The 57,671-nt window shown below is 67.7% G+C and carries 51 protein-coding genes, 1 tRNA gene and 1 riboswitch (1 of these 53 running past the window's edge); of the genes, 19 read left to right on the forward strand and 33 right to left on the reverse strand.

The annotated features are described in order from the left end of the window. Positions 1-153 precede the first annotated feature (153 nt). Positions 154-876, reverse strand: a complete 723-nt coding sequence (locus tag RU01_RS06370; protein WP_042573700.1) for a hypothetical protein — start codon at positions 874-876, stop codon at positions 154-156. A 331-nt stretch (positions 877-1,207) separates the two neighbouring features. On the opposite strand from RU01_RS06370, the gene RU01_RS06375 reads away from it, so the two are divergent. The 3 genes from RU01_RS06375 to RU01_RS06385 are packed head-to-tail and all read left to right on the forward strand — an operon-like array spanning position 1,208 to position 4,484. Continuing rightward, positions 1,208-2,551, forward strand: coding sequence for a FecCD family ABC transporter permease (locus tag RU01_RS06375; RefSeq protein ID WP_442970465.1), 1,344 nt, complete (start codon positions 1,208-1,210; stop codon positions 2,549-2,551). Then, entirely contained in the window at positions 2,548-3,639 is a 1,092-nt protein-coding gene (locus RU01_RS06380) for a FecCD family ABC transporter permease (protein WP_042573701.1), read from the forward strand. The genes RU01_RS06375 and RU01_RS06380 overlap by 4 nt, the downstream gene beginning before the upstream one ends. Beyond that, a complete protein-coding gene (locus RU01_RS06385) occupies positions 3,636-4,484 on the forward strand; it encodes an ABC transporter ATP-binding protein (protein WP_042573702.1) in 849 nt (282 codons plus the stop codon). The genes RU01_RS06380 and RU01_RS06385 overlap by 4 nt, the downstream gene beginning before the upstream one ends. On the opposite strand, the gene RU01_RS06390 is transcribed toward RU01_RS06385, so the two are convergent. After that, on the reverse strand, positions 4,462-7,071 hold the full coding sequence (locus tag RU01_RS06390) for a bifunctional lysylphosphatidylglycerol flippase/synthetase MprF (RefSeq protein ID WP_042573745.1): 2,610 nt from the start codon (positions 7,069-7,071) through the stop codon (positions 4,462-4,464). The two genes, RU01_RS06385 and RU01_RS06390, sit on opposite strands and share 23 nt — an antisense overlap. Before the next feature lie 2 nt (positions 7,072-7,073). Then, positions 7,074-8,372, reverse strand: coding sequence for an alpha/beta hydrolase (locus RU01_RS06395; protein ID WP_042573703.1), 1,299 nt, complete (start codon positions 8,370-8,372; stop codon positions 7,074-7,076). A gap of 131 nt (positions 8,373-8,503) precedes the next feature. On the opposite strand from RU01_RS06395, the gene RU01_RS06400 reads away from it, so the two are divergent. The 9 genes from RU01_RS06400 (at position 8,504) to RU01_RS06440 (ending at position 19,423) form a co-directional block, all read left to right on the forward strand. Next, on the forward strand, positions 8,504-8,896 hold the full coding sequence (locus tag RU01_RS06400; protein ID WP_042573704.1) for a BlaI/MecI/CopY family transcriptional regulator: 393 nt from the start codon (positions 8,504-8,506) through the stop codon (positions 8,894-8,896). 45 nt (positions 8,897-8,941) lie between these two features. Continuing rightward, positions 8,942-9,895: a M56 family metallopeptidase gene (locus RU01_RS06405; RefSeq protein ID WP_042573705.1), complete on the forward strand. Its 954-nt coding sequence runs from the start codon at positions 8,942-8,944 to the stop codon at positions 9,893-9,895. A 359-nt stretch (positions 9,896-10,254) separates the two neighbouring features. Beyond that, the gene (locus tag RU01_RS06410) at positions 10,255-11,865 is read left to right on the forward strand and encodes a DEAD/DEAH box helicase (protein WP_082042941.1); all 1,611 of its coding nucleotides are present in this window, start codon (positions 10,255-10,257) and stop codon (positions 11,863-11,865) included. Positions 11,866-11,929: 64 nt separating this feature from the next. After that, positions 11,930-13,378 carry an NADP-dependent phosphogluconate dehydrogenase gene (gene gndA / locus RU01_RS06415; RefSeq protein WP_042573706.1) on the forward strand — a complete coding sequence of 483 codons (1,449 nt, stop codon included), beginning with the start codon at positions 11,930-11,932 and terminating at the stop codon, positions 13,376-13,378. A 7-nt stretch (positions 13,379-13,385) separates the two neighbouring features. Next, positions 13,386-14,264, forward strand: coding sequence for a DMT family transporter (locus RU01_RS06420; protein WP_042573707.1), 879 nt, complete (start codon positions 13,386-13,388; stop codon positions 14,262-14,264). Between the two features lie 20 nt (positions 14,265-14,284). Further along, complete coding sequence (locus RU01_RS06425) at positions 14,285-15,721, forward strand: GuaB1 family IMP dehydrogenase-related protein (protein WP_042573708.1); 1,437 nt, start codon at positions 14,285-14,287, stop codon at positions 15,719-15,721. A gap of 333 nt (positions 15,722-16,054) precedes the next feature. Then, positions 16,055-17,449, forward strand: coding sequence for a hemolysin family protein (locus tag RU01_RS06430; RefSeq protein WP_042573709.1), 1,395 nt, complete (start codon positions 16,055-16,057; stop codon positions 17,447-17,449). Then, positions 17,442-18,533 carry a hemolysin family protein gene (locus tag RU01_RS06435; protein WP_042573710.1) on the forward strand — a complete coding sequence of 364 codons (1,092 nt, stop codon included), beginning with the start codon at positions 17,442-17,444 and terminating at the stop codon, positions 18,531-18,533. The genes RU01_RS06430 and RU01_RS06435 overlap by 8 nt, the downstream gene beginning before the upstream one ends. Continuing rightward, positions 18,530-19,423: a hypothetical protein gene (locus tag RU01_RS06440; RefSeq protein ID WP_042573711.1), complete on the forward strand. Its 894-nt coding sequence runs from the start codon at positions 18,530-18,532 to the stop codon at positions 19,421-19,423. The genes RU01_RS06435 and RU01_RS06440 overlap by 4 nt, the downstream gene beginning before the upstream one ends. 4 nt (positions 19,424-19,427) lie before the next feature. On the opposite strand, the gene RU01_RS06445 is transcribed toward RU01_RS06440, so the two are convergent. Continuing rightward, positions 19,428-20,303, reverse strand: coding sequence for an aldo/keto reductase (locus tag RU01_RS06445; RefSeq protein WP_042573712.1), 876 nt, complete (start codon positions 20,301-20,303; stop codon positions 19,428-19,430). A 140-nt stretch (positions 20,304-20,443) separates the two neighbouring features. On the opposite strand from RU01_RS06445, the gene RU01_RS06450 reads away from it, so the two are divergent. The 3 genes from RU01_RS06450 (at position 20,444) to RU01_RS06460 (ending at position 25,651) form a co-directional block, all read left to right on the forward strand. Beyond that, a complete protein-coding gene (locus RU01_RS06450; RefSeq protein WP_042573713.1) occupies positions 20,444-22,621 on the forward strand; it encodes a malate synthase G in 2,178 nt (725 codons plus the stop codon). Positions 22,622-22,745: 124 nt separating this feature from the next. After that, positions 22,746-24,476: a VWA domain-containing protein gene (locus RU01_RS06455; protein ID WP_042573714.1), complete on the forward strand. Its 1,731-nt coding sequence runs from the start codon at positions 22,746-22,748 to the stop codon at positions 24,474-24,476. 32 nt (positions 24,477-24,508) lie between these two features. Continuing rightward, positions 24,509-25,651 (forward strand): metallophosphoesterase, encoded by a 1,143-nt coding sequence (locus tag RU01_RS06460; protein WP_042573715.1) that lies wholly within the window; start codon positions 24,509-24,511, stop codon positions 25,649-25,651. Between the two features lie 16 nt (positions 25,652-25,667). Here RU01_RS06460 and gcvP read toward each other — a convergent pair whose 3' ends face one another. The 11 genes from gcvP to RU01_RS06515 all read right to left on the reverse strand — a co-directional run bounded on the left by gcvP (position 25,668) and on the right by RU01_RS06515 (position 36,761). Further along, on the reverse strand, positions 25,668-28,526 hold the full coding sequence (gcvP, locus tag RU01_RS06465) for an aminomethyl-transferring glycine dehydrogenase (RefSeq protein ID WP_042573747.1): 2,859 nt from the start codon (positions 28,524-28,526) through the stop codon (positions 25,668-25,670). 169 nt (positions 28,527-28,695) lie between these two features. Further along, a riboswitch (glycine riboswitch) is annotated at positions 28,696-28,813 on the reverse strand. 49 nt (positions 28,814-28,862) lie between these two features. After that, a complete protein-coding gene (locus RU01_RS06470; protein WP_156148818.1) occupies positions 28,863-29,429 on the reverse strand; it encodes a MerR family transcriptional regulator in 567 nt (188 codons plus the stop codon). A gap of 247 nt (positions 29,430-29,676) precedes the next feature. Beyond that, positions 29,677-30,153 carry a bifunctional nuclease family protein gene (locus tag RU01_RS06475; protein ID WP_042573717.1) on the reverse strand — a complete coding sequence of 159 codons (477 nt, stop codon included), beginning with the start codon at positions 30,151-30,153 and terminating at the stop codon, positions 29,677-29,679. Between the two features lie 133 nt (positions 30,154-30,286). Next, positions 30,287-31,027, reverse strand: coding sequence for a transcriptional regulator FtsR (gene ftsR / locus RU01_RS06480; RefSeq protein ID WP_042573718.1), 741 nt, complete (start codon positions 31,025-31,027; stop codon positions 30,287-30,289). Further along, positions 31,027-31,527: a glycogen accumulation regulator GarA gene (gene garA / locus RU01_RS06485; RefSeq protein WP_042573719.1), complete on the reverse strand. Its 501-nt coding sequence runs from the start codon at positions 31,525-31,527 to the stop codon at positions 31,027-31,029. Before garA ends, ftsR begins: the two co-directional genes overlap by 1 nt. A 186-nt stretch (positions 31,528-31,713) precedes the next feature. Next, positions 31,714-32,118, reverse strand: a complete 405-nt coding sequence (gene gcvH / locus RU01_RS06490; RefSeq protein ID WP_042573720.1) for a glycine cleavage system protein GcvH — start codon at positions 32,116-32,118, stop codon at positions 31,714-31,716. A 124-nt stretch (positions 32,119-32,242) separates the two neighbouring features. Continuing rightward, positions 32,243-32,863: a CDP-alcohol phosphatidyltransferase family protein gene (locus RU01_RS06495; RefSeq protein WP_042573721.1), complete on the reverse strand. Its 621-nt coding sequence runs from the start codon at positions 32,861-32,863 to the stop codon at positions 32,243-32,245. 37 nt (positions 32,864-32,900) lie between these two features. Next, positions 32,901-33,509: an NUDIX hydrolase gene (locus RU01_RS06500; protein ID WP_042573722.1), complete on the reverse strand. Its 609-nt coding sequence runs from the start codon at positions 33,507-33,509 to the stop codon at positions 32,901-32,903. 22 nt (positions 33,510-33,531) lie between these two features. Then, entirely contained in the window at positions 33,532-34,833 is a 1,302-nt protein-coding gene (locus tag RU01_RS06505) for a GAF domain-containing protein (RefSeq protein ID WP_042573723.1), read from the reverse strand. A 58-nt stretch (positions 34,834-34,891) separates the two neighbouring features. Next, positions 34,892-35,671, reverse strand: a complete 780-nt coding sequence (locus tag RU01_RS06510; RefSeq protein WP_042573724.1) for an acetoin reductase — start codon at positions 35,669-35,671, stop codon at positions 34,892-34,894. A 43-nt stretch (positions 35,672-35,714) separates the two neighbouring features. After that, complete coding sequence (locus RU01_RS06515; RefSeq protein WP_042573725.1) at positions 35,715-36,761, reverse strand: 2,3-butanediol dehydrogenase; 1,047 nt, start codon at positions 36,759-36,761, stop codon at positions 35,715-35,717. Between the two features lie 209 nt (positions 36,762-36,970). Between RU01_RS06515 and RU01_RS06520 the strand changes: the two genes are divergently transcribed. Further along, on the forward strand, positions 36,971-38,803 hold the full coding sequence (locus RU01_RS06520; RefSeq protein ID WP_042573726.1) for an NAD(P)/FAD-dependent oxidoreductase: 1,833 nt from the start codon (positions 36,971-36,973) through the stop codon (positions 38,801-38,803). On the opposite strand, the gene RU01_RS06525 is transcribed toward RU01_RS06520, so the two are convergent. Next, positions 38,791-39,642 carry an alpha/beta fold hydrolase gene (locus RU01_RS06525; RefSeq protein WP_042573727.1) on the reverse strand — a complete coding sequence of 284 codons (852 nt, stop codon included), beginning with the start codon at positions 39,640-39,642 and terminating at the stop codon, positions 38,791-38,793. The genes RU01_RS06520 and RU01_RS06525 overlap by 13 nt on opposite strands. Before the next feature lie 66 nt (positions 39,643-39,708). Between RU01_RS06525 and RU01_RS06530 the strand changes: the two genes are divergently transcribed. Continuing rightward, positions 39,709-40,317, forward strand: a complete 609-nt coding sequence (locus RU01_RS06530) for a TetR/AcrR family transcriptional regulator (RefSeq protein ID WP_042573728.1) — start codon at positions 39,709-39,711, stop codon at positions 40,315-40,317. A gap of 4 nt (positions 40,318-40,321) precedes the next feature. Here the strand turns inward: RU01_RS06530 and RU01_RS06535 are convergent, their stop codons facing one another. Then, positions 40,322-40,618: a DUF3263 domain-containing protein gene (locus RU01_RS06535; protein ID WP_231568615.1), complete on the reverse strand. Its 297-nt coding sequence runs from the start codon at positions 40,616-40,618 to the stop codon at positions 40,322-40,324. Positions 40,619-40,915: 297 nt separating this feature from the next. Between RU01_RS06535 and RU01_RS06540 the strand changes: the two genes are divergently transcribed. Together RU01_RS06540 and RU01_RS06545 are read left to right on the forward strand one after the other, a co-directional pair. Next, positions 40,916-41,650, forward strand: a complete 735-nt coding sequence (locus tag RU01_RS06540) for a hypothetical protein (protein ID WP_231568616.1) — start codon at positions 40,916-40,918, stop codon at positions 41,648-41,650. 80 nt (positions 41,651-41,730) lie between these two features. Further along, a complete protein-coding gene (locus RU01_RS06545; protein WP_442970467.1) occupies positions 41,731-42,243 on the forward strand; it encodes a hypothetical protein in 513 nt (170 codons plus the stop codon). Positions 42,244-42,306: 63 nt separating this feature from the next. Here the strand turns inward: RU01_RS06545 and RU01_RS06550 are convergent. The 16 genes from RU01_RS06550 to RU01_RS06625 form a co-directional block, all read right to left on the reverse strand. Next, a tRNA-Pro gene (locus tag RU01_RS06550) sits at positions 42,307-42,380 on the reverse strand. An 85-nt stretch (positions 42,381-42,465) separates the two neighbouring features. Further along, positions 42,466-43,926 carry a ribosome biogenesis GTPase Der gene (gene der / locus RU01_RS06555; RefSeq protein ID WP_042573731.1) on the reverse strand — a complete coding sequence of 487 codons (1,461 nt, stop codon included), beginning with the start codon at positions 43,924-43,926 and terminating at the stop codon, positions 42,466-42,468. Next, a complete protein-coding gene (gene cmk, locus RU01_RS06560; protein ID WP_042573749.1) occupies positions 43,923-44,600 on the reverse strand; it encodes a (d)CMP kinase in 678 nt (225 codons plus the stop codon). Before cmk ends, der begins: the two co-directional genes overlap by 4 nt. A 26-nt stretch (positions 44,601-44,626) precedes the next feature. Then, positions 44,627-45,667, reverse strand: a complete 1,041-nt coding sequence (locus RU01_RS06565) for a pseudouridine synthase (protein ID WP_082042943.1) — start codon at positions 45,665-45,667, stop codon at positions 44,627-44,629. An 8-nt stretch (positions 45,668-45,675) separates the two neighbouring features. After that, a complete protein-coding gene (scpB, locus tag RU01_RS06570) occupies positions 45,676-46,371 on the reverse strand; it encodes an SMC-Scp complex subunit ScpB (RefSeq protein WP_042573732.1) in 696 nt (231 codons plus the stop codon). Then, on the reverse strand, positions 46,368-47,180 hold the full coding sequence (locus tag RU01_RS06575) for a segregation and condensation protein A (RefSeq protein WP_231568617.1): 813 nt from the start codon (positions 47,178-47,180) through the stop codon (positions 46,368-46,370). Before RU01_RS06575 ends, scpB begins: the two co-directional genes overlap by 4 nt. A gap of 53 nt (positions 47,181-47,233) precedes the next feature. Then, positions 47,234-48,193, reverse strand: a complete 960-nt coding sequence (locus RU01_RS06580) for a ParA family protein (protein ID WP_042573734.1) — start codon at positions 48,191-48,193, stop codon at positions 47,234-47,236. Positions 48,194-48,271: 78 nt separating this feature from the next. Beyond that, positions 48,272-49,198 (reverse strand): site-specific tyrosine recombinase XerD, encoded by a 927-nt coding sequence (gene xerD / locus RU01_RS06585; RefSeq protein WP_042573735.1) that lies wholly within the window; start codon positions 49,196-49,198, stop codon positions 48,272-48,274. Next, on the reverse strand, positions 49,188-49,820 hold the full coding sequence (locus RU01_RS06590; RefSeq protein ID WP_042573736.1) for an NUDIX domain-containing protein: 633 nt from the start codon (positions 49,818-49,820) through the stop codon (positions 49,188-49,190). The genes xerD and RU01_RS06590 overlap by 11 nt, the downstream gene beginning before the upstream one ends. Positions 49,821-49,825: 5 nt before the next feature. Next, entirely contained in the window at positions 49,826-51,598 is a 1,773-nt protein-coding gene (locus RU01_RS06595; protein ID WP_042573737.1) for a CTP synthase, read from the reverse strand. Between the two features lie 138 nt (positions 51,599-51,736). Continuing rightward, positions 51,737-52,684, reverse strand: a complete 948-nt coding sequence (locus RU01_RS06600; RefSeq protein ID WP_156148815.1) for a copper transporter — start codon at positions 52,682-52,684, stop codon at positions 51,737-51,739. Next, the gene (gene steA / locus RU01_RS06605; RefSeq protein WP_042573751.1) at positions 52,681-53,865 is read right to left on the reverse strand and encodes a putative cytokinetic ring protein SteA; all 1,185 of its coding nucleotides are present in this window, start codon (positions 53,863-53,865) and stop codon (positions 52,681-52,683) included. The genes RU01_RS06600 and steA overlap by 4 nt, the downstream gene beginning before the upstream one ends. Positions 53,866-53,951: 86 nt before the next feature. Then, positions 53,952-55,721 (reverse strand): DNA repair protein RecN, encoded by a 1,770-nt coding sequence (recN, locus tag RU01_RS06610; protein WP_042573739.1) that lies wholly within the window; start codon positions 55,719-55,721, stop codon positions 53,952-53,954. A gap of 5 nt (positions 55,722-55,726) precedes the next feature. Continuing rightward, the gene (locus RU01_RS06615; RefSeq protein ID WP_042573740.1) at positions 55,727-56,668 is read right to left on the reverse strand and encodes an NAD kinase; all 942 of its coding nucleotides are present in this window, start codon (positions 56,666-56,668) and stop codon (positions 55,727-55,729) included. After that, complete coding sequence (locus RU01_RS06620; protein ID WP_042573741.1) at positions 56,665-57,498, reverse strand: TlyA family RNA methyltransferase; 834 nt, start codon at positions 57,496-57,498, stop codon at positions 56,665-56,667. Before RU01_RS06620 ends, RU01_RS06615 begins: the two co-directional genes overlap by 4 nt. Position 57,499: 1 nt before the next feature. Further along, positions 57,500-57,671, reverse strand: partial view of a hypothetical protein gene (locus tag RU01_RS06625; RefSeq protein ID WP_042573742.1) — the 3' portion only. It continues 98 nt past the right edge of the window; only the last 172 of its 270 coding nucleotides appear in the window; the start codon falls outside the window, past its right edge — the gene reads right to left on this strand; the stop codon is at positions 57,500-57,502.

Genomic DNA, 57,671 nt, shown 5'->3' on the forward strand with positions numbered 1-57,671 from the left:
TCGGACCGAAAAGTCGGCGGGCCTCGCAGTGGTGTGCGAGGCCCGCCGGGGCACGGATGCCGGTGTCGCTGCAGCCCTCAGGTCACCGGCACGGTCCGAAGTCGATGTGTGCTCGTCGGCACGGATTCAGCATATAGGACAGGCTTGCCTAAGTCACGGGTATCGACGACGGCGGACCTGCCACCCGGCGCCGGCCAGGGCGTCGAGAAGCATCTGGCCGCGTCGCCATCCCGCCTCCTGGTCGTGGTCGGTACCCAACATCGGAACCCGCGCGGATGCACCCAGAACGGAGTCTCCGACGATGCGCCCCAGACCGGTTCTATCGATCGGTCCGAGCGTCGACAGTCCCTGAGCGGCGACGTCCAGCGATCGGGACGCGCGATGCGCGATCCAGGCTGCGAGAGCCTCGTCGCACGGCAGACCCACCGTGCCGCGACTGCGCCCGACCGACGCCGACGACACCGAGCGCAACGTGGTGTCGCGAACTCCCGCCCAGTCGATGCAGACGTCGCTGTCCAGATGGATCCAGAGGTTCTCGGGACCCGGGTCCCAGGATCGAGCGCACGCGACGAACGCTGCAGCGGAGCGTCCGACGACGGCGTGGACCAGCGCCGCCGACACCTGCTCGATCGCCCGATGTGGATCGGGGTGGTCGAGCAGGGCACGCCCGTGCAGTGCGGCGAAGCGGCCCGACTCGCATCCGGTGGCGAAGGACCACCACCGACGTTTGCTCTGTTCTGCCATGTCGGCGACCGCGTAGACACGAGGAGCGTTCGCATCGAGGTGGCGGAGCGTGGTCATCGTGCGACGGAACTCGGCACCGACGGTCGCTCGGCGGTCCGGTGGCGAGACGACGATGTCGGCGAGAACTGTCATCGGTGTGCGCTCCTCATGATCGGACGGGACGGCGTTGCGCCATAAGGTAAGCCTAACCAATACTTGACGTGCAACCGGTTGTGGTGCGCGTCACCGACCGACCCTGCGTACGCAAGTGCTTAGGATTGCGTAACCTTCCAAGGAGAGACGTGAAATGAACGACGTTCGACGGGAGGGATTCAGCGTGAGTGACACTGCACCCCTCGCGCACGCTCCCGACTCGGGTGCACTCCCGGAACCCGCGGATACCGTCCGCTCGGACCGCGACTACTCCACGCTCGACGAGACCCGCCAGGCACCCAGCACCGCGTCCGTCGTCGCGGCAGCTGCCGTGGACATCGCCCTCCCCCTCCTTCCTCTCGCCATCGGTGCGGTGATCGTGCGATCGCTGGCCGACGACAACGGCGGCGGCCAGGTCGACCGCGTCGTCTTCGCCGCCATCTCAGTTCTCGCCGCCGTCGCAGTCCTGGTGTGGAATCGCGGGGTTCGCGACGGGCGTGCCGGTCAGAGCGTCGGTAAGTCGTTGTTCGCGCTGATTTTGCGGACCAGCGACGGCAACGCCACCGGTGTACGCGCAGCACTGGGACACCGGCCGCGTTCGCGGATCACCACCGTCCGACTATCCGTGGCGGTCGCCGACGGCTTCCGACCGATCGAGCAGGACACGTCGTCGGCCGCGGCGCGCCGGCGCCGGACGACCGGACTGATCATCCTTGCCGCGGCGCTCGTCCTGGTCGCCCTGATGAGCATCGCGGTCGGTGCGCGACCTCTCACCTTCGCCGAGATCTTCCATGCGCTGTTCTCTGCCACCGGAACCGACACGGACGTGATCGTGCGGTCCTTGCGACTCCCGCGCACCGTTCTCGGATTGGTCGTCGGCATCGCGCTCGGCGTCGCGGGTGCGTTGATCCAGGGACACACCCGCAACCCGCTTGCCGACGCCGGCCTGCTGGGACTGAACGCGGGCGCCGCGTTCTTCGTCGTCATCGCGATCTTTCTGTTCGGCATCACGTCCCCCAGCGGATACCTGTGGTTCGCATTCGCCGGTGCGGCGGCCGCGAGCGTCGTCGTGTTCGGCACGGCCTCGCTCGGCGGGGCTCGCGCCAACCCTCTGTCTCTCGCGCTGGCGGGCGCGGCCATCGCGTTCTTCCTCCAGGCCATGACCAATGCCGTCGTCCTGCTGGATCAGACCACGCTGGACAGCTACCGCTTCTGGGTCGTCGGATCGGTGGCCGGACGAGGACTCGACATCTTCTGGACCGTGCTGCCGTTCATCGTCGTCGGCCTGATCATCGCGGTCGCCGGCACTCCGGCCCTGAACACCATCAGTCTCGGAGACGACGTCGCGCGGTCGCTGGGCACCAACATCACGCTCACTCGCGTCGTCGGCATCGTCGCGATCACGTTGCTCACCGGCGCGGCCACGGCCGCCTGCGGTCCCATCGCCTTCGTCGGCCTGGTGGTGCCGCACGTGGCGCGAGCGATCACCGGACCCGACTACCGATGGCTGCTGCCGTTCGCCGGCGCCCTCGGCGGAGTGCTGCTGGTCCTCGCGGACGTCATCGGCCGGGTTCTGGTGCGGCCGGGCGAGCTGCAGGTGGGCATCGTGCTCGCTCTGGTCGGAGCACCCTTCTTCATCGCCCTGGTGCGCCGCAGAACGCTGGTCTCCCTATGACCCGCGCTCTCGAAGCCGACGACACGTCGTCGGCGGTGGCAGGCAGGCCCGCGTTCCGGCTGGGCCCTCTCTCGACGGTGCGTCGACCGGCCCGGGTGATCGTCGCGATCGCTCTCGCGGCAGCACTGTTCCTGGTGTTCTGCCTGAACGTCGGGCGCGGCGACTACCCACTGTCCATCCCGGACGTCGTCCAGGTCCTGCTCGGTGGAGGTAGCCGGATCGAGCGCTTCGTCGTCATGGATCTGCGACTCCCCCGCGCGCTCACCGGCGTGCTCGTCGGGGCGGCACTGGCGGTGTCGGGCGCTCTCATGCAGTCGATCACCCGCAACGTCCTGGCCAGTCCCGACATCCTCGGCATCACCTCCGGCGCGAGTGTCGCGGCGATCTCGCTGATCGTGCTGTCGGGAACCAGCACCGCCGTGGGAGTGTTCGCGACGCTCGGTCTCACGATCGCCGCTCTCGTCGGCGGACTGCTCACTGCCGCGGCCGTCTATCTGCTCTCATGGCGCGGCGGCGTGCAGGGAATGCGGCTGGTGTTGGTAGGCATCGCCGTGAACGCCATGATGGTGGCGCTCATCGGATGGATGCTGGTCAACGCCGACATCACCGATGTCACGCGCGCTCAGCTCTGGCTCACCGGCACGCTGTCCGGCGCGACGTGGTCGCAGGTCTGGCCCGTCACGGCGGCGGTCGTCGTCCTCGGCGCCGCGTCGGTCGGTATGTCCTTCCGACTCACCGCGATGCGACTCGGCCCGGACACCGCCCGGTCGCTGGGCGTGAACGTCCAGAAGTCGCAGGCCGTGCTGCTTGTCATCTCCGTCGCATTGGCCGCCATCGCGACGAGCGTCGCAGGCCCCATCGGCTTCGTCGCGCTCGCCGCGCCACAGATCGCAGTGCGACTGACTCGGTCGGCAGAGCCGCCCCTGATCGCGTCGGCACTGACCGGGGCGCTGGTCGTGGTGGGCGCCGACCTGGTGGCGCGGACCGTGCTTCCCGTGGAACTGCCCGTCGGCATCGTCACCTCCGTCATGGGCGGACCCTTCCTGCTCTACCTGCTCGTTCGAGTCAACCGAAAGGCGACGATATGAGTGCGCACACACAGGCCGATGCGGCGGAGGCAGTGCATCCCCATCGCCTGGTCGCCGACAACATCTCCGTCGGCTACGGCGACCGCATCGTCATCGACAGCCTCGACCTCGAGGTGCACACCGGAGTCATCACCACCGTGATCGGACCGAACGGCTGCGGTAAATCGACGCTGCTGCGCGCGCTGGGCCGTCTGCTGTCGCCGCGGCAGGGACAGGTGACTCTCGACGGCAAGGCCATCGGCCACATGAAGACGAAGGACGTGGCCCGCACTCTCGGCGTCCTCCCCCAGTCGCCCATCGCACCGGAGGGTCTCACCGTCGCCGACCTCGTCGCCCGCGGCAGGCACCCGCACCAGTCGTGGATCCGCCAGTGGTCCCGCGACGACGAGTCCGAGGTGGCCCGCGCACTCCAGCTCACCGGCATCGAGGATCTGGCCGAGCGTCCCGTGGATCAGCTCTCCGGCGGACAGCGGCAGCGAGCATGGATCTCGATGGCGTTGGCGCAGGGAACGGACGTGTTGCTCCTGGACGAGCCCACGACGTACCTCGACCTCGCGCACTCCATCGAGGTGCTCGATCTCGTCGACAGGATGCACGACGAGATGGGCAGGACCGTCGTCATGGTCCTGCACGACCTCAATCTCGCCGTCCGCTACAGCGACCGACTCGTCGTCATGCACGAAGGCAAAATCGTCGCCAGTGGCACGCCGTCCGAGGTCATCTCGGAGAAGATGTTGGCCGACGTGTTCGGCCTGACCGCCGCCGTCATCGACGACCCGGTCTCGGACCGCCCCCTGATCGTCCCGATCGGCACCCGGCACGTCACCGTTCGATCATCGTCCTGACCAACTTGACGCTCTGCCCGAGGGACACGTCGGGCAGGTAGGCACGGCCGATCGCGTTGGCGATGCTGGGCAGGGCCACCGCGTCGGGGAACGTCATGTACATCGGCTCGTACACGGGCTGGAACTTCGACTTGAAGGCCAGCAGTGACCGGAACCCGTACACCGGTTCCAGGGTGCGGCCCACGACGTCGAGCAACCGTTCGAGCAGAGCGGACAGGGTCGAGGTCGCCGGCGACTCCTCGGTGGGGTCGCCCACCTTCGCCAGCGGCGCACCCGACAGGCTCAGGAACTGCGCGCCCTCCTCCTGCAACGACAGGGCGGCCGAGGCGATGAGGAATTCCATCGCCGGTCGGAACCCCTCGGACCGTCGACGCATGAAGTCGAGCGTCCATCCCACCACCTCGCCGTCCCGGTAGACCGGCATCCACGACGTGATGCCGTGCACCGTGCGGTGTTCGTCCACCGCGATGAGGCATCGGACCTGCGGATCGTCCACCTCGTCCAGGCCGCCGAGAGTGAACCCCATTTCGGGCATGCCCTTGTCGGCCACCCATTCCTCGGAGATCGCCGTGATCTGGTCGGTGATCGCCAGCGGCGCGGTCGGGAAGCTGATCCACTCGGCTTCCACCCCGGCCTTCTTGGCCCGGTTGACGGCTGTACGCACATCCTGGAACTTCTTGCCCGTGAAGGCGAGACCGTCGAGAGGGAGCACGGTCTCCTCCCCCACCTGGATGCTCTCCCAGCCGAGTGCGCCGGTGATGGACGCGACGTCGGGAGTCACCGAGTAGAAGCAGGGAGACCAACCGTTGGCCGACGCGTACTCCGAGAAGCCGACGATGGCCGCCTTCCGGTCCGCCGGGGGCCCGACCGGATCTCCGGTCGTCAGGGCGATACCGGAGATCACGCGGAACGCGACGTAGCTTCGGCCGTCGCCGGAGAACCAGTAGCGATTGCCGCTCCACGTCGTCATCCAGGACAACGCGCTGCCGCTGCTCGCCGACAGCACTGCGCGGGCACGCTCGGTCGCATCGGTGTCGACGCCGTATGCGGGCTTCACGAACGACCCGGCCGTCAACACGATCAACGTCGCCCAGAAGGCGATGCCCGTCCACTCGTACAGGACGGTCGCGAGTCCGCTGTCCGGAAGGAACGGCGGGTCGAACCACTGCAGCAGGATCGGGGGTACCAGCCGCTGCGGGAAGTCTCCCAGCAGCGCCAGGGCGGACGGACTGCCGTCGAAGCCCCCGCGCACCAGGGTCCCGACGGCCACGTAGATCACGGCCAACGCCACCGCAGCCGACGCGGTCCCGATCCACACACGGCGATAGGTACCGGCCGGTGCCCGCACGTCGAAGTTCTTTCTCGTGACCACCAGCAACGCCAGGACGGCCAGCGGCACCAGGAACGGGACCGCCGTGCGGTACAGCGTCGCATCGCCGACGCCGTAGTAGAGCGTCTCGCCGTTGTCGAGGTCCGCGAATCTGATGAGGTAGTTGGCCAGCGCGAGGGCGATCAGGACGAACTGGGACAACACCGCGCCGGTCCACGCGAACCGTCGCCCACGACGGAGGCCGTCGGCAAGAACGAGCAGATAGAGCGACGGCAGCACGCTGGCGACGGTCGGGCCGACACCGCCGAGGCGTAGGTCGAGCAGACCGCGTCGGCAATCGGTGGATCCCGGGTCGGCGCCGCAGACCAGGTTTACCTCGTCGACGGTCCACTGCTGACTACGGAACAGCTCACGCAGGACAGCGAACGGGCCGACCGCGTTGGGCGAGAACGCCGCGATCATCGGACCGACGGCGCTGGCCGCGACGATCAACGCGACCAGGACGCGACCCTCGCGGCGCGTGCCGGCCAACCTCGACGCACGGGGAGACTTGCCGACGATCAGTGGTCCGGCGAGGCCTCCCACCAGGACGGATCCCAGTGTCGTGATGTCCGTGAGGTGGCCACCGAAGAGAGCCATGACCACGGTCAGGGCCACGAGACCCACCCGCACGCGACGACGCCACAAGGTGCCCATGTCGGAGCTGGCCACCATCAGGGTTCCGAGGATCCAGGCCGTCGGTCCCGAGGTGACACCGAGATGGAGTTGGAAACCCCACCCTTCGTCGAGAAGCTGGCCCAGCGCAGCGAGAGCCAGACCGAGCAGTGACCCACCGATCTGCGTCACCAGAACCGCCGCGGCGAAGCGCCGGGTGCCCATCCGGTGCTCGACCGGCGCCGCGACGAGAAGGAACAGAAGCGTGGAGACGACCAGCGCCGCAACTCCGAGAGCGAACAGCCCGGACGTCACCGGGGTCCAGAGTCGAACGTTCTCGATCGGCACTATGCCCACGGCGATGTGGTGGTCGAGGAAGCTGCGGTAGCTGCGGGTCGTCAGCGAGATGACGACGACGCCGATCCACATCGCGGCGAGCAGCGTCAGACTGACGGGCGCACCCTTCGCGCCGTACGCGACAGTGGAACCGACCCGCGCACCCTGCCGGCGCGTGCGTGCCCACCAGGCGGCGACGTCCGTGCGGACACGGCCGATGCGGCTCGGCGCAGCGGGCGTGGGTTCGCCGTCGTCCGTTGAGGTCACGGTCACGACGTGAGCCCCAGACGCGTTGCCAACCAGCCGATTTCGAGTTCCAATCCGGCCGACCAGGTTTCGTAACTGTGTCCACCGGGGACCTCCGCGTACTGCACGTTCATACCGGCTTTCTGTGCGGCGGCGAGCAATTGCTGCGCCGACTTCTGGTAGTCGGGGTCGCTCGCACCGACGACGAACACACCGGCGGTGTCGGGGAACTGTGTCGATGCCATCAGGTTCATCGGGTTCACGGCCTCGAAGGCGGCTTCGCTGCCTCCGAACGCCGCGTCGAGAGTGCGCTGCTTGTCGCCGAGCGTCGGCTCGAGTTGTCCGGACAGCACCAGGAACGTGGGATAGATCGCCGGGTAGTTCGTGGCCATCTGCAGCGCGCACGTGCCGCCGTACGAGAGTCCACCGACCGCCCAGTGCTTCGGGTCCGGATCCACCTGCAGAGTGGAGTTCACCCAGGCCGGCACATCCTTCGACAGATACGTGGCCACATTGCCGAGCGGCGAGTCGACGCACAGAGGATTCGCGATGGTCGACCCGGTGGCGTCGGCGACGACCACCACCGGCGCCAGACCCTTGTGCTGTTCCGCGAAGCGATCCATCGTCGACACCAGGCGCCCGCCGGTGAGCCAGTCGTCGGGTGAGCCCGGTTGTCCGGCCATCAGGACGAGGACGGGGAGCAGTGGGCGCCGGTCGGTGAAATAGGCCGGCGGCAGGTAGACCTTGGCGTCGCGGGCCGAGAAGCCGGATGCCGTACCGGGGATCGGCGCGTCCAGGATGCGGCCTCCCGCCGGCATCTCGGCGGGGGCGGTCCACGATGCCTCGAGCGGAGAACCGGTCACAGGATCGGCGGTGCGCCCGGTCACCTCGTCGACGCCGACCTCCTCGACCGACGAGATGCCCACGGCGGTGCCGACGGTCGGGTAGGCGTCGAAGACGAGGTTGACCTGAGCTGCCGCGGTCGCGACGACCGCGATGAGCGCGAGGACGGTGATCACCTTGGACCACCACCGTGCTGCGGCGAGCAGGCGAGGAACCGTCAGCAGCAGCCCGAACACTCCGAGTCCGACCCACACGTAGACGGATATCTCCACCGGATCGGGAAACACGCGCCAGATCTTCTCGATGATCACCCAGGATGCGACGGTCAGTGCTGCGGCGATCACGAGGGTGATCGGCACGGCACGGGTCAGATGCCGTCGACTGCGGGCGAGAACGAGCCACACCAGACCCAGGACACCGGCCACCGTGACGACGATCGGAACGGGTCCGCTGACCAACGACGTGTCCAGGATTGCCACGGCGCAACAGTAGCCGCGGCGCCCGTCCGACGGCGCGCGTTGCGAGCGCGCCGCGCCGCGTTCACGTGCGACGACCCGCTGCTACACCCTGTAGTACGCATTCGCGTCGGAGGAGACGTATCATTTCCGGAATGGCAGGCCTGGGCGATCTCGAACGAGCAGTGATGGAACATTTGTGGTCGAGTTCGGAGCCACAGACCGTGCGCCAGGTGCACGAGGCACTCGCGGAGAAGCGCGAGCTCGCCTACACCACGGTGATGACCGTGCTGCAGCGTCTGGCGAAGAAGAAGCTCGTCACCCAGCAGCGAGACGACCGCGCCCATCGGTACGCTCCAGTACATGGGCGCGAGGAACTTGTCGCGAGTCTCATGGTCGACGCTCTCCAACAGGCGGATCGATCCGGAGGCCGCGCTGCTGCGCTCGTGCATTTCGTCGGGCAGGTGGGCGCCGACGAGGCCGCTGCGCTCCGTGAGGCGCTCGCAGCGCTGGAGAAGCAGGACGACTCCCGACGCGGGACCGTCTGAGCGACCAGGCAGGCTCATCACCACTTCGGCACCGACGGTGAGGACATGAACGCACCGACAGCAGTGATCTTCGCGGTACTCGCGTTGATTCTGGCGGGCCCCGTTCCCGCACTGCTGGCCCGCGCCACCTGGCCGCACCGCACTCCGCGCGCAGCTCTCGTCCTCTGGCAGGCCATCGCGTTGGCCGCCGTGCTCTCCGCCTTCAGTTCGGGGCTGGCCATCGCCAGTCAGCTGCTCGTTCCCGGGGCGGACGGTCGCCCCACCACCTCCCCCACGGCGGAGATCGACGCTCTCGGACTTCCCGTGTGGATCCTCTACGTTTCGGTGCTCGCCATCACCCTCGTCATCGGCGCTCGACTGCTCTGGGCCACGTCCCTGGTGGCCGTGAAGACGAGGCGACGGCGCGCTCGGCACCGCACACTCGTCGACATCCTCGACCGCAGCGCCGATCAGGTCAGTCCGCACGGCACCGACGTCCGCGTCCTGGAGACTCTCGATCCCATCGCCTACTGCCTGCCCGGGCTCCGGCAACGTGTCGTCCTGAGCGAAGGCACACTGTCCAACCTGGACGACGACGAGCTCGCCGCCATCCTCACCCACGAGCGGTCGCACCTGCGCGCGCGCCACGACCTGGTCCTCGAAGCTTTCATGGCCGTCAACCAGGCGTTCCCGTACTTCGTGCGTAGTCGCTCGGCCCTGGGTTCGGTCCAGCTGCTCGTCGAACTTCTCGCGGACGACTCCGCGGTCCGCGTCACCGGGCCCCGGCCCCTCGCTCGAGCCCTGGTCGCGTGTTCGGGATCCTCGGCTCCACGAGGTGCGCTCGCGGCGGGTGGTCCCAGCACGTTGGTCCGTGTCCGCCGCCTGGCCACCCCGGGCTCGACACCCGGCGTCGCCCCGTTGGCGTACCTGGCGTCGGCGGCCATCCTCGTGGTCCCGACGATCTACGTCGCCGTGCCGTGGCTGACCGAGCTGAACCGGCTGCTCCAGCACCGACCCTGACACTCCGTCCCCTGACACCCCGCGAGTCGACTGGCTCACACGAGTCGGCATGTGGAGCGCCCATCGCGTAGGGTTGTCCTCGGTTCATCAGAACCATCCGTTAGTCGATATGGCACAAACTTCGCCGTCGGACAGCGCGAGTTCATCGAACTCCCGCACCGTACGGACGACAAGACACCTCACATTGCGCCCGAGCTCCGCTTGCGCATCGATGACCAGGTGATGTGTGCCCTGGCTCGTTACTGCTGCGCGGTGATCACTCGTTGCTGCGTGGCGACGCGCCTGCAACCCCGAGAGGTACCACCGCGTTGACCAGCGCTACACCCGTTTCTGATTCTGCTACCAGCACCACCGGCCCCGTGGCCGAGTCGGTCGACACCACCACCGTCGACGGCACCCCCGAAGATGCGACCAGCACCGAGACCACGTTTTCCGATCTCGGTCTTCCCGCAGCCATCGTTGCGGCACTCGCGAAGAACGGCATCACCGTTCCTTCCCCCATCCAGAAGATGGCCATCACCGACGCACTCGGCGGACGTAACGTCCTGGGCCGTGCGCAGACCGGTTCGGGCAAGACCCTCGCCTTCGGTCTCCCGATGCTCACCCGCCTCGCGGAAGCCGGCGTCAAGCCCGCCGCGAAGCGCCCCCGTGCACTCGTTCTGGTTCCCACCCGTGAGCTCGCCTTCCAGGTGGTCGATTCGCTGCAGTCCTACGCCACGGTGCTCGGACTGAGCGTCCGTCCCGCTGTCGGCGGCACCCCGTTCGGGCGTCAGGCAGACCAGCTGCGCCGCGGAGTCGACGTTCTCGTCGCCACCCCCGGCCGCCTGGGCGACCACCTGCGTCAGGGCACCTGCATCCTCGAGGCAGTGGAGATCACCGCACTCGACGAGGCCGACCAGATGGCCGACATGGGCTTCCTCCCCGAGGTCCGCGACATCCTCGGTCAGACCGCCTCCGGTGGACAGCGCATGCTGTTCTCGGCGACGCTCGACCGTGAGGTGCAGTCGTTGGTCCGCCAGTTCCTGGCCGACCACGTGCAGCACTCGACCGGTGACAGCAAGGCTGCCGTCGAGTCGATGGATCACTACATCCTGAACGTCGGCCGCGGCCAGAAGGACATCGTCCTGTCCGAGATCGCTGCTCGCGAGGGTGGCCGGACCATCATGTTCGCCCGCACCAAGCTCGGCTGCGACGGCATCACCGACCGTCTGCGCGCCGTCGGCATCCACGCCGAGTCGCTGCACGGCGGCAAGGCGCAGAACCAGCGCACTCGCGTTCTCGATCGTTTCAAGAGCGGTCGCACCCCGGTGCTCGTCGCCACGGACGTCGCTGCCCGCGGCATCCACGTCGACGGTATCGACCTGGTCGTCCACGTCGATCCGCCCGCGGATCACAAGGACTACATGCACCGCGCCGGCCGTACGGCTCGCGCCGGCGCTGCGGGCACCGTCGTCGCCATCGCGCTGCCCAACCAGCGACGCATCATCAGCCGCCTGACCGGTCAGGCCGGCGTCAAGGTCAAGTCCGTCGACGTCTCCCCCGGTTCGGCAGAGCTCGGCTCGATCACCGGTGCCAAGGCACCGTCCGGCGAGCCGGTGCGCGAGGCACCGCGTCGCGAGCGTCCGAGCGGCCCGTCGCGTTTCGGCGCATCGGGTTCACCTCGTACGGGTGGCTACCGCGGCGGCGACTCCGGTGGTTACCGGGGCCGTGACGAGAACCGCACCGGCGGCTACCGCGGCGGCGAATCGAGCGGTGGCTACAAGGGCCGCGACGAGAACCGCACCGGCGGCTACCGCGGCGGCGAGTCCAGCGGTGGTGGCTACAAGGGCCGCGACGAGAACCGTACCGGCGGCTACCGCGGCGGCGAGTCCAGTGGCGGCTACCGCGGACGCGACGAAAACCGTTCGGGCGCAACGGATTCACGCTCCGGCGGCTTCCGCAGCCGCGCTGCGGGCACCGCGCGCGACTGACAGCTACACCCTCCTTGTCCGGCCCCGACTTTCGCGTCGGGGCCGGGCAGGGAAAGCTGGGGGAATGACTTCCTCTGAATCCACTCCTCTCGCTCAGATCGGTGTCACCGGACTCGCGGTCATGGGATCGAACCTGGCGCGCAACTTCGCCCGGCACGGACACACGGTGGCGGTGCACAACCGCAGCTACGCCAAGACGCAGACGCTCCTGGACACCCACGGTGGTGACGGAACCTTCGTCGCCTCGGAGAGCGTGAAGGACTTCGTCGCAAGTCTCGAGAAGCCGCGCAAGGTCGTCATCATGGTCAAGGCCGGAGACCCCACCGACGCCGTCATCGAGGAACTCGCCGGTGTCATGGACGAGGGCGACATCATCATTGACGGCGGAAACGCCCTATACACGGACACCATCCGCCGCGAGTCCTCGCTGAAGGACCGCGGCCTTCTGTTCATCGGCGCCGGAATTTCCGGCGGTGAAGAGGGCGCATTGAACGGCCCGTCGATCATGCCGGGCGGACCCGCGAAGTCCTACGAGTCGGTCGGACCGCTGCTGGAATCGATCTCCGCCCATGTCGACGGCACCCCGTGCTGCACCCACATCGGCCCGGACGGGTCCGGCCACTTCGTCAAGATGGTGCACAACGGCATCGAGTACGCCGACATGCAGTTGATCGGTGAGGCCTACAACCTTCTCCGCGACGCGCTGGGCATGGACCCCGATGCCGTCGCCGACGTGTTCCGGCAGTGGAACGAGGGCGACCTCGAGAGCTACCTGGTCGAGATCACCGCGCAGGTTCTCTCCCACAAGGACGCGAAGACGGGCAAGCCTCTCGTCGACGTCATCGTCGATGCCGCCGAGCAGAAGGGCACCGGCCGCTGGACCGTCAAGGCAGCGCTGGACCTGGGCGTCCCGGTCACAGGAATTGCCGAGGCCGTGTTCGCCCGCGCGCTGTCGGGCGCACGCGGACAGCGCGAGGCGTCCAAGGGTCTGGCGTCGGGAACGCTGTCGGCGATGCCCGAGGACATCGAAACCTTCACCGAGGACATCCGCTCCGCGCTGTACGCCTCCAAGGTCGTCGCCTACTCGCAGGGCTTCGATCAGATCGCCGCAGGCTCGGCCGAACACGACTGGAACCTGCACCCCGGCGACCTCGCCACCATCTGGCGCGGTGGATGCATCATCCGTGCCCGGTTCCTCAACCGCATCAAGGATGCCTACGACGAGAACCCGGAACTGCCCGCACTGTTGCTGGCGCCGTACTTCCGTGACGCGATCGAGAACGCCGTCGACAGCTGGCGCCGTGTCGTGTCCACGGCGACACTTCTCGGTATCCCGGTGCCCGGCTTCGCATCCGCCCTGTCGTACTACGACGGACTGCGCGCGGAGCGTCTGCCTGCCGCGCTGACGCAGGGTCTGCGTGACTTCTTCGGCGCGCACACCTACGAGCGCATCGACGCCGAGGGCAAGTTCCACACGCTGTGGAGCGAGGACCGCTCCGAGATCGAAGCCTGACACACCCGTGAGTTCGCCCGTCCTGGCAGTTCTGCTGTCGCTGGTGGCTGCGTTCCTCTTCGCCTGCGCCGCGGTGGCGCAGCAGAGCGCGGCCTCGGCAGTCCAGGACGGGCGTTCTCTCGTGTCCGGCCTCGCCACCAGCCCTCGGTGGTGGGCGGGGGTCGTCGGTGATCTGGGTGGCTATCTGGTCCAGGTCGCCGCCCTGGCGGTGGGATCGGTCAGCGTCGTGCAGCCTCTCCTGGTCAGCATGCTGCTCTTCGCGCTTCCCCTGGCGGCCAAGTATTCGGGGCTCCGCATGCGCCGGGCCACGTGGCTGTCCGCAGTCGGCCTCACCACCGCCCTCGTCGCGTTCGTTGCGGTGGGCGATCCCACGGAGGGCAACTCGAACGCACCGCTGTCGGAGTGGGCGTTACCCGTCGCGGCCGTGGTGGTGATCGCGCTGATCGGCGCGGTAGCCGGTGCCGCCGTGAACGACAGCGGCCGCGCGGCGCTGTTCCTCGGGATAGGCGGCGGGTTGCTGTTCGGTGTCGCGGTGGCGTTCACCAAGTACGTGACGGACCTGGTGGAGGCAGATCCCCTGGGAGCCCTCGCCGCCTGGCAGACGTACGCGCTGGTGGCGTCGGGCGTGGCCGGCTTCTATCTCCAACAACGGGCCTTCCAGGCCGGTCCGCTGGCGGCCTCGCTCCCGGCCGTGACGGTGTGCGAGCCGTTGGCAGCGGTGTTCCTGGGGGTCGTCGTGCTGGACGAGCGCATCACGATGGACGGCGCGCGGGGGCCGATCGTCGTCGCGGCGGCACTCGCGATGGTCGTCACCACCGTGGTCCTCTCGCGTGAGCAGGGGCGTGAGCACGCACCCACGCCCGACGCGGCGACTCGCCACCGCTGAATCGCGTACTCTTGTGCCCCGTGCATTTCCTTCGTGACCAACGGCCGCCCTACGACCTGACGTACGACGACGTCTTCCTCGTTCCGAACCACACCACCGTCACCTCCCGCTTCGATGTGGACCTCTCGAGCGTCGACGGCTCGGGAACGACCATTCCGATCGTCGTGGCGAACATGACGGCTGTCGCAGGTCGCCGGATGGCCGAGACCGTCGCTCGCCGCGGCGGCATCGTCGTCATCCCGCAGGACCTCCCGACGGCCGCGGTCGCGGAGACCGTCGCCTTCGTCAAGAGCCGCAACCTGGTAGCGGACACCCCCGTGGTGCTGACGCCCGAGGACTCCGTGTCGGATGCGCTGGCGCTGATGCCCAAGCGCGCGCACGGTGTCGTCGTGGTCGTCGAGAACGGTCGGGCCGTCGGCGTGGTGTCCGACGCCGCCTGCAGCGATGTCGATCGCTTCGCCCGCTTGTCGACGGTCATGGACAAGGACTTCGTCACGGCCCCCGTCGAGACCAGCCCCCGCGAGATCTTCGAGATGCTCGAGTCCCGGCACGAGAATCTCGCCGTGCTGACCGCATCCGACGGGACTCTGGCGGGTGTGCTGACGCGCACCGGAGCGCTCCGGGCCGGGATCTACCGTCCCGCAACCGATTCCGACGGTCGGCTGCGCATCGCGGCGGCCGTCGGCATCAACGGCGACGTGGGCGCGAAAGCGGCGGCACTGGTCGAGGCCGGCGCCGACGTGCTCGTGCTCGACACCGCGCACGGCCACCAGCAGAAGATGCTCGACGCCCTGCGCATCGTCGCCGCTCTCGATCTCGGTGTTCCCCTCGCCGCGGGCAACGTGGTGTCCGCAGCCGGTACCCGGGATCTGATCGAGGCCGGCGCCGACATCGTGAAGGTCGGTGTCGGTCCGGGTGCGATGTGCACCACTCGCATGATGACCGGGGTCGGCCGCCCGCAGTTCTCCGCGGTGGAGGAGTGCGCTGCCGCCGCTCGCGCTCTGGGCAAGCACGTCTGGGCGGACGGCGGCGTCCGCCATCCGCGCGATGTCGCTCTGGCCGTCGCCGCGGGCGCATCGAACGTCATGATCGGATCCTGGTTCGCCGGTACGCACGAGTCGCCCGGTGACCTGCGTGTCGACTCCGCGGGGGTCGCCTACAAGGAGAGCTTCGGCATGGCGTCCAAGCGCGCCGTCGCCGCCAGGACCGCCGCGGACAGCGCCTTCGACCAGGCGCGCAAGGGCCTGTTCGAGGAGGGCATCTCGAGTTCGCGGATGCGCCTGGACCCCGAACGTCCCGGCGTCGAGGATCTGATCGACCACATCTGTGCCGGAGTGCGCAGCACGTGCACCTACGCCGGGGCACGCTCGCTCGAGGAACTGCACCGCGATGCCGTGATGGGAATCCAGTCCGCGGCGGGATTCGCGGAGGGACGGCCGCTGCCCTCCGGCTGGTGACCGACCGGCCACACGCCGGTGAGTCGGTGCCGAGGGCGCAGCGACGATACGATGACGGCGATAGCGGCGCCCGTTCGCGGGTACAGCTGTGATGCGCGTGCGCGGCACTTGCCGGTGCCGACTCCTCCACTCGAGGAGCAGCCGCACTCCGACAGGAAGGACACCGGTGCCCGAGGCACCCACGACGACGCCGACCGCAGGGTCCGGCCCCACGTCCCCACCCCCGCTCGGCGGCGACAGCCCCGCCGAGGACGGTTCCCGATCGGAGGGATCCTCTAGGTCGCCGGGTCTACCCGGCATCTACAGGCCAGTCCGTGCGGCGGTGACGAGCACATGACCGCGTTGATCACCGTTCTGTCCCTGGTCGGCTTCGTCGCTCTGACGGTCGGCACAGCCATCTTCGTCGCCGCGGAGTTCTCTCTGACCGCACTCGAGCGCAGCACGGTCGACGCTGCGGCTCGCGACGGCGACATGAGGTCGCGGCAGGTCCAGCACGCGCACAAGACCCTCTCGTTCCAGCTTTCCGGTGCGCAGCTGGGCATCACGATCACGACACTGATCACCGGGTACATCGCCGAGCCGGTACTCGCCCGGTTCATCACCCCCGTGGCGGAGGCTCTCGGAGCGTCGGAATCCGTCGCCGGAGTCATCTCGCTGGTGGCGGCGCTGCTGATCGCGACGTCGGCGTCGATGGTCTTCGGTGAACTGGTGCCGAAGAACATGGCGATCTCCAACCCGATGAAGGTCGCCCGCGCCACTGCCGGCCTCCAGGCCGGGTTCTCGCTGGTGTTCAAGTGGGCCATCAACGGTCTGAACGGATCCGCGAACTGGGTCGTCCGACGCCTGGGCGTCGAACCGGCGGAGGAACTGCGCTCGGCCCGCTCCCCGCAGGAACTGGGATCGCTGGTGCGGACGTCCGCCGAACACGGCTCCATCGACGAGCGCACCGCGCTCCTCGTGGACAGATCACTGCAGTTCGGTGAGCGCAGCGCGGAAGAACTGATGACTCCGCGCGTGAAGATCGAGACCCTCGCAGCGGACGACACGGTCGCCGATCTCATCGACACCGCAGCGCGCACCGGCTTCTCGCGGTTCCCGGTCGTCGCAGGGGATCTTGACGACACTCTCGGCGTCGTCCACATCAAGCATGCGTTCACCGTCCCGTCGGGTGAGCGAGCCACCACCACGGTGCGGTCCCTGGCCCAGCGAGTGCCCAATGTGCCCGCCAGCCTCGACGGCGACACCGTCATGGACCGGGTGCGTGCCGACGGTATGCAGGTGGCCATCGTCGTGGACGAGTACGGCGGCACCGCCGGCATCGTGACCATGGAGGACCTGATCGAGGAGATCGTCGGCGACGTCCGCGACGAGCACGACAACCCCGAGGTCGACGTGCAACGCGTCGCCGACGGGTGGCTGTGCTCCGGGCTGCTCCGCATCGACGAGGTCGGCGAGTTCACCGGATACGCGGCGCCCGAGGGCGAGTACGACACCCTCGGGGGCCTGGTGCTGACGCAATTCGAACGCATACCCGACGCCGGTGACCAGGTCGTCCTCCCGGCTCCGAGTGGTGATCTCGAGTCCACCGATACCGGCGGATGGATCGCCCGCGTCGACTCGATGGACGGTCGTCGCATCGACCGGATCCTGGTCCGTCCCGCGGCCGAGGACGAGATCGCGCGATTGCGGTCGGAGACGGACGCACGGACGGAGGCTCACGATGGGTGACGTCTACGCGGTGCTGCTCGCCGTGCTGCTGTTGCTGTTGAACGCCTTCTTCGTCGGTGCGGAGTTCTCTCTCATCTCGGCGCGCCGCGACCGGCTCGAGAGTCTCGTCGTCCAGGGGAAGAAGCGCGCACAGACGGTCATCGAAGCGGGCCAGAACCTGTCGATGATGCTTGCCGCCGCGCAGCTGGGCATCACGATCTGCTCGATCCTGCTGGGTCGAGTCGGTGAGCCGGCTGTCGCGCACCTGATCGAGAAGCCGTTCGACGTACTCGGTGTGCCCGAATCCCTTCTGCACCCCATCGGCTTCGCACTCGCGCTGGCCATCGTGGTGATCCTGCACATCCTGATCGGCGAGATGGTTCCCAAGAACATCGCGATCGCCGGACCGGAGGCCACAGCGATGCTGCTGGTCCCGATCCATCTGTGGTGGCTGCGTGCCGCCAAACCCCTGATCTCGTTCTACAACCTCTGCGCGAACGGCTCGCTGCGGCTGCTGCGCGTGGAGCCGAAGGACGAACTCGAATCCGCCGTGTCGGCCGACCAGTTGTCGGACATGATCGGCGAGTCGCGGTCCGAAGGCCTCATCGACGCGGAGGAGCACCGTCGTCTGACGCAGGCCCTCGAAACGTCGGGTCGCACGGTCCGCGAGGTGCTCATCCCGCTCGACCGGGCCCGAACGGTGGTCTGCGGTCCGAAGGGACCGACACTCGGCGCCATCGAGGACGCCGTCCGCGAGACCGGGTTCTCCCGATACCCGGTCCGCGACGAGGTCGACGGTCTGATCGGCTACCTGCACATCAAGGATGTGCTGGATCTGATGGCGGACCCACTCGCCGACAGCGACACCGTGATCCCCCGCTCCGATGTCCGACTCCTGCCGATCATCGACGCCCGTACGCCGCTGGACGAAGCGCTCGCGGGGTTGCGTCGACGCCGTAGCCATCTGGGCGCCGTCGTCGAGTCCGGTAAGGGCACCATCGGCATCGTCGCACTCGAAGATCTCGTCGAGGAGTTCGTGGGTACCGTCCGCGACGGAACGCATCTCGTCGAGGACGTCGTGCCGGGACCCGACGGGAACGCATGACAGCGCAAACCCTCGACGTGCTGGACGCCGCCGAGTGGCACGGTCGTCGCGCGGCGCACGTCGACCGGGTGAACGACCTGGTGGGGCAATACCTCGACCGTCGCGCGGCGGGGCACGCGCACCCCGTTCTCGACTTCCTTTTCACGTACTACAGCCTGAAACCGGCGCATCTGCGGCGGTGGCATCCCGGCTTCGGAGTGGCACTGACCGGGGACGGCATCGAGGACTATCGAGGGCGCTCCGGATACGGGGACACGACGGTGCGGGGAGTTCCCGCAGTGACGGTCACGTCCGATCTCCTGGAACGCCGAGGGTCCGCGGTCGACTTCGTCTCGACACTCGTCCGGCGAACGGCGGCTCGGCCGGCCCAGTTGGGCTGCTTCGGTCTGCACGAATGGGCGATGGTCTACCGCGGGGGCGACGCTGCCCTGCGTCACGACGTCCCGCTACGGCTGGGACACGACGGCACCGACGCCGTCGTGGAGTCGATGCCGCTGCGGTGCACGCACTACGACGCGTTCCGCTTCTTCACACCGGAGGCGGTTCCGAGGAACGCGCTCGAGCTGACTCCGGATCACCGTCTGCTCACCGAGCAGCCCGGATGCCTGCACGCGTCGATGGATCTGTACAAGTGGGTCGCGAAGCTGGGTCCGCTGCTGCCCTCGGACCTGCTGCTGGACTGCTTCGCCGTCTCGATGACTGCCCGCGAACTCGACATGCGCGCGAGCCCGTACGACCTGACGGAGTACGGCTACTCCCCCGTGCGCATAGAAACGCCGACCGGACGCGCGGAGTACGTGCGCGCCCAGTCGGCGATCGCCGAGTCCGGCTCGGATCTCCGGCGGCGGCTCGGCAGGGCGCTGGACGCCCTACCTCGCTCGACCACCTGACAGGTCATGCTCCGATCGCGGACAGTTCCTCGAACTCGTCGTCGGTGAGCTCGATCCCCGCGGCCGCCACGTTGTCCTCGAGGTGGCCGACGCTGGACGTCCCCGGGATCGGCAGCATGACGGGCGAGCGACGCAGCAGCCACGCCAGTGCCAGCTGGGACGCCGACACTCCGTGACGCGTCGCGAGTTCGGTGAGCGGGCTGCCCTCGCCGGTCAGCTGACCGGTGGCCAGCGGGAACCACGGGATGAAGCCGATGTTCTGCTCGGTGGACCAGTCGAGCAGTTCCTGCGAGGACCGGTCGGTGAGGTTGTAGAGGTTCTGCACGGAGACGATCTCGGCGACCTTCTGCGCCTGCTTCACCTCGTCGACGGATACCTGACTCAACCCGATGTGGCGGATCTTGCCCTCGTCCTGCAGTGCCTTGAGCTCGCCGACCTGGTCCTCGACGGGAACCTCCGGGTCGATGCGGTGCAGCTGGAACAGGTCGATGCGGTCGAGTCCGAGACGACGCAGGCTGAGCTCGGCCTGCTGGCGGAGGTAGGCGGGGCGACCGACCGGGTTCCACTGGCCCGGTCCCTGCCGCGTGAGGCCGGCCTTCGTCGCGATGACGACGTCGTCCGCGTACGGATGAAGCGCCTCGGCGAGAAGGTCTTCGGCCACCTCTGGCCCGTAGCTGTCGGCGGTGTCGAAGAAGGTGACGCCGAGTTCGACCGCGCGACGCAGGACGCGGATCGCCTCGTCCCGATCACGAGGAGGACCCCAGACGCCCTCACCGGGAAGTTGCATCGTGCCGTATCCGAGTCGGACGACCTCGAGGTCGCCGCCGAGCAGGAAGGTGCCCGACGAGCGGGCCGGGGCTGTGGTGTCGGAAGAAGTCATAGGCGTTACGACGCCGCGCGGACGACTTCTATTCCGCTGCACCTCGGGTGACGCGACGAGCGAGATCTACCTCTGGGTAACATCGGGGCGATCCAGCGCGGCACTGTGGCCGCGGTAGACGATTCTAGTGAGGGGCTGTGATGACCGAACGCGTTCAGGTCGGCGATCTGCAGGTGGCGGCTGTGCTGCACGAATTCGTGGAGAAGCAGGCGTTGCCGGGTACCGGAGTTGATTCCGACGCGTTCTGGGCCGGTGTCGGTTCCATCATCGCCGACCTCGCACCGAAGAACCGTGCGCTGCTCGACGTCCGCGACGACATCCAGGGCAAGCTCGACGCCTGGCACTCCGAGCATCCCGGCGCGGACTACGACAAGGCGAAGTACAAGGCGTTCCTGTCGGAGATCGGCTACCTGCAGGACGAGCCGGCCGCCTTCCACATCACCACCGAGGGCGTCGACACCGAGATCACCACCACCGCCGGGCCGCAGCTGGTCGTGCCCGTGCTGAACGCACGGTTCGCGATCAACGCGTCCAACGCCCGCTGGGGATCGTTGTACGACGCGCTCTACGGAACCGACGCCATCTCCGAGGCCGACGGTGCCGAGAAGGGCACCGGCTACAACAAGGTGCGCGGCGACAAGGTGATCGCGTTCGCGCGTGGCTTCCTCGACGACTCCGTCCCGCTCACGTCCGGTTCGCACGTCGATGCCACCGCGTACGTGATCGACGGATCCACGCTCGCCGTCACGCTGTCCTCCGGTGAGACGGTGGGCCTCGCGTCACCCGACACTCTCCTCGGATACACCGGCGACCCGAACGCGCCCACCGGAATCCTGTTCGTGCACAACGGCTTGCACTTCGAGCTGCAGATCGACGCGGAAAGCCCGATCGGCAAGACCGACGCGGCCGGCGTCAAGGACGTGGTGCTCGAGTCCGCTGTCACTGCCATCATGGACTTCGAGGACTCCGTCGCGGCCGTCGACGCCGACGACAAGGTGCTGGGCTACCGCAACTGGCTGGGACTGATGCGCGGAGACCTCGCCGAGGAGGTCACCAAGGGTGGCAAGACCTTCACACGCACGATGAATCCGGACCGGGTGTACACGGCCCTGGACGGATCCGAGCTCACCCTGCACGGTCGGTCGCTGCTGTTCGTCCGCAACGTGGGCCACCTGATGACCACGGATGCGATCCTGGACAAGGACGGCAACGAGATCCCCGAGGGCATCCTCGACGCGATCCTGACCTCGCTCACCGGAAAGCACAGTCTCGCCGAGGGCGTGGCCCTGAGCAACAGCCGTACGGGATCGCTCTACATCGTCAAGCCGAAGATGCACGGCCCCGACGAGGTGGCCTTCACGAACGAACTGTTCGGACGCGTCGAGGACGTGCTCGAGCTGCCTCGCAACACCCTCAAGGTCGGCATCATGGACGAGGAACGACGCACCACGGTCAACCTCGCCGCCTGCATCCTCGCGGCGAAGGAACGCGTCGTGTTCATCAACACCGGCTTCCTCGACCGCACCGGCGACGAGATCCACACCTCCATGGAGGCGGGCGCCGTCGTGCGCAAGGCCGAGATGAAGAAGCAGACGTGGATCGCCGCCTACGAGGACTGGAACGTCGACACCGGCCTCGCTGCCGGCCTCGAGGGCAAGGCTCAGATCGGCAAGGGCATGTGGGCGATGCCCGATCTCATGCACGACATGCTCGAGCAGAAGATCAACCACCCGAAGGCGGGTGCCAACACCGCGTGGGTTCCGTCTCCCACCGCGGCGACTCTGCACGCGACGCACTACCACCAGGTCGACGTGTTCGCGCGCCAGGAAGAGATCGCGAAGTCCAGGCGGGCATCCGTCGACGACATCCTCGAGATCCCGCTGGCGTCGGACACGTCGTGGACCGATGCCGAGAAGCAGAACGAGCTGGACAACAACTGCCAGTCGATCCTCGGCTACGTCGTTCGCTGGATCGACCACGGTGTCGGCTGCTCCAAGGTGCCGGACATCGAGGACGTCGCACTCATGGAAGACCGTGCGACGCTTCGTATCTCGAGCCAGCTGCTGGCCAACTGGGTGCGTCACGGCATCGTCTCCGAAGACGACGTCGTCGCATCGCTCAACCGGATGGCGCCGGTGGTGGATCGTCAGAACGCCGACGACCCCACGTATCGGCCGTTGGCTCAGGACAGCGAGAACAACATCGCGTTCAACGCGGCCAAGGATCTGATCCTGCTGGGCACTCGTCAGCCCAACGGCTACACCGAGCCGATCCTGCACGCGCGTCGCCGCGAGTTCAAGGCTGCCGAGGCATCCTGACCCGTAGATTCGAGGTCGACGGAGACCCGGGGGCAGCCGGGTCTCCACAGACATCACGAGAGGGCACGGGGACGACATGGGTGAGCACCGTCGGGCGGGATCCACGACGGTAGGGCGACGCGGCGTGAGCCGCGGGCCCATCGTGGTCCTCGTCGTCCTCGTGCTGATCGTCGCTGCCGTCTTCGGCTGGTTCGCGTTGCGGGATCGCATCGTGAACGAGGGCGAGCAGGCAGCCAAGGCGTGTGTCGAGGGGCCCGCGACCTTGGCTGTCACCGCCGACCCCGACATCGTCGACGCGGTGCGCACCGTCGCCGCGGCCTACGACGCGACCGCACCGGTCGTACGCGATCACTGCGTGAGCACCGCGGTCACCTCGACGCCGTCCGCCGCGGTCGCGCAGGCACTGGCGTCCGAGAACTACGACGAGTCGCAGGCCGGTCCCCGACCGTCGCTGTGGATCCCGACGTCGTCGGGCGATGCCGCCGAGGTCGTTGCGGCGCGCTCGGTCGACAGCACGCCGCGGTCCCTCGCCACCAGCCCCGTCGTACTCGGTGTCGCACCGGAACTCGCGGACACCCTCGGCGGCGCCGCCGTCGGATGGGCGGATCTCCCGCGTCTCGCCACACAGTCGCAGTCTCTCGATGCCATCGGGGCAACCGGCTGGGGGTCGCTTCGTCCTGCACTGCCCGCGTCACCCTCCACGACCGCAGCCGCGGAGGCGATCGCTGCGGCGACCGCGGATCCGGCGGCGACCGGCGCTCCCAGCGCGGAACAAGCCGCGAGCCCGGCCGTCGTCGCCGCGATCTCCCAGTTGTCCCGCGCCGCCTCGTCGGCGGCGTCGACCCCGCCTGCCGATACCGACGCCGCGCTCGATGCGATGGTGCAGGCCGGGGATCCCGCGGCAGCGCCCGTCCACGCCGTTCCCGTCACCGAGCAACAGCTCTTCGGCCGCATCTCCGAAGGCCAGCAACTTGCTGCCTTCCGGCCGGCCGGCGCCACACCCGTCGCCGATCATCCCGCTGTCGTGCTGTCCGGATCGGACGACACGCAGCGTGCCGCGGCCGCCGAGTTCGCCGAGTTCGCCCGCGCGTCCGATCAGCACCGGACGTTCCTCGACCGGGGTTTCCGGATCCCGGCTGCCTCCGGCGGTACCGACACCACGCCGGCCCCCGTCGCCGGCCTCACGTTCCCGGCCGTCGGGCAACCGGCAGCGGTGACCGATCCCGCCGCGCGTCGAGCAGTGCTGGCCACCCTCGCATCGCCGACGCGTCCATCCAGCACCACCGTGCTTCTCGACGTGTCGGGGTCGATGGAATCCCTCGACGGCGGTTCGACACGGTTGGCGAATGTCACCGCGGCACTTCGCGGAGCGATCGACTCGGTGCCCGACGTCGGACGAGTCGGATTGTGGACCTACAGCAGAGCTCTGGACGGACCGCGCCCGTACCGTGTCGAACAACCGCTCGGTGACCTGACCGCCGACACGCGTGCTGCTCTGGACGCGTCACTGTCCTCACTGACGCCCGCCACCGCGACGTCGACGTATGCGTCGGTGCAAGCTGCCTATGCTTCGGCAGTTCAGAACAAGGGTGGAGACGGAATCGACTCGGTTCTGCTCATCACCGACGGGCCCAACGACGACACCTCCATCTCGTCCGCACGCTTTCTGCAATCCATCGCCGACGCGTCCGACCCGGCTCGGCCGGTGCGCGTCGACGTCGTCTCCCTCACGGACAACTCCGACATCGACACTCTGCGCACACTTGCCCAGCAGACGGGTGGAGAACTCGTCGAGGTGTCGTCGTCCGATCCGACGCTCGCCGCCACCCTCGGTCGACTCTCGACCGACCGGTAAGTCGCCCTACCCGCTCCCGAAGGGCACCCCCTGTGATCCGCATGCTCACCTTCGCCGTCGTTCTGGCGATCGTCACCTACGTGCTCCACCGACGCCTCGTCGTGGCGACGCGGCTGTCCGGTACCGCCCGCCACGGCGCCGACCTAGTACTCGTCCTGTTCTGGGCCGCGGCCGTCATCGGTATCGGGAGCGGCGAAGTGCTAGACCCGTCCTGGGCACGCTACGTCGCGTACCCGGGTCTGACCTGGTTGGCAGCGCTGCTCTATCTCTCGCTCGGGGCGATCGTCCTCGCGCTCGGCGCGCTGGTCGTCCGCATCGCCGGACGACTCTCCCGCCGCGACACCTCTCGCGCGCGGGCCACGTTCCTACGCCGCTCTACGGCGGTGCTCGTACTCGGCACCGTCGCGGCGGTGGCGTACGGAGTCGTCGAGGCCGCCACACCGCGCGTCACCCGGACGACTGTGGAGCTGTCGGCACTTCCGCCGTCCTTCGACGGGATGCGCGTAGGGCTCGTCTCCGATCTGCATGTTGGTCCGGCGCGAGGGCGCGCGTTCGTCCAGGGTGTCGTCGACTCGTTGATGGCGGAGAAGCCCGATCTGATCATCGTCGCCGGCGATCTCGTCGACGGCACCGTCGACCTGGTGGGGCCGTCGCTCGAGCCGCTGAGCCAGCTGTCGGCTCCGCAGGGCGTCGTCGTCACCAGTGGGAACCACGAGTTCTATGCCGGTGACGGAGGCGCCTGGTTGGACCTGTACGACTCGCTGGGACTGACCGTGCTCCGCAACGAGACACTGTCACTGGATCGAGGTGTGGACTCGATCGACCTGGTCGGTATCGAGGACCTCACCGCACCCGAACCGTACGAACCCGATCTGGCCTCGGCGCTCGAGGGCACGGACCCCGACGATTTCCAGTTACTGGTCGCGCACCAGCCGAAGCAGGCTGTCGAGGCGTCGGACCTCGGGGTGGACATGCAGGTGTCCGGGCACACGCACGGCGGTCAGATCTGGCCGATCGTGTATCTCGTTCCGCTGCAGCAACCGTCGGTCGAGGGGCTGGACACGGTGGGAAGGACCACCCTGTTCACCACGCGCGGCGCCGGCGCGTGGGGTCCTCCGGTGCGCATCGGCGCGCCGCCCGAGATCTCCGTGCTGGAGCTTCGGACGGCGCGCTGACGGTCGGACCCGACGGTCAGGCGAAGGCTTCGATCGGCGGGCACGAGCAGACGAGGTTGCGGTCGCCGTGTGCACCGTCGATGCGACGCACGGACGGCCACACCTTCGGCCGAGACGTTCCCGCCGGGTAGACGGCAATTTCGCGGGAGTACGCGTGGTTCCACTCGGTGACCAGGCAGTGCGCGGTGTGTGGTGCGCCCCGGAGCGGATTGTCGTCCACGGTCCACTCACCCGACGCGACGCGTTCGATCTCGGCGCGGATGGAGATCATCGCGTCCACGAAAGCATCGATCTCGTCGAGGTTCTCGCTTTCCGTCGGCTCGATCATCAAGGTTCCCGACACCGGGAAGCTCATCGTCGGGGCGTGGAACCCGTAGTCCGCCAACCGCTTCGCGACGTCGTCGACCGTGACGCCCGTGCGTTTGGTGATCGGCCGCAGATCCAGGATGCACTCGTGCGCCACCATCGAGCGGTCACCGGTGTAGAGCACGGGGAAGTACTCGTCGAGTCGACGCGCGATGTAGTTGGCCGACGCGATGGCCGTGAGCGTCGCGCGGCGCAGGCCGGCAGCACCCATCATCCGGATGTACGCCCACGTGATCGGGAGGATGGAGGCGGACCCGTAGGGAGCTGCGGAGATCGCGCCCGTCTCGCCGAGACCCTCGACGAACGGGTGACCCGGCAGGAACGGCGTGAGGTGCGACCGCACACCGATCGGACCGACTCCGGGACCTCCACCGCCGTGCGGGATGCAGAACGTCTTGTGCAGGTTGAGGTGACTCACGTCGCCGCCGAAACGACCCGGACGTGCGACACCCACCAGCGCGTTGAGGTTGGCTCCGTCGACGTAGACCTGACCACCGGCGTCGTGCACCGCGGCGCAGATGTCGCCGATCTCGTGCTCGAACACGCCGTGGGTGGACGGGTAGGTGATCATGATCGCCGCGAGGGACGCGGCGTGCTGCTCCACCTTGGCGCGGAGGTCGTCGACATCGACATCCCCGTTCACCCGACAGGCGACGACGACGACCTTCATTCCTGCCATCACGGCGGACGCCGCGTTGGTCCCGTGTGCGCTGGACGGGATCAGGCAGATCGTCCGTCCGTCGTCGCCCCGGCTGCGGTGGTAGTTGCGGATGGCGAGCAGTCCTGCGTACTCACCCTGGCTGCCGGCGTTCGGTTGCAGGGAGACCGCGTCGTACCCCGTGACGGCGACCAGCCACTCCTCCAGATCGGAGATGATCCGCGCCATGCCCGGCGCATCGTCCGCGGGAGCGAATGGGTGCACCCCGTTGAAGCCCGGCCAGGTGATGGGCTCCATCTCGGCCGTCGCGTTCAACTTCATGGTGCAGGAACCCAGCGGGATCATGCTGCGGTCCAGCGCGATGTCCTTGTCGGACAACGCCCGCAGGTACCGGAGCATCGCCGTCTCGGTGCGGTAGCGCGTGAAGGCCGGGTGCGTCATGAATTCCGTGGTACGCGTCGACACCGCGGAAATCGCGGGCTCCGCGGGCTCGGCAGGTGCCGTCACCCCGAAGGCGTACAGCACGGCGTCGATGTGCGCGTCGACGGTCGCCTCGTCGCACGAGATACCGACGTGGTCGTCGTCGACGAAACGCAGGTTGATCGCCGCACCGGACTTGGCAGAGGCGACGACGGAGGCCGCGCGCCCGGGAACGTGGGCCAGCACCGTATCGAAGTAGTGCGCGTGCACGACGGTGACGCCACCGGCGGTCAACGCGGCGCCCAGCGAGGCTGCGTGGCCGGCGACGCGGCGTGCGATCGAGGTCAGTCCGTCGGCGCCGTGGTAGCTGCCGTACATCGCGGCGACCACGGCCAACAGCACCTGTGCGGTGCAGATGTTCGACGTCGCCTTCTCGCGGCGGATGTGCTGCTCGCGGGTCTGCAGGGCGAGGCGGTAGGCGGGGGCACCGTCGGCGTCGACGGAGACTCCGACGAGGCGGCCGGGAAGCTGACGGGCGTGAGCGGTACGCACGGCCAGGTAGCCGGCGTGCGGTCCGCCGTACCCCATCGGGACGCCGAAGCGCTGCGAGGTGCCGAAGCAGGCGTCTGCACCCTGTTCACCCGGTGAGGTGATCAGGGTGGCGGCGAGCAGGTCGGCTCCGACGGCGACCAGGGCACCACGCTCGTGCGCGTCGGCGATCACGGACGTCAGATCGACGATACGTCCGGACGCTCCCGGAGTCTGCGAGATGACGCCGAAGAAGTCACCGTCCGGCAGACCCTCGGCGAGATCGGCGTCGACCAGGTCGATACCGAGCGGCTCCGCGCGCGTCGCGATCACGGCGCGCGTCTGCGGGAACAGGTCCGTGTCCAGCACCAGGCGCGGGGACTTCGACTTGCCCGCGCGGCGGAGCAGCGTCATCGCCTCGGCCGCGGCGGTGCCCTCGTCGAGCATGGAGGAGTTGGCGATGTCCATCCCGGTCAGGTCGGACACCATCGTCTGGAAGTTGAGCAGGGCTTCGAGTCGGCCCTGGCTGATCTCGGGCTGGTACGGCGTGTACGCGGTGTACCAGGCCGGGTTCTCGAGAATGTTGCGGACCAGCACCGGCGGCGTCAGCGTGTCGCTGTATCCCTGCCCGATCATGGACGTCGCGACGGTGTTGCTCGCGGCGAGCGCAGCCAGTTCGGCGAGCGCCTCGTGCTCCGACACCGGAGTCGGCAGAGCGTCGAGCCCGGCGGCGATACCGTCGGTCGTTGCATCGAGGATGTCGGCCGGAACGGCGGCAGCCGCAAGGTCGTCCAGACTCGACACCCCGATGACATCGAGCAGACGTGCGGTCTGGTCGGCGTCGGGACCGATGTGCCGGTCGACGAACGTGCGGAGTTCGGGTGTGCGAGGTTCGGCGGTCACGTGTACTCCCGGGGTGGTGGCGAGGTGCACGCCCCACACGCAGGGAGAGGCGCCCCTCTCCCTCTGTCGTGATGCCCTGCCGCAGCGGGGCGCCTGAGAGATTCGGTCACCGCGAGCGGCGCCTTTCCCCGTGGGCGGGTGGTCGGTTCCACCACTTTCCAGAGGCGTCGGAGCCCGCACGGTCCGGGTGCCTGAGAGATTGACGGAGAGGTGCTGCTCCTTCGGCGCTCGCCCGGGCTCGTTCGGTGAAAGAACGTGTCCGGTCGAAGCTCTCCCGTGCGGCGTCGACGCAGAGTCGAGTATATGTGACCGGCGCCGGAAGTAGCGTGCGGGCGGTCAGCCGGTCTTGCGGCTCGCGCGGTTCTTGCGGCGTGACGCCAGCTCGTCCTCGGGGGTCGGCTGGGCCTCGCCACCGTCGGCGCGCTCGGCCGGGAAGTCGGCGATTGCACCGGTGAGCTCGCGCATCGCACCGCTGACGGCGATACCGAAGACGCCCTGACCGCCCTGCAGGAGATCGACGACCTCCTCGGCAGAGGTGCATTCGTAGACCGTGGTGCCGTCGGAGAACAGCGTGATGCGGGCCAGATCGGCGACGCCGCGTCGGCGCAGATGGTCGACGGCCACGCGGATGTTCTGCAGCGAGATACCGGTGTCCAGGAGCCGCTTGACGATCTTCAGGACGAGAATGTCCTTGAACGAGTAGAGACGCTGACTACCGGAACCGGCAGCACCACGAATGGACGGTACGACCAACCCGGTCCGCGCCCAGTAGTCCAGCTGGCGGTAGGTGATGCCGGCGATCTGGCACGCACTGGGAACCCGGTAGCCGACCAACTCGTCCGGAACCGAATCGTCGGGGAACAGACCTGGCTGGGCCTCGTCCACGTCGTTCGATGCCGGCAGGTTCGTCTGCTCCGGCTCCTGCGGCTGATCTGCCACGTGCTTTTCTCCCTCTCGGACGACTGTGGTCGTACTCCCCAGATCGGTGAGTGCGACGACGACGTCCGTGGCGTACGGCGAGGTCGAGAATACGCCCCCGTCGAGAAGAACGACACGTCCTTCATCGACCCGAACGCTATGGACAGACTCGGGCGAATTCAACGCGCCACGCGGTAAGCCTCAACCTCAACTCAAGGGTGAGACTCGATCGTTATGAACCGCCGCTCGCCTTGAAGTCGTCCGGCGAGATGGTGTCCAGGAATTCCTTGAACTTCTCGACCTCGTCCTCGCGCTCGTCCGGCATGACGAGCCCGGCCTCGGCCAGAACCGGCTCTTCCGCGTAGATCGGAACCCCGGCCCGCAGAGCGATCGCGATGGAGTCCGACGGGCGCGCTGACACCCGCACGTTCTGGTCGAACACGAGGTCCGCGTAGAAGGTGCCCTCCTGAAGGTCGACGATGCGTACTTCCTTCAGGGATCGACCGAGAGCGGTGACGATGTCACCGATCAGATCGTGCGTCAGAGGACGAGGGGGTTGGACACCCTGCTGCTCCAACGCGATGGCCGTGGCTTCGGTCTGACCGATCCAAATCGGCAGGTAGCGTTCACCATCCGACTCCCGCAACAGAAGGACCGGCTGATTCTGCGGCTGCTCCACCCGGATACCGATCACGCGCATCTCACCCATTGCGCCGCCTCCCAGCTGCTGTGTCTCGACCGTGATTTACCAGACTCGCGGACGTCTACTCCAGTGTATCGACCGCACCGCCGACGACCGATCCGACAAACGATCCGGCGACGGACCGTGCGGTGGACCGGAGTTACTTGTCCAGTATTCCGTGGACCGCGGACTTGACCAACGAGGTGTGCAGCGACAGCGAAAGAGCCGCGAGTTCACGGATCAACTCTTCGGCGCGATCCCGGGCACCCGCGTCGCGGCCCAAGGCCACGGGCCCTGCCACCTGAGCCAGCAGGGTCGCCTCCCTGTCCGCGGCGAGCTTGAACGCGCGCAGATGACGGACCTCGAGCCCGTACTGCGCCATCGACGCCGCGGTGGACACGAGGACCACCGCTTCCTCGTCGTAGAAGCCGGCGGGCCCGGCCGTGAGGAGTCCGCTCTTCTGTAGTTCGAGCAGGAAGCTCTCCTCGACGCCCGTGCGGGTGAGCAGGTCGTCCCTGCTCATCCGGACACGTCGTTCCCCCAGGAACTCCGTCGGCGACACGCTGCCGGGTGCCAACGCCAGGATGCGGGGACTCCTCGGTGCGGACGTACCGTCCACCACCGCGACGGTCGCCCGACTGTCCAGAGCGTCGAGCTGCTCCTTGATCACCTTGAGCGGAAGGTAGTGATCACGTTGAGCCGTGAGTACGTACCGCAACCGCTCGCAGTCCTCGATGGAGAACCTGCGGTAACCCGACGCCGTTCGTTCCGGGGAGATCAGTCCCTCGGCCTCGAGAAAACGGATCTTCGAAATGGTGACGTCGGGGAAGTCGGGGCGCAGTCGATCGAGTACGGACCCGATCGACATGCCACCACCGGACTGTTGCCCGACAGCCGTCATCAGCTACCTGCGCCGGCAGACGTCTCGCCGAGCTGTCCGCCTGCAGCCTGGCCCTTGGGGCCGGTGAGGAAGACGAGACGGAACTTGCCGATCTGCACCTCGTCGCCGTTGGCGAGGACGGCCGAGTCGACCGGTTCACGATTGACGTACGTGCCGTTCAGGCTGCCGACGTCGACGACCTGGAAATCCTCGTCGTCCTGACGGAACTCCGCGTGGCGACGGCTGACCGTGACGTCGTCGAGGAAGATGTCGCTGTCGGGGTGGCGTCCCGCGGACGTCGTGGGCTGGTCGAGCAGGAAACGGGACCCGGCGTTGGGACCGCGCTTGACCACCAGCAGGGCGGAACCGACAGGCAGGCCCTCGACACCGGACACCGGTGCTTCGGACGATCCCTGGGGCGCTGCTGCGGAGTCGATCTCGTTCAGGAAATCCGCTCGGAAGACCGATGTGGTCTCCGCGGGGGATTCTCCGTACACGCCGTCGTTGCCGTTATCGCTCACGTTTCTCCTCCTCGATCTGACCGCCCCTCACCCACGGGACGATTCAGCACATTCTCTTGTCACGCTTGTCTGACGGTTCTGCGGTTCCCCGACCGGGGTGCCGCGCGAACCACGTGAGGACCTTACCGACCGTACCTTGCGGACCGGCCCCGGTGGGCACGCTTACGCGGCCGTCCTGCCCCGCTGTTATGTGGATGTGATCGACGCGTATCCCTCGGCGTCCAACATGGACTCGAGGGCGTCGTCGAGTTCGGATTCGGAGTCCACCGACAGGTCGACGAGCCATCCGGCGCCGTAGGGGTCGGAGTTGACCAGTTCGGGGTCACCGTCCAACTCCCCGTTCACCGCAACCACTTTGGCGGACAGCGGGGCATAGATGTCCGACACGCTCTTGGTGGACTCGACCTCGCCGAGGGACTCCCCCGCGGACACCGCGTCGTCCTCGGTGGGCAACTGGACGAACACGACGTCGCCCAGCTGGGACTGCGCGAAGTCGGTGACACCGACGCGCACCGTCGTCGGGCCGGTCCGCTGGATCCACTCGTGCTCGGCGGTGTACCGCAACTCGGTGGGAATGTCGGTCTGGCTCACGTGAACCGGGTCCTTTCGTCACGAGCGGCCCACACGTCGTGGGAGTGGCAGAAACGATGTGTCCTGACGAGAAACGCTCTGCGCAGAGCGTATTGGCGTCCTTTCCCCGTCCGCAAGGCGGGAGTCACCGTCCGACGAGCGGCAGCCGTCGTACGGGCCCCAGGGCGAGCGCGAGATAGAGCGCCCCCGTCCAGACGTACAGTGCGGTCCCCCACACCAGCAGCGCCAGCGCCGGAACCTCGATGATGTCGGCGCCGGACCAGTCGACGCGCGCCGCGAGGAGGAACGGCAGTGCGCTCATCAGGACGAAGGTGGCGGCCTTACCGAGGTAGATGACCTCTGGTGGCGCCAGACCTCGACGTCGATAGAGCAGGAGTGTCGCCGCCAGGATCGCGTCGCGTCCGATCAGCACGAGGGCCACCCACCACGGGAGGATCCCGGCGATGACGAACCCCACCAGCGTCGTCACGACATAGAGGCGGTCGACGAACGGGTCGAGGAGCGCACCGAGCGCGGAGGACTGATCGAGCAGTCTCGCCAGCTTGCCGTCCAACCAGTCGGTCGCACCGCTGACCAACAGCAGCACCAGAGCCCACCCGTAGGCGTGCTCGACGAGCAGCAGCCACAGGAACACCGGCACGCCGATCAGCCGGACGAGACTGAGGGCGTTCGGCACCGTGACGATGCGATCGTGCGCCACGTCGGCGATCACGTGTCGTGCGGTGTCGGACACCGGATCGGTCATGCTCCGAGCTTTCCACACCTCACCGCCGGAACGGGGCCTACCGCCACGCGAACACCGGCTGCTCGTAGTCGTGTACCCGAGTGCTCCGGCCACCGAGGACGACCTCCCGGAACTGATGGACGACGGCGCCGGTCGGAGCGTGGACAAGGGTGGTGCGGAACGGCCATTGGACCACCGGCCGTGGCGATTCCGGGATGTCGACGAAGCGGGCGTCCACGTCTAGTTCGTCGGCGGACACGCGATACAGGAACTCGACCTCGTCCGGGTTGGGCGTCAACTCGCCGGAGACATCGGCGATCCACACGACGAACGGGCGGATCACGTACCCGGACCGTGTGCGGTAGTCGTCGAGCGTGCCCAGAATCTGCTCCGCTCCCACCCGGACGCCGACTTCTTCATCGAGTTCGCGCAGAGCGGCCTCGGCCGGTGATTCACCGTCGTCGACACGACCTCCCGGCAAGGCGAACTGTCCCGGATGCGCGCGCATCCGGGAGGGCCGTTTGGTCAGCACCATGTGCCGCGAGCCCGGCGTTCCGCCGATGGCGACCGCCACCGAGGCGCGTCGTTCGTCGCCGCCTTCGATCACGCGTGCGTCGAATGCGCCGAGCGCCCTGGTGATCTCCGCACGTTCGAGCCGTGTGTCCATCGACCGAGAGTAGCGAGACCCGTCAGGGCTGCACACGGAAGGCGCGCACCGCCGGCGCTTCCGAGAACGGGAGGATTCTCGACCTGTCGTCGGGCAGCGTGAGTTCGATCGCCGCCGAGTCGTCCACTCGATACGGCTGCGTCGAGACCAACCCGGCGAACGTCTTCCGGAGTCGAGACATCTCGGCACGGACCGTAATGGAACGGCCGTGGTCGCCGAAGAGGTCGGTAGCCAGTTCCGCAGCGGTGCGGCCTCCGCGGTGGACGGCGAGCAGGAACAGGATCTCGGCGTGCCGTGGGCTGGGACGGTACGACCACCGCCCCAGTTCGCCGCGAACCTCCACGACGGTCTGCCGCGGGTCCGACACGTCGATACGCACCGTCGTCGGTGTGGCGTCGGTTCCGGTGATCACGTCCTCCCCCGAGCTCGACGGCCGCACCATCCACCCGCCCGGGAGCGGCTCGATGTCGCACACGCCCAGGGTGGGGACCCACGCTCGGCCGGCAGTGAGGTCGTCGGGCAGCGCGACCCGGTTGCAGATCGGCACCGCAGCCAGTGCGGCCACCCACCCGTGGTTGTCCACGGCCAACGCGGGGCGGCCGGTGCCGGCCAACATCGGCGCCGCGACGGAGCGGAGGCTGTCGAGTGTCAGTCGGTGCTGCTCTCGTAGCTGCGATTCCGCGAGGCGTGACACGGCGTCGATGAGCGCGAGCGTCGTGGGATGGACCGACGCGGCGGGTCCGCTGACATCGACGAGGCCCAGCACCCGTCCCGTCCGCGGATCCTTGATCGGAGAACTCGCACACGTCCACGCGTGGTGGGAGCGGACGAAATGCTCCGCGGAGAAGATCTGCACGGCCGAACGCGAGACCAGCGCGGTGCCGATGGCATTGGTTCCGACACTGTCCTCCGACCAGTCGGCACCGTCGACGAATCCCAACCGGTCCGCACGGTCGAGCACCGCGGGCGAACCGCTGCGCCACAGGACTCGGCCGAGCCGATCGGCGACGACCAGCAGGTTGTCGGAGTCCTGAAGTACGGACCGGAGACTTCCGGTCAGGTCGGGAAGGATGTCGACCAACCCGGATTCACGACGCATCTGTTCCAGTGCAGATGCATCGACCGCCGCGGCCGGTCCGTCGTTCTCGGGATCGACGCCCAGATCCATGACCCGCTGCCAGGAGTCTCCGATGACGTCGCGGGGGCGGGCCGGTGCGCGTGTGCCGGACATCGTCGCGTCGTAGACGCGGGTCAGCAACTGGGCGTATCGACGCGGGTCCTCGCCCGCCGCGACGGCGGGCTCGGGTTCGGAGGTTCGAGTCATCGACACCGATTGTGCTCCACATCACATATGGCGTCATCCCCGGGTCTTCTCCGATCGGTCATCGGTAGACGAGTCCACCGTCGATGAGACCAGCTTGACCGGTCATGTACGTCGCGTCCGGTCCTGCAAGGTAGGAGACGTATCCCGCGACGTCGTCGGGAGTCTCGGCACGGCCCAACGCGATACCGCCCACGAACTTCTCGTAGGTCGCGCCCTCCTCCGCGCCCGTCAGTTCGGCGAACCGCTTGTCGATGGTGACCCACATGTCCGTGCCGACCACACCCGGGCAGTAGGCGTTCACGGTGATCCCGGCGGAGGCGTACTCCTTGGCGGCGGCCTGCGTGAGACCGCGCACGGCGAACTTGGTGGCGCTGTACACACCGAGCATCTCGAACCCGTCGTGCCCCGCGATGGACGACGCGTTGATGATGCGGCCGGGCCGACCGAGCTCGACGAACTTCGCGGCGGCCGCCTGGATACCCCACAGCACACCCTCGACGTTGATCGACAAGATCCGGCCGACCTCCTCCGGCGTAGCCTCGGACAGCGGGCCGACGAGTGCGATCCCGGCATTGTTGACGACGATGTCGAGACCTCCCAGCTCCGAGGCGGCCCGGTCGACGGCGTCGAACACCTGACGGCGATCGCTGACGTCGGCGACGATCGTCGTGGCTGCGCGACCGAGCTCCCGCACCTCGTCGGCGACCCGGCCGATGCCGTCGTCGCGCACGTCGACGAGGGCGACGTCCGCGCCGTCCCGTGCGAGTCGTAGGGCAATTCCCCTCCCGATCCCCTGTCCTGCGCCGGTGACGAGTGCGACCTGTCCGTCGATGCTCATGCGTGTCTCCTTCTCGTGTGATGGTGGGTGTCGGGGACGGAGGTCAGAGCGACGGATCGACGAGGACCTTCATCTTCGTGCCGGCGTGCAGTGCCTCGAAGCCGTCGTCGATCACCGCGTCCATCCCGATGCGCGACACCCACCCGGTGGGGTCGTACACGCCGTCGGCCATCAGAGCGATGACGGCGTCGTAGTCGGCGGAGGTGTAGCAGAGCGACCCCTGGATGCGGGCCTCCTTCATCACCAGGTCGAGAAGCGGTGTGGTGAGCGGCTTCTCGTAGATGGCCACGCTGACCATCGGCTTGCGGGACCCGACGCACGCCAGCGCGGTCGCCACCGCCGGCGCGACACCGGCCGCGTCGTACACGGCGTCGGCACCGCGCCCGTCCGTCTCGTCGGCCACCAGCGCGGGGACGTCGACGGACGTGGGGTCGAGAGTGCGTGCACCGAGCGCCTCGATCGCCGCCCGCCGGGTCGCGGACGGCTCCACCACGAGGATGTCGTCGAGCCCCTTGCCGCGCAGCGCGAACCAGAGCCCGATGCCGATCGGTCCCGCCCCGAACACCATCGCGGTGTCGCCTTCGCGCACCTCACCCAGAGTCGCTGCGTGGTACGCCACCGACATCGGCTCCACCAGCGCACCCAGATCGAGGGACACCGAGTCCGGCAGCGCGTGCAGCATGTCGGTCGGCACCACCGTGTATTCGGCCATACCGCCGTCGGACATCAGTCCGTGGAAGCCGATCGACTGGCACACGTTGTAGTTGCCGGCTCGACACGGACCACAGTGCCCGCAGCGGTACAGCGGTTCGATGGCGACGCGGTCGCCGATCGACCACCCCGTTACTCCCGCGCCGAGCTCGATGATGGTGCCGGAGAACTCGTGTCCGAGAATCAGCGGCATCTGCTGACCGGTCAGGGCGTGCGGCTCGGTGGGAATGAAGATCGGACCGGCGTAGTACTCGTGCAGGTCGGTACCGCAGATGCCGTTGGCACCGACGGCGATCTTCACCTGATCCGGTCCCGGATGGGGCTCCGGGACATCGGCGATCTCCACCTTGCCGGGCCCGTGGTACACCGCTGCGCGCATCGTTCGACTCCTCACCAGCCGTCCCAGCGACGGCCGTGGTCACCGTTCTATGTGACACGCGGCACAGCAGGACAGGGTTGCAGTCGGTTGCACGTGCCACTCGCCCGCCACTGCAACCCGCTGCAACTCTTCCTCCCGGCCGCCGCGTGGCGTGTGCTGTGCATCACACCGGTACGACCACAGCTCAACGCACGGAAATCGGAGTTTTCATGACCCAGACCCTCGAGCCACCCACGCAGACCACACCGCAGGAGCGAGTGGATACATGGCTGGCCGACTTCGAAGAAGCGCTCGCAGCACGCGATGTCGACCGCGTCGCCGCGATGTTCGCCGTCGACAGCTTCTGGCGAGACCTCGTGACGTTCACCTGGAACCTGAAGACCGTCGAGGGACGCGACGGCATCGCGGACATGCTGACGGCTCGACTGGACGATGTCGACCCGCGCGGCTTCCACACCACCGAGGCCCCGGACGAGGCCGACGGCGTCATCTCCGCCTGGATCGAGTTCGAGACGGCGGCTGCGCGCGGTAAGGGCCATCTACGTCTTCGCGAGGACGCCGACACCGGCACGGCCCTCGGGTGGACGCTGCTCACGACGATGCAGGAACTCAAGGGGTACGAGGAACCGCGAGGGCACTCGCGACCGATGGGTGCCGTGCACGGATCGAACACGGAGACGAAGACCTGGGCCGAGCGACGCGAGGCCGAGGAGAAGGACCTGGGATACGGCATCCAGCCCTACGCCCTGATCGTCGGCGGCGGTCAGGGCGGCATCGCTCTCGGCGCGCGTTTGCGTCAGATGGGCGTTCCCGCCATCGTCGTCGACCGCGGCGAGCGGCCCGGTGACCAGTGGCGGGGCCGATACAAGTCGCTGTGTCTGCACGATCCGGTCTGGTACGACCACCTCCCCTACCTGCCGTTTCCGGACAACTGGCCCGTGTTCGCGCCGAAGGACAAGATCGGCGACTGGCTCGAGATGTACACCAAGGTCATGGAGGTCCCGTACTGGACCAAGACCACGGCGGTATCGGCGACCTTCGACGAGACGGCCGGCGAGTGGACCGTCGTGGTCGATCGCGACGGCGAGGAGGTGACGCTGCGACCGAAGCAGTTGGTGATGGCGACCGGCATGTCCGGTAAGGCCAATATTCCGAACTTCCCCGGCATGGACGTCTTCCAGGGCGAACAGCATCACTCCAGTCAGCACCCCGGCCCCGACGCCTACGTCGGCAAGAAGGTCGTCGTGGTGGGATCCAACAACTCGGCGCACGACATCTGCAAGGCGTTGTACGAGACGGGCGCCGACGTGACGATGCTCCAGCGATCGTCCACGCACATCGTCAAATCCGATTCGCTGTGCGAGATCGCTCTCGGTGACCTGTACTCCGAGCGCGCCGTCGAGTCCGGAATGACCACGCAAAAGGCGGATCTGACCTTCGCGTCACTTCCCTACCGGATCATGCACGAGTTCCAGATCCCGGTGTATCAGCAGATCGCGGAGAAGGACAAGGACTTCTACGACCGCCTCGAGAAGGCCGGCTTCCAGCACGACTTCGGGGACGACGGCTCCGGACTCTTCATGAAGTACCTGCGGCGCGGCTCCGGCTACTACATCGATGTCGGTGCCTCGGAGCTGGTGGCGGACGGCAGCATCCACCTCGTCAGCGGACAGGTCGATCACCTCACGGAGTACGCGGTGGTGCTGTCCGACGGGACGGAACTCGAGGCCGACCTGGTCGTCTACGCCACGGGCTACGGATCGATGAACGGCTGGGTGGCCGACCTGGTGGACCGGGAGACGGCCGACAAGGTGGGCAAATGCTGGGGCCTCGGTTCCGACACCACCAAGGACCCCGGCCCGTGGGAGGGCGAGCAGCGCAACATGTGGAAGCCGACCCAGCAGGAGAACCTGTGGTTCCACGGTGGGAACCTGCATCAGTCCCGGCACTACTCCCTCTACCTCGGCCTCCAATTGAAGGCACGGTACGAGGGACTGGACACCCCCGTGTACGGCCTGCAGGAGGTCCATCACCTCAGCTGATCAGCATCTCGTCGAACCGCCGGTGTCGTCTTCCAGAAGTGGAGGACGGCATCGGCGACCGCCGCCGGTTGCTCGACGGCCGGCAGCACCCTCGACCCGGCGATCGTCACCTCCCTGGCATCGACCATCGTCCGGGCTACGGCCAGAGCCTCGTCCGGAGTCCACTCCCCGCGGTCGTCCGTCGTCAGGAACAACACGGGGCACGCGATGCTGCGTGCGGCGGCGGACAGGTCCGTGCGATTCATCGCGGCCGTACGCACCGAGGTGATCACGTTTCCCCGACCGGCACGCCGCACAGCTGCGCGGTAGAGGTCGATCGCTTCCGGGTCGGACGCCCTCGTCGCCTCGGTGAAGAGGGTGTCCTCGATGGCGGAGCGCACGGGACCGCGCGGGCCTATCAGTCGGTAGAGGGGAAGCAGTACGGATATCTTCCGGCGGAGATCGGGGCCGAGCGGATGGGTCGGGGAGCTGATCGCGACGAGGCTGCGCACGGACTCCGGCATCGTCGCGGCGACCACCATTCCCACGTGCCCACCCCACGCGTTGCCGATCCAGTCGACCGACGGCACTCCGACGCGTCCGGTGACCTCCTCGACGACCCGCGCCGCCGCTGCGGCGCACGCTTCGATGGTTGTCGGCTCACGGACGGACTCGCTACCCCCGCACCCCGGCGCATCGATCATGAACACGGTCCGTTCACCGGTGAGAGCGGGAAGCACACGATTCCAGCTGGTCGAATCCACGAAGAGGCTGTGCCATGCGAGAAGTGGTGGCCCGTCCCCGGCGATCGTGACGTGAAGCCGCCCGAGATCGGTGTCGACATCCATCGTGCGTGTCATGCGAATCCTTCCGTCGGCAGAATTCACATTACACAGCGTAAGATCAAATCTGTCTACACTTGATCGATGCCGAGGACCTACACGTCAGACGTGCGCGCCGAGCGTGCGCGGGCCAGTCGCGACGCCGTCGTCGCAGCAGCCACCGACTCGTTCCTCCGACGCGGGTGGGCCGGGACCACCATGGCCGACGTCGCGTCCGCCGCCGGGCTCACTCGACAGACCGTCTACGCCGGCTTCGAGGGCAAACTGGCGCTTCTCGACGCCTGCATCGACGCTGCACTGTCCGACGGTCGATACGTCGCCGTGCGGGAACTCCCGGAATATCGCGCCATGGCCGACGGCGATCCGACGACACGCGTCGCAGCGGCGGCCCGATGGCTGCGCGGAGCTCACGAGAGGTCGGCCGCGATCCAACACGTCCTCGACGAGGCAGCCGTGATGGATCCGGTTGCCGCCACGCGCCTGGCCGAACGTGAGCGCACACGATGGGACGAGGTGCGGTGGGCCGGCGGATTGGTGCTCGGAGTTCCACCGGCCGATCACATGACCGACGCGTTGTGGATCCTGGCGTCCCGGTCGGTGTGGCTCAGACTGACCGGCGAGCGGTCGTGGACCGGCGACCGATGGGAAGCATGGTTCGCCCGTCAGACGGCCGACACGCTCGAGGTTCGTTGATTCTCTACTGGCCCAACCAGAGTCGCTTGCGGCACACGGCCAGCATTGCGTCCGACACCGTGCGGTCGGTCACCGGACTGCCGGTCTCGAGCAAGGTACGGACCCTGCCGAAGTAGTCGACAGGGGCGATGCCGAACTCGACGAGGATGTCCTCGGCTCGGCCGCCGCCGTAGACGTACCAGCGCCGGAGAAAAGCGATCATGGCGAGATCGTCGTCCGACGGAGCAGTCGGATCGGACGACATCGTTGCTGCGCCGGGCGTCGTCGACCGGGAGGCAGCGGGAAAGGGAGTGCGCGTCACGTCGGAAAGTATCGCCCATCCCACCGACAACTCGATGTCGCTTCGGTGAACACGCCGAGTAGTCACAGATTCTTCTCAGCGAGATCGGTCATCGGAGACATCTCCGGCTCCGAACCATGTGTGATAACGAACACGACACCGATCGGCGAGACGCGACAAGTGTTCGCGGACCCATAGATTCACGGGTGAACAGTCGTCCGTCGACGGCACGGGGATGCAAGGGGCATGGCGATGAGCGGCCGCAGCACGACACGACGAGGACGACACCTGCGGCGGCTTGCCGTACCGCTCGTGGGCATGGCTGCACTCCTGGCCGTGGCATCACCCGCACAGGCGGCTCCGCTGCTCGGCCCCGGAGATCTCGACGCAGTCCCGAGTCGCACCTCGCTGTCGTACACCTCGTCCACCGGTGTCCATGTGGGCACGGCCAACGAGAACGACGCGCGTCCGGGCCTGTCCACGGTCAAGCTCTACATCGCGGACTACGCCCTGCGGCGCGGTGACTCCTCGCAGGAGGACCGGGATCTGGCAGCACGGATGATCCAGGCCAGTGACGACTGGGCCGCATCGCAACTCGACGCGAAATACCCGGGCGCCATCGATTCCGCAGCAGCCGAATACGCCCTGACGTCCACCTCACGCGGAAGTTTCTGGGGTGACTCCTACACCAGCACTGCGGACACGGTCCGTTTCCTCGACACCAAGAAGCGCACGGATCCGGCCAGCCCCGTCCTCGGTTGGATGACGACGGCACAACCGGTAGCCGCGGACGGAACCGCCCAGAATTGGGGCACCGGCCTGCTCCCGGGCGCCACCGGCACCAAGTGGGGATGGGCCGACGACAGCTCCAGCGTGGTGGCCTCGGCCTCGATCGGCCCTGGATGGACCGTCGCCTCGAACACCTACGGCGGACCGGCGGACCAGAGCGACGACGTCCTGACCGCACTGGCTCCGTTCGATCTCACGGCCCCGTCGATCGTGCCGATGCCGCAGGTGCCGTCACTTCTCGACACCATTCTGGGGATCCGCTGACCCGCAACCGGCCGACGGCGTAACCCGACGGATCAGGCATCACAGGCGATAACGTGACGCTCATGAGACGACGGACCACGATGCTCGCCCTGACTGCAGTGTCGATGATCGTCGGTGGCGGCCTGGTCGCCACGGCTCCCGCAGGTGCGGCGGAGCCCGCCTGGAACGGCCGGTACTCGCTCGAGCGTTCCGCCGCGAGCAAGACCGGCACCAGCCTCGCCGCGCGACAGGGTGAGCCGGACTTCTCCGACACATACACCTTCACATCGATGTGCTTGGGCGGCACCTGCAGCGCTGTGGTGACGGGCGGACCGGCACCGAAGAATGCGACCCTCCCCCAGCCGCCCGTCTACACCTGGAACGGGACAAGCTGGGTGCACGTCTACGACTGGCAGTGGGACTGCTACATGGGCGAGGGGGTCGAGAAGGTCTACGCGCCGGCGCATTCCGAGGCGTACTACACCCCGCAGCCCGACGGAACCTTCACCGGAACCTGGACGACCACGATCACCGGCGGCCCGTGCAACGGCGACGTGACCATGAACGTCGCGGCCTACCCCGTCGCGCCCGCAGCAGCACCGTTCGGGAGCTGACGACGCACCGCACTCGACGAACAGACAAAAATGGCCTCGGACAGTGTCCGAGGCCATTCATTGTCGGGCTGACAGGATTTGAACCTGCGACCACCTGACCCCCAGTCAGGTGCGCTACCAAGCTGCGCCACAGCCCGCAATCCCCCGAAGGGAACGAGGAAACACTACCCCAGTGGCGACGCTGGACGCCAATCGCCTCAGCAGCACCACCGGGGCAGTCCCCTACTTCTTCTTGCGGTCCCGCTTCTCACGGATACGCACCGAGATGCGCACCGGACTGCCGTCGAAGTTGAACTCCTCACGCAGGCGACGCTCGAGGAATCGTCGGTAGCCCGCCTCGAGGAAGCCCGTCGTGAACAGGACGAACGTCGGCGGGCGTGTCCCCGCCTGCGTCGCGAACATGACACGGGGAAGGCGACCGCCGCGCATCGGCGGCGGTGTGGCGGCGACGACTTCCTTCAGCCACGAGTTGAGCTGTCCGGTCGAGATGCGCTTGTCCCACGACGCGAGGGACGTCTCGAGTGCCGGAACGAGCTTCTGGACGGCGCGACCGGTCTTGGCCGAGACGTTCACTCGCTGAGCCCACGGCACGCGCATGAGATCGCGGTCGATCTCCTTCTCGAGCTGGCCGCGGCGATCGTCGTCGACGAGGTCCCACTTGTTGAACGCGATCACCAGGGCGCGACCTGCATCGGCCACCATCGACAGCACCCGCAGGTCCTGCTCCGAGATCACCTCGGACGCATCGAGCAGCAGAATCGCGACTTCCGCGGCGTCGATCGCACCCTTCGTCCGCAGCGATGCGTAGAACTCCGCACCGCTGGCGTGACTGACGCGCTTGCGCAGGCCGGCGGTGTCGACGAAGCGCCACACTTTTCCGCCCAGTTCGACCAGTGAGTCGACGGGGTCGACGGTCGTGCCGGCGACGTCGTGGACGACCGACCGCTCGTCGCCGGTGAGCTTGTTCAGCAAGCTGGACTTACCCACGTTCGGCTTGCCCACCAGGGCGACGCGACGGGGTCCGGCGACACCGGTGCCTTCGCGAGGTGTCTCCGGCAACACCGCCAGGACGTCGTCGAGCAGGTCGCCGGTACCGCGGCCGTGGGTCGCGCTGACCGGGCGGGGCTCTCCGAGGCCGAGGGACCACAGGAGTGCGGCCTCGGACTCGGTCCGCTCGTCGTCGACCTTGTTGGCCACGAGGATGACCGGAGTCTTCGATCGACGCAGAACGCGGGCCACGGCCTCGTCGGTCGCGGTGGCGCCGACGACGGCGTCGACCACCAGCAGGATCGCGTCGGCGGTCTGCATGGCCATCTCGGCCTGACGGGCGATGGACTGCTGCATTCCCTTCGCGTCCGGCTCCCAGCCACCGGTGTCCTGCACCATGAATCGGCGTCCGGCCCAGTTCGCCTCGTACGAGACGCGGTCACGCGTCACGCCGGGCACATCCTCGACCACCGCTTCACGACGGCCGATGATGCGGTTCACGAGCGTCGATTTGCCGACGTTGGGCCGTCCCACCACTGCCAGTGTCGGGACGGCGATCTCGGCCTCGGCGTCACCGTCGTCGTCGAAATCGAGGCCCTCCCAGTCGGATTCCTCGGACCAGATGCCGTCGGATGCGAAGACCTCGGTGGCGTCGGCCGTGAAGACCCGGGTCGTGTCGAAGGTGTCGTCGCTCATGATCGTGCTCCTTCCGGGGCATCGGACGGGAGTTCGGTGACCAGGCGCAGGAGCTCGTCGATGACAGCGTCCTTGCCCAGGTCGCTGGTATCGACGGTGACCGCGTCGTCGGCGGGGCGCAGAGGCGACATCACGCGCGTGGAGTCGGCATGGTCGCGTCGCTGCACGTCGGCGAGGACGGCGGCGTAGTCGTCACCACGGCCTTCGGCGACGTTCTGGTCGTTGCGTCGCGCGGCCCGTGTCTCCGCCGACGCCGTGAGATAGATCTTGATGTGGGCGTCGGTCAGGACGACGGTGCCGATGTCTCGGCCCTCGACGACGATGCGCCCAGCGGACTCCGCGATGTCACGCTGCAGGGCGACGAGTCTGTCGCGCACCGCGGGTACTGCCGACACGGCCGAGACGGCCGCGGTGACGGCGTCGCCACGGATGGGTCCCGTGACGTCCTCCCCCGATACCCGGACACTCTCACCGGACGGATCGGTCCCGATGGTCAGGTCGAGAGTGTCGGTGACGGCGGCAACGGCGTCCGCGTCGGACGGATCGACGTCGTTCTTCAGAACCCACACGGTCGCGGCCCGGTACATCGCTCCGGTATCGAGGTACGACGCGTCCAGCCGGGACGCGAGCATCCGCGACACCGACGACTTGCCGGTACCGGACGGGCCGTCCATCGCCACGATCAGGCGATCGCCGGCGGTCACAGGCCCACCGCCCCGTACAGGCTGCCGACCTCGCCGCGGCCGAGGACGCGCAGCGTTCCCGGTCGCTGATCACCGAGGGCGACGGCACCGATGTCGGTGCGCACCAGCCGCTTGACCGGGTACCCCACCTCGTCGAACAACCGGCGGACGATGTGCTTGCGGCCCTCGTGGAGGACCACCTTGACCAGCGTCTTGCCTTCGTTGACGTCGAGCACCGCGTAGGAGTCCACCTTGGCGGGACCGTCGTCGAGCTCGACTCCGGAGCGCAGCTTCTTTCCTGCGTCGCGGTCGAGGACACCCTGCACGGTGGCGAGGTACGTCTTGGACACCTCGAACGACGGGTGCATCAGGCGGTGTGCCAGGTCGCCGTCGTTGGTGAGGAGGATCAGTCCCTCGGTGTCGGCGTCGAGGCGTCCGACGTGGAAGAGACGCTGACCTGCTTGCACCCGCTCGGAGACGATGTCGCCGATGCACGGTCGACCGAGGTCGTCCGACATCGTGGACTGCCATCCGCGCGGCTTGTTCAGGGCGATGTGGACCAGGTCGGCCTTGATGACGACGCGGGTGCCGTCGACACGCACCACGGCGACCTCGGGATCGACCCGGACGCCCTGCTCGCGCACGATGCGACCGTCCACCTCGACCCGACCCTCGTCGATCAGCTGCTCGGCCGCGCGGCGCGAGGCCACCCCGGCCTGGGCGAGCACCTTCTGCAACCGCACGCCGTCCTCGGGCGCCACATGCGGGCGCGGGGAGTTGTCGGTGTGCTGATGGCGGGCGGGCTTGGCGTTGCTGATGGTCGGAGCGGCGGTCGTCTTGCGCTCCGGCTTCGGCTTCTTGCCGGCCTTCGCGGCCGCGGAATTCTTGGGGGCCAGACGGGGATATCCCGACTTCCCGCCGGGCTTACGGCCCTCCGTGCGCTTGGTGTACGCAGCGGCGGCGACCTTCTTGTTGGGACGCTTCTTCTTACGTTCGGGCGAGCCCTCGGGAGTCTCGTCCCGGTCCGGTGTGCCATCACGGCGAGCGGAGTCGTTCACGTTGTTACCTATTCGTCTGTGTTGTCGGTGCCGAACTCGATGGTCGAGTTCGACTCGGTGTTCTCTCGTCGACGCTCGGCGCGCAGGACCCGTGGATCGGTGTCCATGCTGCCTTCGATGTCGTCGATCATGTCCACGCCCGGAAGCAGCGGAGCAAGCTCGGGGAGGTCGGACAGTGACGCCAACCCCAACCGCTCGAGAAACATTTCCGTGGTGACGTACTGCGTCGCCGCCGAATCCGGGTCCGGACCCGCTTCGGCGATGAGACCTCTCGCGAGGAGAGTCCGCATCACGCCGTCCACATTCACTCCGCGCACTGCACTCACACGTGCGCGGGTAACCGGTTGACGATAGGCGATCACGGCGAGGGTTTCCAATGCCGCGCGCGTCAGCTTCGACCGGGCACCGTCCAGGAGCAGTCGCTCGACGTACGGCGCGTACTCCGCGCGCGTGTAGAAGCGCCATCCGTCTCCGGCGAAGCGCAGGTCGATGCCGCTTCCGCGGGCGGTGTAGTCGGCGGCCATCTCGACCAGGGCGGCGCCGATGCGGGCTTCGTCACACCCGAGCGCGGAGGACAGTTGTGAGACCGATGCCGGACTGTCGACCACCAGGAGCACCGACTCCAACGCTGCTCGTAGCTCGACCTCAGACACCTCGTCCGGCTCGTCGGACTGGACTGCCGTGTCGTCCGGCTCGATGCTCATCCGTAATCCTCCATCGTGGCGACGTCCATCTGCCCGACGTCGTCTCCCGTCCAGGTCACCCGGAGATCACCGAGCGCCTCGGGTTGATCGAACGCCACCGCTTTCTCGCGGTACAGCTCGAGCAGGGCAAGGAATCGTGCCACGTACTCGACCGTGACCTCGCAGTCGAGCACGAGATCACCGAAGGTCGCCCACTCTCCGGCGCCGCGATCACGGAGCAACGCCAGAATGGTGCGGGCGTGCTCCGGGACGGACACCGACGATGCGTGCAGATGGTCCAGACCGACGGTCGGTATCTCGCGCGGCTGGAACGCGGCGGCGGCGATCTCGGCGAATCGACGCGGGTCCACGCCGAGCAGCACTTCGGGAAGCAGCTCGGCGAATCCGTCCTCGAGCGCCACCGACCGCGGATACCGACGCAGTGCAGCCTTCTCGAGTTCTCCGAAGAGTTGGGCCACCTGCTTGTAGGCCCGGTACTGGAGCAACCGGGCGAACAGCAAATCGCGCACCTCGAGAAGGGCGAGATCCTCCGCATCGTCCACTTCCCCGGACGGCAGCAACCGAGCAGCCTTGAGGTCGAGCAGGGTCGCGGCGACGACCAGGAATTCGGTGGTCTGATCCAGACCCATCTCCGACCCCATCTCGCGGGTGTACGCGATGAAGTCGTCGGTCACCACGTGCAGAGCGACCTCGGTGACGTCGAGCCGGTGCTGACCGATGAGAGTGAGCAGGAGGTCGAACGGGCCCTCGAAATTGGTCAGCCGTACCCGGAACCCCGCCGGCACCACCGCATCTGCGTCGGACGACACGACTCGGGTCGTTGTCGTGTCGGTCAATTCTGTATCGGTCAACTCTGTATCGGTCAACTCTGGGGGGACGAGTTGTGCGACGGCATGTGCTGAGGCGAGGTGTCCCGATGGATGACCTCGCGGGCGAGTGAACGGTACGCATCCGCGCCGGCCGACTTCGGCGCCCACGTGGTGATCGGCTCGCCGGCGACGCTGGTCTCGGGGAAACGAACCGTCCGGGTGATGACGGTGTCGAACACGACGTCGCCGAAGACCTCGACGACCCGGTTCATGACCTCACGTGAATGCAGGGTGCGAGCGTCGAACATCGTCACGACGATGCCCTCGAGCGTGAGACGCGGGTTGAGGCGATCGCGCACCTTGTCGACGGTGTCGTTGAGCAACGCCAGACCGCGGAGGCTGAAGTATTCGCATTCCATCGGAATGAGGACGGAATCGGCGCACGCCAGGGCATTGACGGTCAACAGACCCAGCGACGGCTGGCAGTCGATCAGGACGTAGTCGTAGCGGTCGAGGATCGGATGCAGCACCCGCCCCAGCGTCTGTTCGCGACCGACCTCGGTGACCAGCTGGATCTCCGCGGCCGACAGATCGATGTTGCTGGGCAGCAGATCCATACCCTCGACGCGGGTGCGCATCAGGACATCGTCGATCGCGACGCGCGGTTCGACGAGGAGGTTGTGCACGGTCAGGTCGAGCTCGTGGTGCGGGACGCCCAGCCCCGCGGACAGCGCGCCCTGGGGGTCGAGGTCGACGAGTAGGACCCGTCGGCCGTACTCCGCGAGCGAGGCTCCGAGGTTGATGGTCGAGGTGGTCTTGCCCACCCCACCCTTCTGGTTGCACATCGCGATCACGGTCGCGGGTCCGTGCGTGGTCAGCGGTCGGGGGGCCGGGATGTCGCGATACGGGCGGCCGGTCGGGCCGATGCCCGACGGATCCGTCGCAGTCGAACGGTCCGGCTCGGGCTGACGAGTGCGGAAGAGTGCTCCGTCGTCGTGCGCCGCTGACACCACTGGACCTCCATCCTGACCTCGTACTGCCGGTTCTCGCCTGAACGCTACCGCCTACGGGCGGAAGCTTCGTGCGACACGCTACCGTGCGCGCGGATGCGCCTCGGCCCACACTTCGCGCAGCGTCGTGACGGTGACCAGCGTGTAGATCTGCGTCGTGGTCACAGAGGCGTGGCCCAGAAGTTCCTGCACCACACGCACGTCCGCGCCGCCGTCGAGAAGATGCGTCGCGAAGGAATGTCGCAACGTGTGAGGAGAGACGCTGGCTCCGATCCCGGCGCGCTCGGCCGCGGTCTGCAGGACCTGCCAGGCGCTCTGACGCGACAGGCGGCCGCCGCGGACGTTGAGCAGTAACGCCGGAGTACTCCGCGAGATCAACGACGGCCGGCCACGCACCAGGTATGCGTCGACAGCGTCGATCGCCGGGCGGCCGATCGGAACGACGCGTTCCTTGCTGCCCTTGCCTCGGAGGACGACCGAGCGCGATTCTGCGTCGATGTCGTCCACATCGAGTCCGACGGCCTCGGAGATACGCGCGCCGGTCGAGTACAGCAGTTCCAGCAACGCCCGATCCCGCAAGCCGCGCGGGGTGTCGGCGGCCTCGCCGGACACCGCGTCGAGCAGTGCGAACACCTGGTCCACCGGGAGCGACTTCGGCAACCGTCGACCCGGCGTGGGCGGTTTGACCCCGGACGCGACGTCGACCTCGACGATCCCTTCCGCGAGTGCGAACCGGTGTACGCCCCGCACCGCGATGACGGTGCGCGCCGACGAACTCGCCGCCAGCGGTGGAAAGAGCTCGTTGCCCAGCCGCAGTGCGGTCACGAAGTCCGCGACGTCCACCTCGGTCACGTCGCGGATGCTGTCGCGCCCCAGCTCGCCGAGATAGCTCGCGTACCGAGACAGATCACGCCGATAGGACGTGATCGTGTTGCGAGCGGACCCGCGCTCGACGGCGAGATGATCGAGGTACGTCGCGATCACCTCGCCGGGCGAGTCAGCTCCCACTCGCACCCTTGCGCTGGTCGAAGGCCGTCGGACGGTCACGCCACGGCGCGTCGCTCGGCCGCAGCGGAACCGACCGTGACCGCATCGCAGCCACCGCGAGAATGCCGGCGACAGCGGACGCATTGACGATCTCGCCGCTGAAGACGCGAGTCACCGCCTCGTCGACGGGGACGCGCACCAGTTCGATGTCCGCTTCCTCGTCGTGGGCTTCGGGCTGCTGAACCTCCGTGAGGCCTTCGGCCAGGAAGATCCGCACCGTTTCGTCGGTGAAGCCCGGCGACGCGGCGACATCGACGAGGAGTGACAGCGTCTCGGCAGCGAGCCCCGTCTCCTCCGTCAGTTCACGCTTGACGGCATCGACCGGGTTCTCCCCCGGCTCGTCGAGCAACCCGGCGGGCAGCTCGAGCAACCGACGTCCCAGTGGGTGTCGGTACTGACTGATCAGCACGATGCGTTCCTCGGCGTCCAGCGCGACCACGGCGACGGCGCCGTGATGCTCGATCACCTCGCGCTCGGCAGTCCGACCACCGGGCATCGACACCTGATCGAGTCGCAGCGCGAGAATCGCTCCCTCGTACTCGACGCGGGACTCGAGGATCTCGAACTCGTGCCGATCACTCATGTCGGTCAGCCCTTCGTCGCGGTGGCCGGGGAGCCGTCGACCGGCACCTCGCCCTGGCTTCCGGTCTTCTGCTCGCCGGCACCCTTGTCGTCGTAATGCACGTCGACGGGGAGGCGTTCCTCGGACTTGTAGGACAGAGCTGCGGAGATCAACGATGCGAACAGCGGATGCGGACGCGTCGGGCGACTCTTGAGCTCGGGATGCGCCTGCGTTCCGACGAAGAACGGGTGCGCCGTCTTCGGCAGTTCGACGAACTCCACCAGGTGACCGTCCGGCGAGGTGCCACTGAACTGCAGGCCACTGGCCGCGATGCGGTCGCGGTAGCTGTTGTTGACTTCGTAGCGGTGACGGTGACGCTCCGACACGGACTCACTGCCGTACGCCTGGGCGACGACGGACCCCTTGGCGAGAGTGGCCGGGTACGCGCCGAGACGCATCGTTCCGCCCAGGTCGGCTTCGCCGGCGACGGCCTGTTCCTGATCGGCCATCGTCGAGATGACGGGCTGCGTGGTGTCGGGTTCGAATTCCGCCGAGTTCGCATCGGTGAGGCCGACGGAACGGGCCGCCTCGATGACCATGCACTGCAGGCCGAGGCACAGACCGAGCGTCGGGATCTTCTGGGTGCGGGCGTGGGTGATCGCGCCGAGCTTGCCCTCGATGCCGCGGATACCGAATCCGCCGGGGATCACGACGGCGTCGATGTCGGCGAGCGCGAGCTTCGCACCGGCCGCGGTGTCACAGTCGTCGGACTGGACCCACACCAACTCGACCTTCGCCCGGTTGGCGAAACCGCCCGCGCGAAGCGCCTCGGTGACCGACAGGTACGCGTCGGGGAGGTCGACGTACTTGCCCACCAACGCGACACGCACCGTCTCTCGCGGCTGGTGCACACGCTCGAGCAGGTTCCCCCAGACGGTCCAGTCGACGTCGCGGAACGGAAGTCCCAGTTGCCGAACGACATACGCGTCCAGGCCCTCGCCGTGGAGAACCTTGGGGATGTCGTAGATCGACGGTGCGTCGGGGGTGGAGATGCAGCCGTCGACGTCCACGTCGCACATGAGAGCGATCTTCGCCTTGAGGCCCTGCGGCACATCGCGATCCGAGCGCAGGATCAGCGCGTCGGGCTGAATGCCGATGCTGCGCAACGCCGCGACGGAATGCTGGGTGGGTTTGGTCTTGAGCTCACCGGAGGGAGCGAGGAACGGAACCAGCGAGACGTGGAGGAAGAAGACGTTCTGACGGCCGACGTCGTGGCGCACCTGGCGCGCGGCCTCGAGGAACGGCTGCGACTCGATATCGCCGACGGTGCCGCCGATCTCGGTGATGACCACGTCGGGCTCCTGGCCCTGCAGGTCGGGTCCACGCATCGCGAGGATGCGGGCCTTTATTTCATCGGTGATGTGCGGGATGACCTGGACCGTGTCGCCCAGGTACTCGCCGCGTCGTTCCTTGGCGATCACCGTGGAGTACACCTGGCCGGTGGTCACGTTGGCGTAGCCGGACAGGTCACGGTCGAGGAAGCGCTCGTAATGGCCGACGTCCAGATCGGTCTCGGCGCCGTCCTCGGTGACGAAGACCTCGCCGTGCTGGAACGGGTTCATCGTTCCAGGATCGACGTTCAGGTAAGGGTCGAGCTTCTGCATCGTGACGCGGAGTCCGCGCGATGTGAGGAGCTGACCGAGGCTCGAGGCCGTGAGCCCCTTGCCGAGCGACGACGCGACTCCGCCGCTGACGAAGATGTGCTTGATGTCGGCCCGCGAATGAATGCGTGACTGCAAAGAGACTCCCGTGACGGTGCGACCCGATGGTGACGGCGAAGATTTCGCTGAACATCGAGTGGTTCGGTTGCTGCCGACCCACGGGACTTCACGGTAACACCTCTTCGCCGTTCAGGGCGACACCACGCGGAACAGCCGTCAGTTGGGGGCCGCGCCGACCGTCACCGCTGTGGCACCCGGTCCGGTTCCGTATCGGCCGGCTCCGCCGCCGAGCTGCTCGCCCAGAGCGAGCGCGACGGTGATCCGCCCGGAGATCCTCTCCACGTTGTCGACGGTGCTGGTGCCCGCTGCCAACGCCGCATCCGATCGGACGACGGCGATGGGACCGCTGCCCTCGGCGGATCCCGGCTTTCCCGCGAGGACCGTGCCGGCACCGCGCGAGTCCAGCGCACCCGCGAAGCGGGCCACGATGGCGCCGCGATTGCCGTCGGCACCGGAGTCGGCCGCGGTACCCGTCACGACGACAGCGAGCTGGGCGGGAGCGACAGCCCCGTCGTCGTAGGTGATGAATCCGCCGCCGCGCAGCGTGTCGAGGGCGAGCCCCAGCTCCTCGGGCGTGCTCTGCGGCTGTGCTGTCTGCGCGTTCAGTAGCAGGACCGTGCCGAGAAGATCCCCGGCCAGACTGCCCTGGTCGACGGACCCGGTGCGTAGCTGCGCTCCGGCCGGAACCACGTTGGTCAACCGGGTACGCAGGTCATCGCCGCTGGCCGCCGAGACGAACGATTCGGTGAGCCCGACGCGGCCGGTCACCGAGGCGCCGGAGTCGGTGACCGAGCGCTGGACGCCCTCGACGTCGGCCGGATCCGCGTCCGGGGTGGTGATGATGACGACGGACCGATCGGCGAGGCTGCCGGCGACGACGCGTCCCGCCACGGCGGCATCGAAGCCGTCCGCGGCGTTCAATTGTTCACCCAGTGCGTTGTTGCTCGACTGCAGATCGTTCACCTCGGTCTGCAGGTCGTCCCGGTCGTCGCGCAGACCCGACAGGACCCGGCCCGAGAGCAGACCCGAGCCCAGCACCACTCCGACCGCCAAGGCGAGAAAGACTGCGATCAACGAAATGGCATGTTGGCGAAGCGAAATCACTGAAGCAGCCCCTGCACCCACAGGGCGAAGCTGTTCCATGTCTCGATCGCCCAGTCCAGCGTCGCGCCACTTCCGTTGGTGACCACCAGTGCAGCGATGACCGCGATGAGAGCGGCCAGCACCAGCAGGGCCACAGCGCCTCCGGACACCCGACTGCGGTAGAGCGTCGCCATGGCCTTGGCGTCGACGAGCTTCGGACCGACCTTGAGGCGGGTCATGAAGGTGGACGGAGTATCGGCCCGCTTGCTGGCATCGAAGAATTCGTCGAGAGACGCGGCGCACCCGACCGTGACGATCAGCGACGCTCCATGGTGATCGGCGAGCAGCAGAGCGAGGTCCGCAGGGGTTCCCGTGGCCGGGAACGTCATCGCGCCGATTCCGAGGTCCTGGATGCGTTCGAGCCCCTTGGCGTGCCCGTCGGAGTCCGCGGGAAGAACGACCTCGGCGCCGGACTTCAGCGTGCGACTGCTGACGTCGTCGGGGTCACCGACGATGAGATCGGGACGGTAGCCGGCCTCGGACAACGTGTCGGCTCCGGCGCCGACTCCGATCAGGATCGGCGAGTACTCCTTGATGAAGGGCTTGAGACTCTTCAGATCCGCCACGTGGTCCGCACCCTGAGCGACGACCACCACGTGTCGACCCGTCATGTCCACGTCGACGTCGGGGACCCCGACACCGTCGATCAGAAGCGGCGACTCGGTGCGGATGAATTCGATCGTGTTCCCGGAGAACGCTTCGAGATGGTCGATCAGACCGGACTTCGCCTCGATCATGCGATCCGAGATGTCTGCTTCCGTCTGCTCGGTGCCCGACGCGAGTCGTCGCTCCCCCGTGTAGACGTGTCCGTCGTGAAGACGGATCTTCGAGCCGTCCTTGACCTTCTTGAAGACGTCCGAGCCGACCTCGTCGATCAGCTCGATGCCGTTGGCGACCAGCACCTCGGGGCCGAGGTTCGGGTAACGGCCGGAGATCGACGCCGACGCGTTGACCACCGCCGTCACGCCTGCCTGCACCAGCAGGTCGGCGGTGATCCGGTCGAGGTCGAGTTCGTCGAGAACGACGATGTCACCCGGACCGACACGGCGGAGGAGCTTGGCCGTGGAGCGATCGACCCGAGCGATTCCCGTGACCCCGGGAAGTGAGTCATGACTACGCGAGAGCAGAGCCGGCATCTTCATGTGTTCGATGATGGACAACAACACGGCAGCACAGTCGGAGGCGCGCCGTAACAACTACCACATCATTCACATCAGTCACACCAGCACTACGTTGCAGCGGCCTCCCTCTCGGCCGTCGCGGTACGCAGGAGTTCCTCGGCGTGCGCCCGACCGGTCTCGGTGTCGTCGAGACCGGCCAACATCCGCGCCAACTCCACGACGCGGTCGGAATCGGACAGAGTCCGCACTCCACTGTTCGGGCCGCCGCGCTTGCCGTCGGTCTTGTTCACCACCAGATGGGTATCGGCGAAGGCCGCCACCTGCGGGAGGTGCGTCACGACGATCACCTGGTGCGTCCTGGCCAGTCGCGCCAACCGCTTACCGATCTCGACGGCCGCACGGCCTCCCACTCCGGCGTCGACCTCGTCGAAGACCATCGTGGCGCCCGTGTCCGAGCGGGCCAGCACGACCTCGAGCGCCAGCATCACCCGCGACAGTTCACCTCCGGACGCACTCTTGTTCAGCGGCAGCGACTGGGCGCCGCTGTGTGCCGACAGTCGGAACTCGATGTCGTCTGTTCCGGACGACCCGGCGTGCCTGTTCTCACCTCCGACGGACAGCGCGGCACGGTCGTCCGGGCCGGCCGGCCGTGGACGGACCTCTACCTCGAGCTTGGCCTTGCCCATCGCAAGTCCGGCGAGCTCGGTACTGACGGCCTTGGACAGTTTCGTCGCCGCCTTGGTACGGGCCACCGTGAGTTTGTGGGCGGTCTCCGCGGCCGCCGCCCCCGTCGTGGTGACGCGTTCCGTCAGTGCCGCGACCGCATCTGCGGAGACGTCCAGACCGGACAGACGCTCGCGAGCGTCGTCCGCCCAGGCCAGCACTCCGTCCACGTCGGCGGCGTACTTCCGCGTCAGGTTCTTCAGTTCGGCCTGGCGGGAGAGCAGACTGTCCAGCGACTCCGGGTCGGCGGGAAGCCCCTCGAGGTACGACGTGAGTTCCGCACCCACGTCGGTCACCACGGCGATGGCCTCCGCGAGCCGCGGTCCCACCGCAGCCAGTGCCGCGTCGTCCGTGGAGGCCAGGCGGTCGCGAGCTTCACCGAGCAGGGCCATGACCGAGACGTCGCTCGGATCGTCGCCGCCGGTCAACGCCGTCTGCGCTCCGGCCGCGGCATCCCGCAACGAATCGAGGTCGCTGAGCCGGCGCACGGTTGCCGCGATCTCGGCGTCCTCGTGGGGTTCGGGCGCGACAGCATCGATCTCGTTCAGGGCGAAGGTCAGCTGATCGGCTTCCCGTGCCAGTTCGCGCGCCTTCTCGGTTCGTTCCCGAAGCTCGGTCACCGCGGCGATCCAGGTAGCTCGGCGAGTCCGGTAGGTCTCGAGCAGTGGCCCGATCGTGTCGGCGGCGAACCGGTCCAACGCGGCGAGCTGCTGATCGCTGCGTTGCAGACGCAGTTGGTCGTTCTGTCCGTGCACGGTCAGAAGGGAACCGGTGAACTCCGACAGCACGCCCGCAGGCACGCTCCGTCCACCGAGATGCGCTCGCGAGCGTCCGTCACTTCCGACGGTGCGCAGCGCGATGATGCTGTCGTCCTCGTCGCGGCGACCGCCGGTCGACTCGAGGAGCTGCTCCACGTCGGCGCGAACCTGATCGGTGACGTGATCGGTGGTGAATCGTCCCTCGACGACGGCGCGATCGGCGCCCAGGCGTACACGGCCGGCATCGGCACGTGCACCGGAGAGCAAGTGCAGGCTGGTGACCACCATCGTCTTACCGGCACCGGTCTCACCGGTGAGCACCGTGAGTCCTTCGGAGAACGATGCCGTCGCCTCTGCGATGACACCCAGACCGTCGATTCGAATTTCGGACAACACGTGGGTTACGTCACCCTCCCCCGCCAGCCGGTGACCGGCAAGGCGAACTTGTGGACCAGACGATCGGCGAACGGCGACGAGTCGAGCCTGATCCACTTGATCGGCTCACATCCTCGCACCACCTCGACCCGGGCTCCGGCGGGTAGGCGCATGGTGCGTCGGCCGTCGCAGAACACCACCGCGTCGTGACCGCCATCGAAGGTTTCGACCGCGATATGACTTTCGGGGCTGGTGACCAGCGGACGCGCGAACAGTGCGTGCGCATTGCTCGGGATCACCAGGATGGCCTCGAGCTCGGGCCACACCACGGGGCCACCGGCCGAGAATGCGTAGGCGGTCGACCCTGTCGGCGTCGACAACAGAACGCCGTCGCAACCGAAGGACGACACCGGACGATCGTCGACCTCCAGCACCACTTCCAACACGCCCAGCCGGGAGCCGTTCTCGATACTCGCCTCGTTGAGTGCCCACCCGCGCTCGATGACCTCACCGTCCACGTGCACCGTGATGTCCAACGTCATCCGCGGCTCGATGCGGTACTCGCGCCGCACCACCATTCCGAGCGTCTCCTCGAGGTCGTCGGCCTCCGCCTCGGCGAGGAAACCGATACGCCCGAGGTTAATGCCCAGGACGGGAATGGAGGCGACGCGAGCGAGCTCTGCTGCACGCAGGAACGTTCCGTCACCGCCGAGTACCAGAACCAACTCGCAGCCCACTGCCGCCGACGGACCGAACTCGACGACGGAGACATCCGACTGCGGAGACGACAGAGCGTCGATTCCCGACGTCGACTCGAGACGCGACGAGTCATGTTCGTCCACGAGGACCCGCAGCGCGATGCCGTGTTCGTGGAACACCTTCGCCACACGTTGTGCGGTCTGTTCGATGTCGGGCCTGCCCGGATGGGCGACGACCAGGATGGTGCGCTCCGGAACGTCGTCGCTCATCGGGGTCCCTTCTCCACTGCATCGGCCACGAGTTGTTCGAGTGCCCCCGGATCGGTATCGGTCGCGGACTCCCCCGGGCTCGGAACCGTCAACCACAGGAAGTACTCGACATTCCCCGACGGACCGGGAAGAGGGCTGGGCGCCACGCCCGCGGTGACGAGCCCGAGGGCGGCGGCAGCTCGTGCGACACCCAGGACGGCATCTGCGCGCAACGCGGGATCCCTGACGACTCCGCCGGAACCGACGCGGTCCTTCCCCACTTCGAATTGCGGCTTCACCATGGGGACCATGCTCGTCCCGGGCCGCGCGCAGGCGGCGAATGCCGGAAGAACGAGGGCGAGAGAGATGAACGACAGATCCGCGACGATCAGATCCACCGGTCCGCCGACGGCCTCGGCATCGATGTTGCGGACGTTCGTACGATCGAGCACGCTCACTCGCTCGTCCGTCCGTAGTCGCCACACCAGCTGTCCGTACCCGACATCCACCGCGACGACCTCGCGAGCGCCCTTGGACAACAGAACGTCGGTGAAGCCGCCTGTCGACGCGCCGGCATCAAGGCACCGAGCACCCTCGACCGTCAGTCCCGCGGGTTCGAACGCGTTCAGAGCGCCGATCAGTTTGTGTGCGCCTCTCGATGCCCACGACACCTCGTCGGACACGTCGACGACTCGCAACGGGGTTCCCGCCTCGACGGCCGTGGCCGGCTTGGTCGCGACGGTCCCGGCGATCAGGACGCGGCCCGCCGCGATGAATTCCGACGCCTGTTCACGAGACCGCGCGAGACCGCGTCGGACCAGTTCGGCGTCCACTCGAGCGCGACGTGCCACGTCAGTTCTTACCTGCGGCCGTGTTGTCCACCGACGACAGGGCGTCGACGAGGATGTCGTGTGCCCGCTCGAGGATCCGAGCCTGCCTCGTCAGCGTGACCAGTCCGTGCGGATCAGCGGTTCCCTCACCGAAAGGCTGCTCCGCTGCCTCGTCGGCCTCCGCCACGAGCGCG

Origin of the sequence: Rhodococcus sp. MEB064 (assembly GCF_000834565.1) — a bacterium.
Taxonomy (GTDB): Bacteria; Actinomycetota; Actinomycetes; order Mycobacteriales; family Mycobacteriaceae; genus Rhodococcoides.

Coding starts and splice junctions, on each gene's coding strand:
- RU01_RS06515 (WP_042573725.1), bottom strand. CDS start 36,761: ATGCGCGCAGCGGTGTACCACGGGCCCGGCAAGGTGGAGATCGCCGAT.
- RU01_RS06440 (WP_042573711.1), top strand. CDS start 18,530: ATGACAGCGCAAACCCTCGACGTGCTGGACGCCGCCGAGTGGCACGGT.
- der (WP_042573731.1), bottom strand. CDS start 43,926: ATGAGCGACGACACCTTCGACACGACCCGGGTCTTCACGGCCGACGCC.
- RU01_RS06385 (WP_042573702.1), top strand. CDS start 3,636: ATGAGTGCGCACACACAGGCCGATGCGGCGGAGGCAGTGCATCCCCAT.
- RU01_RS06475 (WP_042573717.1), bottom strand. CDS start 30,153: ATGGGTGAGATGCGCGTGATCGGTATCCGGGTGGAGCAGCCGCAGAAT.
- RU01_RS06520 (WP_042573726.1), top strand. CDS start 36,971: ATGACCCAGACCCTCGAGCCACCCACGCAGACCACACCGCAGGAGCGA.
- ftsR (WP_042573718.1), bottom strand. CDS start 31,027: ATGACGGCTGTCGGGCAACAGTCCGGTGGTGGCATGTCGATCGGGTCC.
- RU01_RS06370 (WP_042573700.1), bottom strand. CDS start 876: ATGACAGTTCTCGCCGACATCGTCGTCTCGCCACCGGACCGCCGAGCG.
- RU01_RS06380 (WP_042573701.1), top strand. CDS start 2,548: ATGACCCGCGCTCTCGAAGCCGACGACACGTCGTCGGCGGTGGCAGGC.
- RU01_RS06525 (WP_042573727.1), bottom strand. CDS start 39,642: ATGACACGCACGATGGATGTCGACACCGATCTCGGGCGGCTTCACGTC.
- RU01_RS06430 (WP_042573709.1), top strand. CDS start 16,055: ATGACCGCGTTGATCACCGTTCTGTCCCTGGTCGGCTTCGTCGCTCTG.
- RU01_RS06590 (WP_042573736.1), bottom strand. CDS start 49,820: ATGAGTGATCGGCACGAGTTCGAGATCCTCGAGTCCCGCGTCGAGTAC.
- RU01_RS06540 (WP_231568616.1), top strand. CDS start 40,916: ATGGCTGCACTCCTGGCCGTGGCATCACCCGCACAGGCGGCTCCGCTG.
- gndA (WP_042573706.1), top strand. CDS start 11,930: ATGACTTCCTCTGAATCCACTCCTCTCGCTCAGATCGGTGTCACCGGA.
- RU01_RS06405 (WP_042573705.1), top strand. CDS start 8,942: ATGAACGCACCGACAGCAGTGATCTTCGCGGTACTCGCGTTGATTCTG.
- RU01_RS06450 (WP_042573713.1), top strand. CDS start 20,444: ATGACCGAACGCGTTCAGGTCGGCGATCTGCAGGTGGCGGCTGTGCTG.
- steA (WP_042573751.1), bottom strand. CDS start 53,865: ATGAAGATGCCGGCTCTGCTCTCGCGTAGTCATGACTCACTTCCCGGG.
- RU01_RS06530 (WP_042573728.1), top strand. CDS start 39,709: ATGCCGAGGACCTACACGTCAGACGTGCGCGCCGAGCGTGCGCGGGCC.
- RU01_RS06505 (WP_042573723.1), bottom strand. CDS start 34,833: ATGACTCGAACCTCCGAACCCGAGCCCGCCGTCGCGGCGGGCGAGGAC.
- RU01_RS06510 (WP_042573724.1), bottom strand. CDS start 35,671: ATGAGCATCGACGGACAGGTCGCACTCGTCACCGGCGCAGGACAGGGG.
- cmk (WP_042573749.1), bottom strand. CDS start 44,600: ATGGACGGCCCGTCCGGTACCGGCAAGTCGTCGGTGTCGCGGATGCTC.
- RU01_RS06615 (WP_042573740.1), bottom strand. CDS start 56,668: ATGAGCGACGACGTTCCGGAGCGCACCATCCTGGTCGTCGCCCATCCG.
- RU01_RS06435 (WP_042573710.1), top strand. CDS start 17,442: ATGGGTGACGTCTACGCGGTGCTGCTCGCCGTGCTGCTGTTGCTGTTG.
- RU01_RS06400 (WP_042573704.1), top strand. CDS start 8,504: ATGGCAGGCCTGGGCGATCTCGAACGAGCAGTGATGGAACATTTGTGG.
- scpB (WP_042573732.1), bottom strand. CDS start 46,371: ATGAGCATCGAGCCGGACGACACGGCAGTCCAGTCCGACGAGCCGGAC.
- RU01_RS06445 (WP_042573712.1), bottom strand. CDS start 20,303: ATGACTTCTTCCGACACCACAGCCCCGGCCCGCTCGTCGGGCACCTTC.
- RU01_RS06500 (WP_042573722.1), bottom strand. CDS start 33,509: ATGGACACACGGCTCGAACGTGCGGAGATCACCAGGGCGCTCGGCGCA.
- RU01_RS06545 (WP_442970467.1), top strand. CDS start 41,731: ATGCTCGCCCTGACTGCAGTGTCGATGATCGTCGGTGGCGGCCTGGTC.
- RU01_RS06495 (WP_042573721.1), bottom strand. CDS start 32,863: ATGACCGATCCGGTGTCCGACACCGCACGACACGTGATCGCCGACGTG.